Origin of the sequence: Ruminococcus sp. 1001136sp1_2201st1_G3_2201SCRN_220225 (assembly GCF_040924365.1) — a bacterium.
Taxonomy (GTDB): domain Bacteria; phylum Bacillota; class Clostridia; order Lachnospirales; family Lachnospiraceae; genus Blautia_A; species Blautia_A faecis.
Genome location: NZ_JBCOME010000009.1, coordinates 1 through 57,671 on the forward strand (window position 1 = coordinate 1; position 57,671 = coordinate 57,671).

At 46.3% G+C, this 57,671-nt stretch carries 58 protein-coding genes and 2 pseudogenes (1 of these 60 running past the window's edge); 51 read left to right on the forward strand and 9 right to left on the reverse strand.

Annotated elements, in window-relative coordinates; all coding sequences use genetic code 11:
* Both AB5642_RS04735 and AB5642_RS04740 read left to right on the forward strand, forming a co-directional pair.
* Positions 1-561 (forward strand): annotated as a pseudogene (locus tag AB5642_RS04735) (transglutaminase family protein); the annotation flags it as partial.
* A 40-nt stretch (positions 562-601) separates the two neighbouring features.
* Positions 602-958: a hypothetical protein gene (locus AB5642_RS04740; RefSeq protein ID WP_368371479.1), complete on the forward strand. Its 357-nt coding sequence runs from the start codon at positions 602-604 to the stop codon at positions 956-958.
* Positions 959-1,538: 580 nt separating this feature from the next.
* Here AB5642_RS04740 and AB5642_RS04745 read toward each other — a convergent pair.
* Genes AB5642_RS04745 through AB5642_RS04770 form a run of 6 tightly spaced genes read right to left on the reverse strand, consistent with a single transcriptional unit; the run spans position 1,539 to position 6,162 of the window.
* On the reverse strand, positions 1,539-2,903 hold the full coding sequence (locus AB5642_RS04745; RefSeq protein WP_173719224.1) for a sensor histidine kinase KdpD: 1,365 nt from the start codon (positions 2,901-2,903) through the stop codon (positions 1,539-1,541).
* Positions 2,894-3,556, reverse strand: a complete 663-nt coding sequence (locus AB5642_RS04750) for a response regulator transcription factor (protein WP_173719223.1) — start codon at positions 3,554-3,556, stop codon at positions 2,894-2,896. The genes AB5642_RS04745 and AB5642_RS04750 overlap by 10 nt, the downstream gene beginning before the upstream one ends.
* Positions 3,557-3,594: 38 nt before the next feature.
* Positions 3,595-3,972, reverse strand: coding sequence for a NisI/SpaI family lantibiotic immunity lipoprotein (locus AB5642_RS04755; protein WP_025580194.1), 378 nt, complete (start codon positions 3,970-3,972; stop codon positions 3,595-3,597).
* Positions 3,965-4,708 (reverse strand): lantibiotic immunity ABC transporter MutG family permease subunit, encoded by a 744-nt coding sequence (locus tag AB5642_RS04760; protein ID WP_025580193.1) that lies wholly within the window; start codon positions 4,706-4,708, stop codon positions 3,965-3,967. Before AB5642_RS04760 ends, AB5642_RS04755 begins: the two co-directional genes overlap by 8 nt.
* 2 nt (positions 4,709-4,710) lie before the next feature.
* Positions 4,711-5,457, reverse strand: a complete 747-nt coding sequence (locus AB5642_RS04765) for a lantibiotic immunity ABC transporter MutE/EpiE family permease subunit (protein ID WP_008705323.1) — start codon at positions 5,455-5,457, stop codon at positions 4,711-4,713.
* The gene (locus AB5642_RS04770; protein ID WP_025580190.1) at positions 5,458-6,162 is read right to left on the reverse strand and encodes a lantibiotic protection ABC transporter ATP-binding protein; all 705 of its coding nucleotides are present in this window, start codon (positions 6,160-6,162) and stop codon (positions 5,458-5,460) included.
* A gap of 331 nt (positions 6,163-6,493) precedes the next feature.
* Here AB5642_RS04770 and AB5642_RS04775 point away from each other — a divergent pair, with 331 nt between their 5' ends.
* Positions 6,494-6,730: a helix-turn-helix domain-containing protein gene (locus AB5642_RS04775; protein WP_118064609.1), complete on the forward strand. Its 237-nt coding sequence runs from the start codon at positions 6,494-6,496 to the stop codon at positions 6,728-6,730.
* A gap of 297 nt (positions 6,731-7,027) precedes the next feature.
* Here AB5642_RS04775 and AB5642_RS04780 read toward each other — a convergent pair whose 3' ends face one another.
* Together AB5642_RS04780 and AB5642_RS04785 are read right to left on the reverse strand one after the other, a co-directional pair.
* On the reverse strand, positions 7,028-7,234 hold the full coding sequence (locus AB5642_RS04780; RefSeq protein WP_368371481.1) for a transposon-transfer assisting family protein: 207 nt from the start codon (positions 7,232-7,234) through the stop codon (positions 7,028-7,030).
* Positions 7,235-7,240: 6 nt separating this feature from the next.
* Positions 7,241-7,381, reverse strand: coding sequence for a hypothetical protein (locus tag AB5642_RS04785; RefSeq protein WP_173719207.1), 141 nt, complete (start codon positions 7,379-7,381; stop codon positions 7,241-7,243).
* Between the two features lie 198 nt (positions 7,382-7,579).
* Between AB5642_RS04785 and AB5642_RS04790 the strand changes: the two are divergent.
* Positions 7,580-7,948 (forward strand): annotated as a pseudogene (locus tag AB5642_RS04790) (carboxymuconolactone decarboxylase family protein); the annotation flags it as partial.
* Positions 7,949-8,244: 296 nt separating this feature from the next.
* A complete protein-coding gene (locus tag AB5642_RS04795) occupies positions 8,245-8,853 on the forward strand; it encodes a hypothetical protein (RefSeq protein WP_055147690.1) in 609 nt (202 codons plus the stop codon).
* Between the two features lie 54 nt (positions 8,854-8,907).
* On the opposite strand, the gene AB5642_RS04800 is transcribed toward AB5642_RS04795, so the two are convergent.
* Positions 8,908-9,159 (reverse strand): helix-turn-helix domain-containing protein, encoded by a 252-nt coding sequence (locus tag AB5642_RS04800; protein WP_015513363.1) that lies wholly within the window; start codon positions 9,157-9,159, stop codon positions 8,908-8,910.
* A gap of 129 nt (positions 9,160-9,288) precedes the next feature.
* Here AB5642_RS04800 and AB5642_RS04805 point away from each other — a divergent pair, with 129 nt between their 5' ends.
* The 46 genes from AB5642_RS04805 to AB5642_RS05030 all read left to right on the forward strand — a co-directional run.
* Entirely contained in the window at positions 9,289-9,633 is a 345-nt protein-coding gene (locus tag AB5642_RS04805) for a hypothetical protein (protein ID WP_015533346.1), read from the forward strand.
* Positions 9,634-9,755: 122 nt separating this feature from the next.
* The gene (locus tag AB5642_RS04810) at positions 9,756-10,877 is read left to right on the forward strand and encodes a DUF4062 domain-containing protein (protein WP_055149049.1); all 1,122 of its coding nucleotides are present in this window, start codon (positions 9,756-9,758) and stop codon (positions 10,875-10,877) included.
* A 164-nt stretch (positions 10,878-11,041) separates the two neighbouring features.
* On the forward strand, positions 11,042-11,950 hold the full coding sequence (locus AB5642_RS04815) for a ParM/StbA family protein (RefSeq protein WP_161208660.1): 909 nt from the start codon (positions 11,042-11,044) through the stop codon (positions 11,948-11,950).
* Positions 11,938-12,231 carry a hypothetical protein gene (locus tag AB5642_RS04820; RefSeq protein ID WP_006428275.1) on the forward strand — a complete coding sequence of 98 codons (294 nt, stop codon included), beginning with the start codon at positions 11,938-11,940 and terminating at the stop codon, positions 12,229-12,231. Before AB5642_RS04815 ends, AB5642_RS04820 begins: the two co-directional genes overlap by 13 nt.
* A gap of 218 nt (positions 12,232-12,449) precedes the next feature.
* Complete coding sequence (locus tag AB5642_RS04825; RefSeq protein WP_015533347.1) at positions 12,450-13,022, forward strand: hypothetical protein; 573 nt, start codon at positions 12,450-12,452, stop codon at positions 13,020-13,022.
* A 33-nt stretch (positions 13,023-13,055) separates the two neighbouring features.
* Positions 13,056-14,399 (forward strand): DNA (cytosine-5-)-methyltransferase, encoded by a 1,344-nt coding sequence (gene dcm, locus AB5642_RS04830; RefSeq protein ID WP_055147699.1) that lies wholly within the window; start codon positions 13,056-13,058, stop codon positions 14,397-14,399.
* Entirely contained in the window at positions 14,396-15,355 is a 960-nt protein-coding gene (locus AB5642_RS04835) for an amidoligase family protein (protein WP_008400058.1), read from the forward strand. Before dcm ends, AB5642_RS04835 begins: the two co-directional genes overlap by 4 nt.
* Before the next feature lie 85 nt (positions 15,356-15,440).
* Positions 15,441-19,949, forward strand: a complete 4,509-nt coding sequence (locus AB5642_RS04840; RefSeq protein WP_368371480.1) for a SpaA isopeptide-forming pilin-related protein — start codon at positions 15,441-15,443, stop codon at positions 19,947-19,949.
* A 1-nt stretch (position 19,950) separates the two neighbouring features.
* The gene (locus AB5642_RS04845; protein WP_025577045.1) at positions 19,951-20,448 is read left to right on the forward strand and encodes a gamma-glutamylcyclotransferase family protein; all 498 of its coding nucleotides are present in this window, start codon (positions 19,951-19,953) and stop codon (positions 20,446-20,448) included.
* Entirely contained in the window at positions 20,445-21,260 is an 816-nt protein-coding gene (locus tag AB5642_RS04850; RefSeq protein ID WP_015533349.1) for a class B sortase, read from the forward strand. The genes AB5642_RS04845 and AB5642_RS04850 overlap by 4 nt, the downstream gene beginning before the upstream one ends.
* Before the next feature lie 234 nt (positions 21,261-21,494).
* Positions 21,495-22,655: a methionine adenosyltransferase gene (gene metK / locus AB5642_RS04855; RefSeq protein ID WP_015533350.1), complete on the forward strand. Its 1,161-nt coding sequence runs from the start codon at positions 21,495-21,497 to the stop codon at positions 22,653-22,655.
* Positions 22,655-23,626: a DUF3991 domain-containing protein gene (locus tag AB5642_RS04860; RefSeq protein ID WP_008400051.1), complete on the forward strand. Its 972-nt coding sequence runs from the start codon at positions 22,655-22,657 to the stop codon at positions 23,624-23,626. Before metK ends, AB5642_RS04860 begins: the two co-directional genes overlap by 1 nt.
* Before the next feature lie 4 nt (positions 23,627-23,630).
* The gene (locus AB5642_RS04865) at positions 23,631-24,404 is read left to right on the forward strand and encodes a hypothetical protein (protein WP_071849526.1); all 774 of its coding nucleotides are present in this window, start codon (positions 23,631-23,633) and stop codon (positions 24,402-24,404) included.
* Between the two features lie 57 nt (positions 24,405-24,461).
* The gene (locus AB5642_RS04870) at positions 24,462-25,283 is read left to right on the forward strand and encodes a DNA methyltransferase (protein WP_055147705.1); all 822 of its coding nucleotides are present in this window, start codon (positions 24,462-24,464) and stop codon (positions 25,281-25,283) included.
* A gap of 139 nt (positions 25,284-25,422) precedes the next feature.
* Entirely contained in the window at positions 25,423-25,755 is a 333-nt protein-coding gene (locus AB5642_RS04875) for a hypothetical protein (RefSeq protein ID WP_044920437.1), read from the forward strand.
* Positions 25,756-25,897: 142 nt separating this feature from the next.
* A complete protein-coding gene (locus AB5642_RS04880; protein ID WP_025577043.1) occupies positions 25,898-26,275 on the forward strand; it encodes a DUF3789 domain-containing protein in 378 nt (125 codons plus the stop codon).
* A 126-nt stretch (positions 26,276-26,401) separates the two neighbouring features.
* Positions 26,402-26,710 (forward strand): plasmid mobilization relaxosome protein MobC, encoded by a 309-nt coding sequence (gene mobC, locus AB5642_RS04885; RefSeq protein ID WP_019162193.1) that lies wholly within the window; start codon positions 26,402-26,404, stop codon positions 26,708-26,710.
* 3 nt (positions 26,711-26,713) lie between these two features.
* On the forward strand, positions 26,714-28,003 hold the full coding sequence (locus AB5642_RS04890) for a relaxase/mobilization nuclease domain-containing protein (protein WP_008400045.1): 1,290 nt from the start codon (positions 26,714-26,716) through the stop codon (positions 28,001-28,003).
* A gap of 5 nt (positions 28,004-28,008) precedes the next feature.
* Positions 28,009-28,845, forward strand: a complete 837-nt coding sequence (locus tag AB5642_RS04895; RefSeq protein WP_008400044.1) for a PcfB family protein — start codon at positions 28,009-28,011, stop codon at positions 28,843-28,845.
* Between the two features lie 3 nt (positions 28,846-28,848).
* Positions 28,849-29,787, forward strand: a complete 939-nt coding sequence (locus AB5642_RS04900; protein WP_008400043.1) for an ArdC-like ssDNA-binding domain-containing protein — start codon at positions 28,849-28,851, stop codon at positions 29,785-29,787.
* Between the two features lie 96 nt (positions 29,788-29,883).
* On the forward strand, positions 29,884-30,198 hold the full coding sequence (locus AB5642_RS04905) for a hypothetical protein (protein WP_015513376.1): 315 nt from the start codon (positions 29,884-29,886) through the stop codon (positions 30,196-30,198).
* A 30-nt stretch (positions 30,199-30,228) separates the two neighbouring features.
* Entirely contained in the window at positions 30,229-30,480 is a 252-nt protein-coding gene (locus tag AB5642_RS04910) for a DUF4314 domain-containing protein (protein WP_015513377.1), read from the forward strand.
* Positions 30,471-32,237, forward strand: coding sequence for a VirD4-like conjugal transfer protein, CD1115 family (locus tag AB5642_RS04915; protein WP_349093466.1), 1,767 nt, complete (start codon positions 30,471-30,473; stop codon positions 32,235-32,237). Before AB5642_RS04910 ends, AB5642_RS04915 begins: the two co-directional genes overlap by 10 nt.
* Positions 32,237-32,611, forward strand: a complete 375-nt coding sequence (locus tag AB5642_RS04920; RefSeq protein WP_008400039.1) for a hypothetical protein — start codon at positions 32,237-32,239, stop codon at positions 32,609-32,611. Before AB5642_RS04915 ends, AB5642_RS04920 begins: the two co-directional genes overlap by 1 nt.
* A gap of 74 nt (positions 32,612-32,685) precedes the next feature.
* Complete coding sequence (locus AB5642_RS04925; protein WP_008400038.1) at positions 32,686-33,525, forward strand: hypothetical protein; 840 nt, start codon at positions 32,686-32,688, stop codon at positions 33,523-33,525.
* 12 nt (positions 33,526-33,537) lie between these two features.
* Positions 33,538-33,975, forward strand: a complete 438-nt coding sequence (locus AB5642_RS04930; RefSeq protein ID WP_147518579.1) for a DUF4313 domain-containing protein — start codon at positions 33,538-33,540, stop codon at positions 33,973-33,975.
* Positions 33,976-33,983: 8 nt separating this feature from the next.
* Positions 33,984-34,418, forward strand: coding sequence for a PrgI family protein (locus AB5642_RS04935; protein ID WP_008400036.1), 435 nt, complete (start codon positions 33,984-33,986; stop codon positions 34,416-34,418).
* Positions 34,405-36,741 (forward strand): VirB4-like conjugal transfer ATPase, CD1110 family, encoded by a 2,337-nt coding sequence (locus tag AB5642_RS04940; RefSeq protein WP_008400035.1) that lies wholly within the window; start codon positions 34,405-34,407, stop codon positions 36,739-36,741. Before AB5642_RS04935 ends, AB5642_RS04940 begins: the two co-directional genes overlap by 14 nt.
* A 31-nt stretch (positions 36,742-36,772) precedes the next feature.
* Positions 36,773-38,704 carry a lysozyme family protein gene (locus AB5642_RS04945; RefSeq protein WP_147518578.1) on the forward strand — a complete coding sequence of 644 codons (1,932 nt, stop codon included), beginning with the start codon at positions 36,773-36,775 and terminating at the stop codon, positions 38,702-38,704.
* A gap of 115 nt (positions 38,705-38,819) precedes the next feature.
* On the forward strand, positions 38,820-39,785 hold the full coding sequence (locus AB5642_RS04950; protein WP_015535749.1) for an AraC family transcriptional regulator: 966 nt from the start codon (positions 38,820-38,822) through the stop codon (positions 39,783-39,785).
* 130 nt (positions 39,786-39,915) lie between these two features.
* Positions 39,916-40,512, forward strand: a complete 597-nt coding sequence (locus tag AB5642_RS04955) for an MptD family putative ECF transporter S component (protein WP_015535748.1) — start codon at positions 39,916-39,918, stop codon at positions 40,510-40,512.
* Entirely contained in the window at positions 40,512-41,264 is a 753-nt protein-coding gene (locus AB5642_RS04960) for an energy-coupling factor transporter transmembrane component T (protein ID WP_015528444.1), read from the forward strand. The genes AB5642_RS04955 and AB5642_RS04960 overlap by 1 nt, the downstream gene beginning before the upstream one ends.
* Complete coding sequence (locus AB5642_RS04965; protein WP_147518577.1) at positions 41,261-42,727, forward strand: ABC transporter ATP-binding protein; 1,467 nt, start codon at positions 41,261-41,263, stop codon at positions 42,725-42,727. Before AB5642_RS04960 ends, AB5642_RS04965 begins: the two co-directional genes overlap by 4 nt.
* 126 nt (positions 42,728-42,853) lie before the next feature.
* On the forward strand, positions 42,854-44,638 hold the full coding sequence (locus AB5642_RS04970; protein WP_015535745.1) for an ABC transporter ATP-binding protein: 1,785 nt from the start codon (positions 42,854-42,856) through the stop codon (positions 44,636-44,638).
* Positions 44,639-46,387: an ABC transporter ATP-binding protein gene (locus tag AB5642_RS04975; protein ID WP_015535744.1), complete on the forward strand. Its 1,749-nt coding sequence runs from the start codon at positions 44,639-44,641 to the stop codon at positions 46,385-46,387.
* Positions 46,388-46,405: 18 nt separating this feature from the next.
* Positions 46,406-46,822 (forward strand): metal-dependent transcriptional regulator, encoded by a 417-nt coding sequence (locus tag AB5642_RS04980; protein ID WP_006428313.1) that lies wholly within the window; start codon positions 46,406-46,408, stop codon positions 46,820-46,822.
* A gap of 30 nt (positions 46,823-46,852) precedes the next feature.
* Complete coding sequence (locus AB5642_RS04985) at positions 46,853-47,572, forward strand: winged helix-turn-helix domain-containing protein (RefSeq protein WP_015535743.1); 720 nt, start codon at positions 46,853-46,855, stop codon at positions 47,570-47,572.
* 272 nt (positions 47,573-47,844) lie between these two features.
* Positions 47,845-48,285 carry an ECF-type sigma factor gene (locus tag AB5642_RS04990; RefSeq protein ID WP_055057436.1) on the forward strand — a complete coding sequence of 147 codons (441 nt, stop codon included), beginning with the start codon at positions 47,845-47,847 and terminating at the stop codon, positions 48,283-48,285.
* A 56-nt stretch (positions 48,286-48,341) separates the two neighbouring features.
* Complete coding sequence (locus AB5642_RS04995; RefSeq protein ID WP_147518576.1) at positions 48,342-48,836, forward strand: DUF3846 domain-containing protein; 495 nt, start codon at positions 48,342-48,344, stop codon at positions 48,834-48,836.
* A gap of 524 nt (positions 48,837-49,360) precedes the next feature.
* Positions 49,361-50,086 (forward strand): DUF4240 domain-containing protein, encoded by a 726-nt coding sequence (locus AB5642_RS05000; protein WP_055153011.1) that lies wholly within the window; start codon positions 49,361-49,363, stop codon positions 50,084-50,086.
* Between the two features lie 21 nt (positions 50,087-50,107).
* Positions 50,108-52,084 (forward strand): ATP-dependent DNA helicase, encoded by a 1,977-nt coding sequence (locus AB5642_RS05005; RefSeq protein ID WP_147518575.1) that lies wholly within the window; start codon positions 50,108-50,110, stop codon positions 52,082-52,084.
* A gap of 169 nt (positions 52,085-52,253) precedes the next feature.
* The gene (locus tag AB5642_RS05010; protein ID WP_015533399.1) at positions 52,254-53,372 is read left to right on the forward strand and encodes a tyrosine-type recombinase/integrase; all 1,119 of its coding nucleotides are present in this window, start codon (positions 52,254-52,256) and stop codon (positions 53,370-53,372) included.
* Between the two features lie 12 nt (positions 53,373-53,384).
* Complete coding sequence (locus AB5642_RS05015; protein WP_147518574.1) at positions 53,385-55,136, forward strand: tyrosine-type recombinase/integrase; 1,752 nt, start codon at positions 53,385-53,387, stop codon at positions 55,134-55,136.
* On the forward strand, positions 55,129-56,646 hold the full coding sequence (locus AB5642_RS05020; RefSeq protein WP_147518573.1) for a tyrosine-type recombinase/integrase: 1,518 nt from the start codon (positions 55,129-55,131) through the stop codon (positions 56,644-56,646). Before AB5642_RS05015 ends, AB5642_RS05020 begins: the two co-directional genes overlap by 8 nt.
* Positions 56,612-56,995, forward strand: a complete 384-nt coding sequence (locus AB5642_RS05025; RefSeq protein WP_119244425.1) for a DUF6262 family protein — start codon at positions 56,612-56,614, stop codon at positions 56,993-56,995. The genes AB5642_RS05020 and AB5642_RS05025 overlap by 35 nt, the downstream gene beginning before the upstream one ends.
* A gap of 286 nt (positions 56,996-57,281) precedes the next feature.
* On the forward strand, positions 57,282-57,671 hold the 5' portion of the coding sequence (locus tag AB5642_RS05030; RefSeq protein ID WP_147518572.1) for a cupin domain-containing protein. Its footprint extends 33 nt past the window's final position; only the first 390 of its 423 coding nucleotides appear in the window; it begins with the start codon at positions 57,282-57,284; its stop codon lies beyond the right edge, outside the window.

The following is a 57,671-nucleotide window of genomic DNA, read 5'->3' on the forward strand; positions in this document are numbered from 1 at the left end:
GTTTTATTTGGATATAATATTGATGACGGAATTTCAGCTTCAAAAGTACTTGCAGATGGTTATGGACAATGTAATACAAAAGGAACTTTATTTATGGCACTTTTACGTGCCTGCAATATTCCATGCAGAGTACATGGTTTTACGATTGATAAAGGACTGCAGAAAGGAGCTATGACAGGGTTTGTTTACCGTAATGCTCCAAAAAATATTTTCCATAGCTGGGTAGAAATTAATTTTGAAAATCAGTGGTACGAACTGGAAGCTTTCATTTTGGATAAAACCTATATAAAGAAGTTACAGGAACGAAATCCGGAATGTAGAGGTGCATTTTGTGGTTATGGAGTAGCAGTCAAGGATTTCAGAAATCTCAGTATTGAATTTGATAGGAACAATACTTATATTCAGAGCGAGGGAATTAATTAGGATTTTGGTGTTTATGATTGTCCAGATGAACTGTTGAAGGAACATCATCAAGAAATTTCAGCCTTTAAAGCATTTGCTTATAGACATATTGGAAGACACCTCATGAATCGTAATGTCAGGAAGATTAGAGAACGATAATTTTAAGCTTTTAGAATTAAAATTAAATTTGGAGGGTAATATGGCAGACAAAATACAAAATGCTTATGAAACATCAAAAAATATATATGACGATGTTCTTACGCAAAGAAATATTTTCAGCAAACTGTATATTAAGTTATTTTGGAATGGCACTGATGATAATGATATAGCACGAAAAGTTTTATCATATGTTCCTGATGACTTTTCAGGAAATCTTCTTGATGTTCCGGTTGGAACTGCTGTATTTACGGAAAACAAATGGAGTTCCTTGAAAAATGCACATATTACTTGCCTTGATTACAGCATAGATATGCTTGACCAAGCCAGAAAAAGACTTGGTAGTCATGCACATATCAAATGTATTCAGCGGAAAAGATACTGGCAGCGCCTCCCGTAATCATCAGGGGTAACTTTCATCTTCTCACCCCCTTTCCGTGGGGAGTGAGCAGGATGATCCTGTCCGTTGTCAGGGGCCTATGCTGGCCCTGGTCTGCTGACCGCCTCCTTTTCCATCTGATTTTTTGCCGGAAATGACAATCCGCGAAAATCGACAAAAATCGCCCGGCAGGTCGTAAACCTACCGGGCGACGATTTGAAGCGTTTTGTTGTTTTCTTACATGGTATAGTTCATACTCATAGCCGGAATATTCCCGTGGCGGGGCAAGGCTTTTTTTAAGCGGTAGAAGTGGATTAGATTATAATGATAGTAAAACAGCATGGCGGCGTCCTCCCGTGGGCCGCCATGCCTTTAACTGCTGGGAATGACAGAAAGAAAGCAGCGGCCTTGATTTCTCAAAACCGCCACCAGTGAATATAAATTAAGCGTGAAAATGGGTCTGCCCAGCAGCGGTTTTTTTCTTTTCTGCCGCTGGGCAGATGTTTTTTCTTTAGATACATGATAAGAGGAATTTTTGAAGATTCCATAAAGATTTGAAAAATGGACGGACATAAAAGACGTCCATTACACTATCGGAAAATCAGCAAGGAAGTTTCATAGTAACCTTTGCGCCGCCGGTTTCTTTTGAATTTTCTAAAATAAGCTGACCATTATGTTGTTCCATAATCGAATTTGTAATATATAGACCCATACCAAAGTGTAACTTTGAATTGCGGCTTTGATCGCCCATATAGAACCGTTCCTGTGCGTGGCATAATGCCTCTTTAGAAAACCCCGTTCCCTCGTCTGTGACTGAAATTTCCACGAAACCGTTGTTACTCTGAACATCCACATAAAGTGTTCCGCCTTGCGGGGAGTAGTCCAGCCCATTACTGATAACATTCATAATAGCACGTTCTATCAGCACCCTATCAAATTTCAGCATTTGAGGGAGTGAAACAGTATTCATTTGCAGCCGGATTTCTTTTGTCCGGCATAGTGATTCCATATAACCGAACAAGTGCTGCATGAACGCTGGCAAGTCTATACTTTCAATATGGAGCTGATAACCAACCGCCGCCCGTGATATATCAATCAGGGTTTGAATATATGACTGCATCTGGCCGGAGCTTTCCACGACGTAACCAGCGTATAATCGTTGCTCATCATCAAGATTTGTTTCTGTGAGTAAATCAGCATTTCCTTGAATAACCGTCAGAGGCGTTTTCAAATCATGGGCAAGCGCGGCGATTTGCTCTTTCTGTGTCTGTTCGGTTTTCCATTGCCGTTCTAACGAAATTTTCAGATTATCTTTCATATCTGAAAAAGATGCAAGGACATCTTCAAACTCTTTGATTTTGGCGTGTCCTACTTCAAAATCAAGGTTTTGCTTTGAAACCTCCGCAGTTGCTTCAAAAAGCGGGGTCAGTTGTGTACGCAGGTTCTTAGCAAATCTGGCGGTCAGTATGATAATGACCAGCAGCGAATTTACAGCCATCAGGATAAACGCAAGCGTGTCAGGAGATGGAAAATATTCCGGTAGCCATGACACTGTAAATTGAGAACCAATATAATAGCTTAAAACGCAAAATTCGTTTTCCCGGACAACAAGTGCAAACTGCCTCCCCGTAGCATATTCAATATATTCTCCCTTTGCGTACAGCAGGGCAATTTCTTTTTCATCATCGTCCATATTGCTGTAAAGCTCATTAAAGTTCTTGTCCAGAATTAAGTAGCCGCATCCCTGTGGAATCACAACCTTTGTAATATCCGGGGCAATCGTCAGCGTTGGAATGATCTCTTTTACCTGCAATTCACTTAGATTTGCTCTTGTAGCTAATCCAGCATTTACAGCAAGTCCCTCCAAACCAGAAGGGACAATAATTGCCGCTACCAGCATGACAATGAGGGAGATAGCAAACTGGCGAAACAATATTTTCAATGTAGGTTTCTTTTTCACTCCCATTTATATCCTATCCCCCATACGGTGCTGATCGGACTTATTTTGAAATGCTCCAATTTCGCACGAATATTTTTTATATGCGTTGAGATCGTAGAGTTATCGCCTATTCCATCAAACCCGAAAACGGCTTCATAGATTTGTTCTTTTGTAAAAACCTGTCCCCGGTTTTTCGCAAGGTATTCACAGATTGAATACTCGCTTTTGGTAAGGGGAACCGGCTGTTCTGAAGCATACAGTACCTTTGCGGAAAGGTCAAATCTTATATCAGGCTCAAATGAAAGTATGCTGTGATGCTCCCTTTTTTCTCTGCGTAAATGTGCCGCGACACGGGCGCGAAGCTCCTGAATACGAAAAGGTTTCGTAATATAATCATCCGCACCGATGCCCAATCCAAACAATATATCTTCCTCTAATGTCTTTGCGGTCAGAAAGAGAATCGGGCAGTCTACCATATTCCTGATCTGTTTGCAAAACTCAAACCCGTCTGTGCCAGGCATCATCACATCCAAAAGAATGAGGTCATAGAAATGCAGCTTTTTGATGTCTACATCATCCGCATTTTGACAGACTGTTATCAAATATCCATCTTTCCCCAAACTGTTCTTAATCAATTCCAAGATAGAAACTTCATCGTCAACTACAAGTAAGTGGGTCAAAAAATCACCTCCCACCCCATTATACCACATTGTCGAGGTTACTCATCATTATTTTTAATGTCAGCTTTCCGATATTCATTGTTGATATTTACAGCTACGGCATTGCTTATATCCACATCCACAATACTGTAAACGTAGCCGAAACTGAAATCTTCCCCCGCCACATTTTTGAAGCGTTTCGATACCTGCCCGATTTCTTCTTGCAGTTCTGACATTTCAAGACATTCATCCGTTATGGTATATGTCAGGCCGTTATATGAAATTTCATCATAGTTTGCGGCGTTCAGCTCATAATACGGCAGAGATTCATTTAACGCCTTATTTTTATCGGCGGTATCGCGGAGCGCACCGCAGGCCGATAAGCATATAAGACTTACAAGCACAATTACCACGGCAAACAGGCACTTTTTATTCACTGTTTTTACCTCCCTCCCAACCATGAAACCAAACCAAACTGGCAATCAGCAGACAAACAGTGCAGCATACAGAAATAATCATACCGCTGAAAAAATCGGTTTTTACCTGTGCATACAGTTGGGGGCTATCCCATGCAAGCACAGTGTAATCCATAGCACGAACGCCCCAGGCCCAGGGAATATATTTCCATGTAGCGTCACCAAGCCCTGTTATCATAAGGGCAGCTATTAAACTCCCTGCAATTCCCAATCCCATAGATGCACCTTTTCCGAAGCTCATTCCCACAAACAAATGAATCAGGTAAATGGGAAGCATGGTAATCAACAATAGAATCCCTGCTTTCAGGTAAAGGCTTGCCGGAGCATCCCTATATAGTGCAGCGAATGTTCCTAACGCTAAAAATGTTGCGCCAAAAGCACAGATCATCAGAAAACCAAGTTTACCAATATACGTTGCCATGCGAGATGGGATTGTTCCCAACAAAAGCTGATAATGCCCGGCCTGATTTTCGATCTGAACAACCAGGCCCACAATAATGCCGATCAGAAACGGGAACGCAACGGCCAGCACTTCCAGATAGGCACTGATTTTGGTTGCCAGTTCCCATCTGGATATATGATAGTAACCCGCAAAAATCGCCGCACATATAATCGGAATCATGCTGTGCATATAGAGCAAAATGCTATGTTTACACTTCTGATATTCTGCTTTCCAGCAGCGAACCACAGATACCATAGTTACCCCACCTCCTTTTTCTCAAACCATCTTGCAGTTAAAAATGACAGCGCCGCAAACCAGGCCAGCGAAATGACCAATACAAGTATAATCATCCAAAATGCCATTGCCGTACTCTGATCTGCAACCGGCTCACCATTAGGCAAAATACCTAACACGGAAATCATAAGATGCGGCACCCAGCTATACGGGCAGATCATCCACAAAGAGGTTGTAGCCGTGAAAATCCCTAAAACGCTTCCAAGTCCGGCATTAAGAATAACCGTGACAAAGATACCAACTTTTTTTGATAACCATAAGCACAGCGGAACTTCCCATAGGCTTGCAATGACAATACAAGCTGTTCCGGCCGCAGCCTGCCAAATTCCGATTGTCAAGGGAATTTCGTTGATAACTAATATTGCAAAACCGCCCAACAGATTTAGCGCCAGGAAAATGAAATTCCCCACACAGGAGTAAATACCGGCCACTCCAATTTTTGCTTTCCAGACTTTGTTCTGCGAAACAGGCAATGAAGCAACGGCACGATATTTTAGTTTGCCATTATCCCGCTGTTCAATCAAGGCACAGGTGAGCGTAAGGAATCCAGGATAAAGCAGGATATACCACCAATTATAAGAATTGAGCTGGAACCAAAGAGGGGCAAAAAAGTTCATAAGCGCAGTTACAAACGGGGCCAGAACAATCAGCGTTTTTGTGAAAGTTCTCTTATGCTTTAGGTTCTCTGCCTGAATATATGCCATCTCCATTTAATATCCCTCCTTACCATTTCTGCGAATAACATCCATAAAGAGTTGTTCCAAATCTTCACCGGCGCGAAGCTCTCCCTCATATCCAAGGACGCCGCCAGCAATGATACCCACATGATCTGCAATCTGCTGGACTTCTGACAGAATATGGCTGGACAAAATAACTGTAATCCCTTTGCAGGGAAAAGAGCGAATTAACTCTCGAAGTTCCTCAATCCCTAAAGGGTCAAGGCCGTTAGTCGGTTCATCCAGAATCAAAAGCTGGGGACTGTTCAGCAATGCAATAGCAATACCAAGCCGCTGCTTCATACCAAGAGAAAACTGCCCGGCCCGTTTCTTGCCGGTATTCGTGAGCTGGACAATTTGCAATACCTCGTTAATTCGTGCATCGTCCAGGCCGAGCAATGTAGTTCTGACTTTGAGATTTTCGTATGCAGTCAGATTTTCGTAAAGCGGGGGCATCTCAATCAAAGCACCGATATGCTCCAGATCATTCCGCTTCCACGGGTGGCCGTCAAACTCGATGCTTCCCGATGTGGGGCGTAAAATGCCGGTGAGCATTTTTAAGATCGTGGATTTGCCAGCCCCATTCGGCCCCAGCAGACCATAAACCGAGTTGCGCCGGATGTTCAGTGACACATTGTTTACCGCCATTTGCCCCTTGAAATTTTTGCAGAGGTCAGTCGTTTTCAAAATCATATCCATATAATCAAGTCCTTTCTTTGATTTTACGGATAGCATACCGGGCAATTTTGAAGATTTCATAAAGATTCCCGAAAACAGAATATGAACAATACACCGTAACCGTGGAGCATATCGCAACAAAGCACCAACCTACGCATTTAGGGCCTTAAAAAGCCCTATATTTCAAGGTTTTTCCCGCATAGTCGGCGGGGTATGTGAGTGTTTTATCCTATCCCCGCCATAGTGCCGCTCTAAATGCGTAGAATTTACCAGCAGAAAATCGCCGGTTTCTCTGGCTCCATACTCCCAGATATGGTATCATGGAAAAAATCAATCTGACGGGGGTATCAGGATGGACGGACAAGAAAAGCTGCTGGACTATGAAACAATCAAAGCCGCCGTTGCCGGTGAGAAGTGGGCCACAGAAAAGGTGCTGGCCCACTATGCGGACTACATCGACGAGCTTTCCACGGTGGAGATCAGGCAGCCGGGCGGCAAAGTGAAAAAAGTCATTGACGAGGATATGCGGCAGCACATTTCCTTAAAGCTGCTGGAAGCGTTGCCGAGCTTCCCGCTGGAACAAGAATAACGATCAAGAGGGCTGCACCCTCTTACGCCGCTTTGCGGCTATCACCTGCACACCCCCGAAACAGATACACCCGCTGCGCGTCTGTACCTGTTTCGGGGGCTAATAATGACTGTAACCTACGCCTTTCGGGGCTGATAACCGCCAGTTTCAAGGCTTCTCCCGCACGTTTGCAGAGGTGGGCGAATACTTTATCCTATCCCCGTCAATACTAGGTTCTAAATGCGTAGGAACAGGCAAAAAGAAAAGACGCCGGACGCAAGCGGCCACATGGCCGCCGCGCCCGGCGTCTGCTGTTATTTATTCGTTCTCGTCTGTGAAATAGAATTTCTGGCTGTCATAGTCAGAATCCGTCATACGTTTCAGCTTGGAAAGGGTCTGCTGGGCCAGCGTCCACATATCCCCGTCCATACCCGGCATGGCTGCGGTGATCTTGCCTATCGTCCTGCGTCGGTCTGCGTTGTGGTACATACAGATCAAATTTTCTTCTTCCCCGGTAAAGTGCATCATTCCTCATACCTCCAATTCATTTTTCTTGGTTCTGGCCGCCGCCTTTTTCAGGCTGGTGGCCTGTTTGCTGTCGGCAAGCTGCTTGCGGATAGATGGCCGGGGCTTGCGAATACTCACATCACGGCGCTCATCTTTGTTAATCATGGCATATACCCCGTAGCGGACATATGAAAACAATGTTGAATCGAATGTTTTCTAAATTCCAAACTTGCAGGAACCGTATTTGGCGGAGGTGCAGATGCTGTTGGCGCAATACAGGGCAATCCGGCATTAAAAGAGGCTTATGGGATGGGAAAAAAGTTTAAGGGGATGTATATGCAGAAGTGCGGCTTGAGGGACGGATCACTGGTCCCGGTAACTGCATTGCTTGCGCAGGGATTAACGGATTCTTCTTTAAAATATCATCTTCAAAATGCAAAAAATCATGGTGTGACACAAAAAGAGATTGCGGCAGTGATCACACATGCCGCATTCTATGCAGGTTGGCCAAAAGCATGGGCTGTTTTCAATCTTGCAAAGGAAGTGTGGGAAACAGGCGAAGGAGATTTGCCATACGAAGAGGAAGGGATGCGTGCGCATGCAAAAGAGATGGTATTTCCAATCGGTGTATCAAATGATGGCTTTGCACAGTATTTTTCCGGCAGAAGTTTTCTTGCACCGATTTCTACTTCTCAGGTTGGAATTTTCAATGTGACATTCGAACCTGGATGCAGTAAACTGGATTATGTAGCATAAGAGTGTATAGCGTGTCTGTAGTCTGATTTTTGCCATAAATAAGTACAGGATACACAGAGAATAGAAAAGAATGTGTATTCAGTTAAATAAGAAATAGATAGCTGGTATGAGAGAACAAGGAGTCTTTCATACCAGTTTTTTTGTGGAAAAAGGGATAGGTTGCACAGGATCTGCCAGGAGATTTCAGTAGGTTTGGTGAATAGCTTTCTCCCAGAAGTGTGGTATAGTCTTGTGCTTGGAACAGGAAAACTACACAGAAGGGAGACACCGATATGACAGCACAGCCAGATATCATCTGGAATGAGCAATGCTTGGGGATACGGATAGGAGAACAGGTTTGCACCTATCTGAAAAAGCATGATGCGGAATACCAGAGACTGCAAAATAAAATACTGGAACTTACAGAGAGGTATCCAGTAATAGAAACATTTATGGAGTCGAATCAGGCAATCAGTCTAACGACAGAAGAGCATAAGGCAGTGCATCAATATTTCCGACTGGAAAGCGAAAAGGAAATGATAGAAGAACAGTACCATTTTTATATGGGACAGGCTCAAATGATCTCCTATGGAGCAATGCTTGGAAAAATTAAAAAAGCAATATTGGGAAATGATGACGGTGACACAAAGAAACTGCTGGAGTTGCTGCTGGATACCTGGATTGATGAGGTTGAAGATCAGCTGAAAGAAAATACAGTGTACCAGGGAATGCTTGAAAAAATATCGAAATATGAAGAACAGGTTCAGACAATGGGATTATCAAAAGAAAAGCGAAAAACAATAGACAAATACGTTACTGAAGTTAGTGAGAGATGGATATTATATGCGGAATCTTTATATCAGGCTGGCATGCAGAAAATTCTGGAACTATTAAATTTGTAAAAAAGGGACGGATAAAATGGGGAAGCACGAAAGGAACTTCCCCATTTGTCACTTCTATTCATCTTTGCCATCAATGAGAAATATGTATGAAACCTGAAAGATTTCAGCAATGGCTTTTAATTCAAGATCAGTGACATAACGCTTGTTTGTTTCGATTCTGGTGATTACATTTTTATCCATATCGTAACCAGCTAACTGGAGTTTATAGGCAAGATCACGCTGAGACATATTGTGGGTCTTGCGAAGTTCAATCAATCGCTGGCTAATCAGATTCTTCTCACCAGACTGTGTCCTTGGCTTTGGCATCTTAAATCTCTTCCTCTCTGGTAAAAGGATGGCTTGTCTCACTTTTTGCACCATCTGTATTGATTTTAACGATTGGACAAGGTAGAATCGGTTGTAAAAGTGAGACAAGAACAGAAGAGGGAGAAATATATGGAGCAGGTAAAAATAGAACAGTTTGCATTTTTATATTTATGCAGCGAGCATGATAAAAGGCTATTATTTAAGAAAGAAAAAATGCAGTTAGCTGATTTCGACAGGTTGACTTATCTGATTTATCATCTTGGTTTTAAGGAATATCACATAAAAGTTTGGATGGAATTTGCAGGAGACTTTAAAAAAGAATGGGATTGTTTGGAAGCACTTCAGGAAACAGGTGGATGTGCTGTGAGCATAGAAAATACAGAATCAGAGTCCAGATTGCATGAAATGTGGATTAGGGATTTTTGCAAAAATACACCAATGGAAATCAGAGAATGGCTTCGAGAATTAGCTTAAGAAATGTAAATAAAAATATACCCTAACTCATTTTTGTGGTATCATTATTAGTAGAGTTTGTGAAATTTGATTTTGCGGAAACCTGGAGTGATAAGAGATAAGTATAAAAGGAGCATATTGATATGAAGAATAGACGAAAGTTTTCTATTTTTATAAGTTCTACCTATGAAGATCTTAAAAAGGAAAGACAGGCATTGGTAGGTGTGGCACTAGAGAATAATTTTATTCCGGTAGGAATGGAGCAATTTCATGCTGCACCTACAAGTCAATGGAATGTTATAACAAAAATGATTGATGAGTGTGATTTTTATCTTCTTGTTATTGGTGCTAGGTATGGGTCAATTGATGAAGAAACTGGTATAAGTTACACAGAGAAAGAATACAATTATGCAAAAACTAAAGGATTACCAGTACTTGTATTGATTAAACAACCTTCGGCTATTTCTGAAAGTGAAAAGGATACCGGAAATGATAAGTATGATAAAATGAAGAAACTGGATGAGTTTAGAGAAAAAGTCAAAAATGATAAAAATACAGTTGATTTTTTCACAGATTTAAACAGTTTAAAGTATGTGGCATCACCGACATTTAGGAACGCCGTTAACTATGTTGATGATAACGCTGGATGGGTTCGATATCGAGATATAGTGGATATAATTAATGAAGAGGCAGAAGGACGAAATAAAGCAAATACTGAACTTGGAGAACATCAGCAGAAGATGCTAGATGACATGAAAGAGATGTTTTCTCAATTCTATAGTAGACTCACTGACCTAGAAAATAACCAGTTAACCTTGAAAGAAATTCCTACAGCAACAAGTGAAGATATCAAAAAATTGTTCCAGGTTGAAGATAATACGTTAATTATTGGAAATCCAGAAGAAAATAAATCAGTTGTAGGGCTAGATGATGTTGGGAACATTCCAGTGGACTCTGCCTTTTTATTAGTATATGCGGCTGATGGTGATGGGCAAATACTAAAGATACGGACACTTGGTTCACCTACTCAGATTTTTACATCAGGTAAGCAGTTTATGGCTGATAATTCAAAAAGAGAATCTGCGAGATGGGAAGAGGCTTTAGACAGACTTATAGAATGGGGCTGGGTTAAAGCTGTAGGGTATAAAGGTGAAATATTTGAATTGACCGGAACAGGTTATAGCAAAGCTGATTGGTTAAAGAACAATATGGCAATAGATACTTCAAAAGAACCGCTTGACGAGTTAAAAGAGTTTGAAGATTAATAAGAATTAAACTAATACAGTTATGCGTATTTATTTGCAAATATACATGGCTGTATTTTTTATTACGGGCAGGGCTCTTCGGGGTTCTGCCCTTTTTCTTTTTCCAGACCAAAAGACCACCTGCTGGAAAAGAACAAGAAAAACCTGAAAGGATGTGGTGACTTATTATTATAGGAATCGATCATGGATATTATGCCATCAAAACTCCCCATGTGTGTTTCCCGACTGGACTGACCGGGTACGATTATGAGCCGTATACCATGCAAAATGTCCTGCAGTACAATGGGAAATTTTATGTGTGTGGAACTGGGCGGCAGACGCTGGTGAGAAGCAAGACTTCCAATGACAATTATTATCTTTTGACAATGGCAGCCATTGCACAGGAGATCCGCTACCGCCGGGGAGAGAGGAAAACAGATGTGGTTCTGGCAGCCGGCCTCCCACTGGCAAGTTTTGGCAGGGAGAAAAAAGGTTTCCGGGAATATCTGTTTCGGAAAGAGCAGCCTCTGCGTTTCCGGTACGAGGATGAGAGCTATGAGATCCGGATTCAGGATGTAAAACTGTTCCCACAGGGATACTCAGCCCTGGCTCTCCACCCGGAATGTGTTCGGGACGAGCCTTCTGTTCTTCTCGCAGATATCGGTGGCTGGACCGTAGACCTGATGCGGCTGGACAACAGTGTTCCAAATGCCGCTACCTGCCGCAGCCTGGAACTTGGTGTGATCCGGTGTGTGGATGAGATCACCGAGCAGGTACGCAGAAATACCGGACTGTCTGTAACGGATATTCAGATCGAACGTGTTCTGAACGGCCAGAGCTGCAGCATGGACCCGGCCGCAAAAGAAATCATTGTCCGGCAGGGAAGGCTCTACACGGAGAAAATACTGTCTGCAATTATGGAAGCCGGGTTCGATCTGAAGGCAATTCCGTCCGTGATCATGGGCGGCGGAGCCAGCATTCTGAAACGGCACGTGACACCGCAGGACGGGCTGTGTCGGCAGATTTACCTGACAGACGTACACGCCAATGCTTCCGGCTATGAGCGGATTGTGGGGCAGATGTGCGCGAAGTAAAGAGACCCGTTTTCTCGTTCCGCCTGAACCTTGATAACCCAGATCACAAAAAGGCATGGGAGATCCTGCAAAGTGTTCCAGATGGACAGAAGAGCAGCTATCTGGTTCAGGTGATCTTAAAAGATCAGGAAAACAACCAGCTGGAGAAAAGCATCCGGCAGGCAATCCGGGAAGAACTGGCAGGTGTTTCCATTTCTGGCTCCGGGGAGAGTGTTTCAAAAAAGGAAGAAATCCCGTCCCAGATGCTGGATTTTCTCTCCGGGCTTGAGGATGCATTCTGAAAAAGTCAAGTCTTTCCTGGTGATAAAATAGCCAAATTTCAAGCAGTCAAATTAGTATAAATCACGGATTTTTGAAAGGGGTGATGCCTATTGAATGTTATTGGATCTGCATCCTTTGGGAGCTTTTGAGAGCCTCATATTCGTTGGGTATTGTGAATAGCTTTCTGTCACGTTTTAGGGTATGTTGTATGTAGAAAAAAGAAAGGAGAACGAACACAATGGAGATGAAAAACATATGCGGAAAAATCCCGGTAGAGCTGCATGAAAAGCTAAAACTGGAAGTCGAAGAGTTAGGAATCAGCATACCAAAATACCTTGAAATGGTAATCGAAGAACACATGACAAGAAAAGGAGAAAAGGCGAACATGGCAGATTTAAGAACAGTAGCAGTACAGGTAACCGAGGATTTATTTTCCAGACTGAAAGCAGTCCTCGCCAGGAATGGCATGAAACAGAAAGACTTCTTAATCGGGCTTATCGAAGATGCAATCGAAAAAGAAGAAGCCAAATGGAAAGCAGAGTCAGAGGAAGCCGAAGAAACAGAAATGGAAGATCCTGAGACTGCAAAATCAGAACCGGATGAAGAGTCAGTAGAACCTGAAGCAGAAGAGCCTGAGACAGAAGCACTGGAAGCTGAAACAGACGGAGAAATGACAGAACCGGACGAAGCTGAAGCAGATGAAGAGCCGACAGAGCCAGAAAACGAAGAGCCAGCGGAAGCAGAGCCAACAGAACTGGAAACCGAAGAAGCAGAAGAATCTGAGCCAGAGGAAGCGGAATCAGAAGAATAGACATCACAAAACAGAAACCAAGAGACGGAAACGGTGCAGAGAAATCTGCACTGTTTTTTTCGCAGCGAAGGGAGGCTGATAGCCGGAACAATTCGATTTTTTGACCTGTTCAGTGGAATCGGAGGATTCCGAGAAGGGCTGCACAGGGCAGGGGGCTTCACCTGTGTCGGACACTGTGAAGCAGATGCATATGCAGACCACAACTACCGGGTGCTGTTTGATACGGAAGGAGAGTGGTTCTGCAATGACGCAAGAAATATTGAAACAGAACGAATGCCGGACTTTGATCTTTTATGTGCGGGATTTCCTTGCCAGGCATTCTCAATCGCTGGACGAAGGGAAGGATTTGCCGATGCAAGAGGAACCCTTTTCTTTGAAGTTGCCAGACTGGTTGCAGACAAACGACCTGCGTATTTTCTCCTTGAAAACGTACCCGGTCTGCTTTCGCATGACAAAGGGCGGACGTTTCACACCATCCTCAGTACGCTATCTGAACTGGGGTATCATGTCGAATGGAAAGTGCTTAACAGCAAGGATTTCGGAGTCCCCCAGTCAAGGAAGCGGGTGTATATTGTCGGATATCTTGATGGAAGATGTGCCGGAAAAATATTACCTTTCCCAAAAGCAAATGGAACAGCTCTTATACAAGTCCATGCTGGCAAACAGGGAGAAAGAGTCTACGCAGAAGAAGGACTGAGCTGCACGCTGACCAGCGGGTCTGGTGGTATGGGCGGCAAGACCGGATTATACGAAGTCGGTATCCCAATCAAGGAAAACACCCGAAAAGGATACAAGATGGCCTACGAGGGGGACAGCATCGATCTCGGATATCCGGGAATCAACAGTCGCAGGGGGAGAGTCGGGCATGAGATCGCCCATACCCTGACGACCGGAAACCAGCAGGGAACACTGCATTTTGTAGATATCTCCCCTCCGCCGCTGGTGACAGACGTTGCAAGATGTCTGAATACCAGACAGGATTCCAGCATCCATAACCACAGAGGCGAAAGTTCCGGGGTGCTGGTGGAAGAACCGCCAAGGGCAGTGCTGACACCGGCCAAGGAAAAAGTCCGCCAGAATGGAAGAAGGATGAAAGAACCGGAAGAGCCAATGTTCACCATTACGGCAACTGACCGTCATGGAGTGATTTACCACGGCAGAATCCGCAGGCTGACGCCAAGGGAGTGTCTGCGGCTGCAGGGATATCGGGATGGTCAGATTTCCAAGATGGAAAAAGAAACATCGGATAATCAGCTTTACAAGCAGGCCGGTAATGGTGTCACTGTCAATGTCATTGAAGCAATAGGCAGAAATTTGAAAGCAGTAGATGAAGAGATCCAAAGCGGCTCACCTGTTCCAGAAGCGAAGGGTGGGTGAAGCAGATCGACCTAAAAGACCAGTATTTTGGTACAGAGATTGAGATGACAGGTATCAGCCGCTATGATGCGGCTGTTGCGATTGGAAGAATGTTCGGAACAGAGCCATATCATATCCGTTCTTACGATTCCTGGTGTGTAAAAGATTCAGATGGAAAAACGTGGAAATTTTCAAGAGACAGCAGTATCGACTGTGAAAGGCTGGCAAATGGTACTGTAATAGATGCCGATGGAGATTATTCGACAGAAATGGTATCCCCGAAATTGGAATATTCGGAAATGGGGAAACTCCAGGAAGTGGTGCGGTGTGTCAAAAACGCAGGTGCTTTTGTCAATTCATCCTGTGGCATGCATGTCCATGTGGACGCATCCAATCATACACCAAGGAGTCTGAAAAATGCACTGACGATCATGTACTGCAAAGAGGATATTCTGTTCAAAGCCTTAAATGTACAGACGAGAAGGGAAGATGAGTATTGCCAGAAAGTCCGTCCTATGGTATTGGAGAAGATCCGCCGGATGCCAAACAGCACCATCACGATGGAAAAATTCAAAAGGGCATGGTATGAGGGAAATGACGGAAGCTCCGAGCATTACAACTGGACAAGGTATTATGCCTTAAACCTACATGCTGTTTTTTCCAAGGGAACACTGGAATGGCGTTGTTTTGAAAGCACCCTCCATGCAGGAAAAGTCCGGTCGAATATCACACTGGCACTTGCCATATCCGCACAGGCGATCAACCAATCTTGTACCCATGCAAAAAAGACGGAGATCGGGGATAACCCGGCATTTACGTTCCGCACCTTTCTGCTCCGCCTCGGATTGATCGGGGACGAATACAAAAATGTACGGAAGCATCTACTTGCCAATCTGGACGGGGATAAGGCATGGCGGTATGACAAAAGTACCTATGCCTGTCTGCAGAATCCAAGACGGACAGATGATGCGAGATAACAGAATAATGAGAACAGACAGGCCGGGTGGAAACATCCGGCTGTTCTTATGCAAAATGAAGAAAAAGAAGAAAGAGGTAGAAAACATGAAGAGTAAATATCGATTCAGGCGAATCCTTTCAGGGGTGATGGCGGCAGTCACCATCTTATCCACGGTCATTTCACCGCTGACGGTGTATGCTTCGGAAGAGCCGAAAGCGGCGGAACCGCCAGCGTATGAATCCGTAAAGGATCAGCTGGATGAAAATGAAGTGGTAAAAGCCACCGATCTGGAGCTGGAAGTCGGACAGGACTTTGATGTTTCCACGGATTTTACAAATTTGGAAATCAAGGACGAAAGCAAAGTCAAAGTGACATTCCAGAAAGCAGAGAATGACGCCGGGGAGAACTTCAGCACCAGCCATGCAGACACTTACCATGCCGTTTATTATGTGGAGCCAGTCAACCAGAACCACCCGGTTTATCAGATTGGGAGAAACCTGATCGTAAAAGAGCCTGTGACAGCAGCTCAGAGTGAACCGCAGACAGAACAGGCAGTTACCGAAGAGGATACAGGTTCTGATGATGAGGAAGCTGCCTCGCAGGAAGAAACTGAGACAGTGCCTGTAGAAACAGAAATTGTTGAGCCGGAGACAGCTGAATCTGAAACAGAAGAACCGGAAGAAACAGAACCCGAATTTCAGGGTGGACTTTCTGAATCTGAGTTTGATGCCGCATTAGAGGAAGCCGAAACAGAAAATACAACCGATAAAGAATCCGGGCTGACACTCAGCGATGTTCTGGAGCAGGCAGGGGAACAGGATATTGACCTTATGGCAATGGAAGATGGGGAAACCGTTTCTTTCACCGCAGTCAATACCAGTACAAGAGCAACACAGGATGTAGATGTGACAAGAGGGACTGCATACTATTATGCAGACTACGGTCTGGGTTCTTATGTAACCTATAAATATACCATAAAATTTGGAAACGTGTCTGCAACTGCCTACTGTGTGCAGCCGTCAAAAGCAGGACCTGGGGATGGTGTTTATAAGATCACCAAACTGGGTGACAGCAAAGCACTGGCAAAAGTATGCTACTACGGCACAAAAGCATCCGGCGAAAATGGATTTTTCTCAGAGAAACATCCTGATTTTTCCGCTGGAAAACAGTTTATCATTGTCCATCTGGCTGCGTCTTATGCCAATAACAGTAGTGACGCTTTTTCCGGTACGAATGCAACCGGACAGGCTCTGGCAATGGAACTCTACAATTATTGCATGAGCCAGCCGGAGATACCGGAAGTGGACATGAGTTTCTCCAATGCAGATGTTACCGCATATATCAGCGGCAACAGCCAGAGAACAGAAGAGATCACCTTTAAGGCATCCGAACTGCAGACCATCACCATGAAACTGCCTTCCGGTGTCAAACTGCATAATGTGACAACGGGAAAAACAAGCAGTGCAGGTGCATCCGTGGAGATCTGCGGCGGTACCAAATTCTACTTATCTGCACCGCTGACACAGGCAGTGGATGTCAAAGGGGAATGGTCTGTTACCATGAAGGGAAGCATCATCAAAGACTATTCCGCTTACAAGATCACAACCGGAAGCGAGACACAGGACCTTGCCCTGGTATTTGGCGAGGGCGTGACCGATGAGAAGTATGTAGATTTTAAAGTGTCATGGGTAAAACAGGCAACTCTGGAGATCGTAAAGAAGGACCGCAAGAGCAACAAAGCCATCGCAGGTGCAGTTTATGGCGTTTACAGTGACAAGGATGGAAAGAACTTGATCACAAAGATGCCGGCCACAGATGCCAACGGAGCTTCCAGCGTTACGATCACCAAAACACAGGATACCGTATACCTGAAAGAGATCTCCGTACCAAACGGATATCTGCTGGATACCAAAGCCTACGATGTGAAACTGGTCATCGGAGATACTGTAAAACAAACCGTTACCGATGCAGAGCAGATGGCAAGCCTGACTGTTTATAAATTAGGAGAAGTCCTGACCGGAGCAAAGGTAACTGATGATGGTGTTTCCTTTGTTTATACCGAGCAGAAACAGAACCGTTATCTGGAATATGCCAAAGACACACTGGTGGCAACGGTGACAACCGATGAAACCGGAAGTGCCGTAGTAGAGAACCTTCCGCTCGGCAAATACCGTGTAGAAGAGAAAAAAACGCCGGAGGGCTACACCTGGAATGCCAAAGGCGAAGAAGTAACTTTTACCTATGCCGGACAGGATACCCCAGTCGTAGACGAAGAAGTGACTTTTACCAATGAACGCCAGAAAGTAAGCATCACCGTGGAAAAACAGGATGCAGAAACAGGAAGCACGGTAGCTGGAGCTACATTCGGTCTTTACAATAAGAACGAGATCAAATCCGGTGACAAGATTATTGTGAAAGCAGATACCTTATTACAGGAGATCACAAGCGATGAAAAAGGACAGGCACACTTCACCCTGGACCTGCCGCTTGGAACTTATTATGTGAAAGAAATTTCTGCACCGGATGGTTTTGTATCTTCTGACGAGATACTGGAATTTGATGCCACCTATCAGGGGCAGGACATTCCGACCATCAAGCTGAAATCTGTGAAGAAGAACCAGCCGACCACCATCGAGGTGACAAAATCCGACCTGACCACAGGCGTAGAGCTGAACGGGGCATCCCTTTCTGTTCTGGACAAGGATGGAAATGTGATCGACAGCTGGACTTCCGTAAAGGATGAGCCTCATGTGATCAAATACCTGACCGTTGGAAAAACTTATACCCTCCGTGAATCTCTTGCACCGCTTGGTTATTTAAAGACCACGGATGTGGAATTCACCGTTCAGGATACCGCAAAAGTACAGAAAGTGGAAATGAAAGACGATGTGCCGAAAGCCCTGCTGATCGTAAACAAGAAGGGTGAATTCCTTGATAAGATCACCCTGCTGGACAATGTCAAAGGCGTTGTAGAGCATCTGTTTGAGTACATCACAGGAAGCCTGTCAGACGTTACCTTTGAGATTTACGCTGCAGAGGATATCAAAGCAGCCGATGGTGTAAGCCCGGATTATTATGCTAAGGACGAGCTGGTGGCAACCGTGACTACTGATGCAAACGGTGTTGCAGAAGTATCTGACCTTCCGGTTGGAAAATACTATGTCAAAGAGGTGGGCACAGCATATGGTTATGTGCTGGATGAAGAACCACGATATGTAGATCTTTCCTACCGTGACCAGGATACCCCGGTTGTCGTATACGATGAGGACTGGCAGAACAACCGTCAGAAAGTAAAAGTGAACGTCCTGAAGAAAGAAAAGGATACCGACCGTGTATTAAAAGGCGGCATCTTTGGACTGTACACCAGAAACGACATCCTGTCCGCATCTGGAAAGGTGCTGATGGAAGCAGATACCCTGATCGAGTTAAAAACAACAGATGCAGATGGAAAGATTTCCTTTATTGCAGACCTGCCGATCGACGGAACATATTATGTGAAGGAGCTGTATGCACCGGATGGATTTGTCACCACCGGAGAAGAGCAGGAATTTGTTTTTGAGTACCAGGGGGATAAAGAAGTAGAAGCATCCTATGAATTTGTATTTGAAGATGAGCCGACAACCGTGGAGCTTTCCAAAACCGATCTGACCACGGGCGAGGAACTGCCGGGAGCCAGATTACAGCTGACGGATGAAAACGGGGCTGTTGTTGAGGAATGGACATCCACCAAGGAGCCGCACATCATCAAAGAACTGGTTGTAGGAAAATCTTACACCCTGACAGAAAACAAGCCGGCCGATGGATATGCCACTGCGGAAAGCATCACATTCACCGTAGAGAATACTGCGGAGATCCAGAAACAGGTAATGGAAGATGACGTGACCAAAGTGAAGATCAGCAAAACGGATATTACCGGAGATAATGAGATCGAAGGAGCCAAACTGACCATCACAGATGAAAATGGCAACATCGTAGAAACCTGGACTTCCGGTAAAGAGCCGCATTATATCGAAAAACTTCCGATTGGTAAATACACCCTGAAAGAAGAGCAGGCTCCAAACGGTTATGTCGTTGCAGAGGAGATCACCTTCGAGGTGGCAGATACCGCAGAGATCCAGAAGGTAGCCATGAAAGATGACACCGCAAAGGGACGTCTGATCATTGAGAAAACAGATAAGGATACCGGAGCAGCACTGAAAGATGCAGAATTTGAACTGAGGGATGCGGATGGCAAAGTGGTAGAAACCCTGACCACTGATGAAAACGGCCATGCAACCAGCGGACTGCTTGCAATCGGAACTTATAAGGACGGCAAATTTGATAAGGCAGCCACCTATTATCTGGTTGAGACCAAAGCACCGGAGGGCTATCAGCTGGATGAGACCAAACATGAGGTGACATTTACCTATGTAGATGACAAAACTCCAGTGATCGAAGTCATCCAGAAAGTGACGAACGAGAAGCTGCCGGAGGATACCCCGTTTGTAAGCAACCCGAAAACAGGCGATGACACCAACCTCTGGATTCCGGCCCTGTGCCTGATTCTTTCCGCAGGCGGTCTGATCGGCATGGGTGTGGCATCCAGAAGAAAGAAGAAAAAAGGGGGCAGATAGGCTGAAACAATTATATTTTGCGTATGGAAGCAACATGGATCTGGACCAGATGGCATATCGGTGCCCAAAGGCGGAGGTGGTAGAAATCGTCCGCCTGGAGGGGTATCGGCTGACCTTTGCAGCCGCAGGAAGCGGCCTTGCCACCATCTTCCCGGAAGAGGGAAGCCATGTGGACGGCGTCCTCTGGTCACTGACCGGGGACTGTGAAAAGAGCCTGGATCTTTATGAAGGCTATCCTGATTTTTACGACAAGCAGGAGATCACTGTCAAGAACAAAGATGGAAGAGAGATCAAAGCCATTGTCTATATCATGACAAAAGATTACATGCAGAACTTTAATCCGCCCGGACGGTCGTACCTGACTGGGATCTTAAAGGGCTGCAGACAGAACCAAATCCCGACAGAGCCGATCCTGAAAGCAGCAAGGAAACCGCCTGTGCCGGGAAAGACGCAGAAGAGTCAGCCAAAGAAGCAGAGAAAAGCCGGACAGGAACGATGAAGAAAAAACCAAAGACAGGAATCTTACAGAGGTTTTTCAAGATCATCTGCCTTGCAGTGACGCTGACAAGTGCCGGGTTTCTGATTTACCACATGGTATATCTTCCAATGGAGAACAAAAAGCTGGTGGCAGAGCTGAAAGGGAATTTCCCGGAGCCGGAAGCTCCGGGAGCCTCAGGCTCTGAAAAGAAAGACCAACCAGCTGGAAGAAAATGCCCGGTGGCTGCGGTAGACCTTGTTTCTCTTCGGGAACAATACCCGGATGTGCAGGGATGGCTGACAATACCGGATACCGGGATTGATTACCCGGTGCTTCAGTCCGAACAGGAGAATGGGGAGTTTTACCTGAAACGGAATTACAAAAAGGAATATGACATCAACGGAAGCCTGTTTTTACAGGCAGACTGTAAAGTGTCTGAAAGTCGGAACCTTATCATTTACGGTCACAACATGAACAGTGGGGCAATGTTCGGAAATCTGGACTTATATGCAGATGAAACGTACTATCAGGAGCATCCCTTTGCTTATCTTCAGACAGAGGATAGCATTCAGGAATACCGAATTGTCACGGTGCTGAAAGCAGACAGGAATTTGTTCCCATTCCAGCAGAAACTCGCAGATGCGGAGGCAGTGCAGGAATATTTAAAAGCAGCTAAGCAGAGGGAAGTGTTCGAAACCGGGGATGATTACCTGAAGTGTATATACGATAAGGTTTTGACGCTCGTCACGTGTTCATATGAATGGAGCGGTGCCAGGAACATCGTCCTGGCGGTGCCGGTTTCCGGGGCAGTGTGGAGTCAGAAGTGTTCGTAAGTACCAGAAAAGTGCAGAAAATGAGACAAATAATGACCGCACGGGCAGGGATGTGTTCAAAACAGGGGGATTATGTAAGGGTGTGCATTGGTAGTATTTAGGTTGAAAAAAGTGTCTGAAAGTACCAGAAAAGTGCAGAATGTGAGACAACTTATAACCCAGATCCGGCAGAAAGTGTTCCAGAAAGGAGCGTTTCCTGCCGTTATTATTTACTTGGAAAGGATGGTAACGATTATGAAACGATTTTATACAGCAGAATCCGTAACAGAAGGACATCCGGATAAGCTCTGCGACCTGATCGCAGACAGCATTCTGGACGCGTGTCTGAAAGAGGACGAAAATTCCAGAGTGGCCTGCGAGGTGCTGGCGACCAAAAGGAACATCATTGTAGCAGGAGAGATCACCAGCCGATTTGAGCCACAGGTGTTTGAAATCATCAAAAAGGTGCTGGAGAGTGCAGGCTATGAAGCAGAGGAAATCCACATGGATGCCCTCATCCACAAACAGAGTCCGGATATCGCCGGGGCAGTGGAGAGATCCAGAGAACGAAGGGCAGGGACTGTTTCTGTTCAGAGCGGACTTGCCAGCGGTGCCGGGGATCAGGGCATCATGATTGGCTACGCCTGCGATGAGACACCGCAGCTTATGCCGATGCCAGTGGTTCTGGCGAACCGCATTGTAAGGGAACTGTCTGCAAGCCGTAGAAGCGGATATATCACGGGAATCTTGCCAGATGGAAAGGCGCAGGTGACCGTGGAGTATGAAGATGACAGACCTGCCCGGCTGGATACCGTCATTGTGTCCTGCCAGCATGAAAAGGAAAAATCCCTTCGGAAGCTGGAGCATGAGATCCGGGAGAAAGTGTTACGCCCGGCACTCCGTATGCTGCCACCGGATGAGGATACCAAGATCCTGATTAACCCATCGGGCAGATTTGTGTGCGGAGGTCTGGATGCAGACACCGGACTGACCGGAAGGAAACTAATGGTGGATACCTACGGCAGCCTGGTACCGCATGGCGGCGGTGCATTCTCCGGGAAGGATTGTTCCAAAGTTGACCGTTCCGGGGCATACATGGCCCGTTACATCGCCAAAAACATGGTAGCTGCCGGACTTGCCAGCCGATGCCAGGTGTCCCTTGCCTATGCCATTGGGGTTGCCCAGCCAGTCATGGTGCAGGTGGATACCTTTGGAACGGGAAAGATCTGTGCGGATGACTGCCTCGCCGCAGCGATCCCTCTGGTGTTCGGGCTTACCCCAAGCCAGATCTGTGACACCCTGCACCTGAAGCGGCCAATCTACCGACAGAGTGCGGTGTTCGGGCATTTTGGAAGAAAGGAATTTCCGTGGGAGAAAACGGATAAGGCAGAGCAGCTCCGGGATACCGTGATGTAATGCCGTGGATTCCGGAAGAAGAAATCAAACGTGCAAGGGAGATCACCGCCATTGAATACCTGAAGAAATATCAGCCAAACCGTCTGAAAAAATCTTCAGCCAGAAATGAATGGGAGCTGACAGACCACGACAGCTTTAAGATTAACGAGCAGACCAGCCAGTGGCACTGGAAATCCAGAGATATCGGGGGCACCAGTGCTTTAAATTTCCTGATTCATGTAGACGGGTGTTCTTTTCTGGAGGCAGTGCAAATGCTGAAAGATGAGTATCCCACCTATATCCCTCCTCCAGTGGAAGCAAAGCCAAAGAAGCCATTTGTCCTGCCTACGGCCAGCCCAGACTGCCGCAGGGTGTTCCGCTATCTGAAAGAGCGGGGCATCAGTGGCGAGGTCTTACAGCGGTGTGTTCATTTGGGAATCTTATATGAGAGTCTGCCCTACCACAATGCCGTGTTCATAGGACGGGATGAAAACCAGGTGGCAAGATATGCTTTCCTGCGTGGGATTTACGATGCCAGCGGAAAGTCTTTTAAGATGGAACAGGCCGGAAGTGAAAAGGCATACGCTTTTTGTGTTCCGGCGAAATCGGGATGCAGACGGGTTGCTGTTTATGAAGCCTGTGTGGATGTGCTTGCCCACATGACATTGGAACAGAGACAAGGAAGCCGGGATAAGTACCGTCTGGAGCTTGGCGGGATCAGCGCACCAAAAGAAGGGCAGAGCCAGCGTAGCATGAAAAAGCCGCAGGCATTGGAACATTTTCTGTCCCAGCACCCGGAGATCACCGAGATCGAAGTGTGTACCGACAATGACTTTGCCGGACGGTGGGCGTGTGAACATATCCGAAAAGCCTACGAGGGAAGCTATCGGATCATCGAGAACTTGCCGGAAATCGAAGGGGCAGACTGGGCAGACATGGCAAAAATGGCTGCCCGTACACCGGAGAAACGGCAGAATAGGGAAGCGAGGTGATGCTTTGAAAGATAAAATAGAAGTGGGAATGCTGTCACCTCTGATGGCAGAGTTTATTCCGGACTATTCAGATATTGTGAATCTGGATGATGCGGAGCCATTGGAAGGACCTGACCTGGTGCAGTATCAGACATCCATCGCAGAAAAGGTTGACGAGATCAATCGGCTCGGTATGCCTGACAACCAGCCATGCAACCTGATCGATTATTTTGACCAAAACAAGGACATTAAGGAAAAAGTGGAACGCATTACAATGGCGGTAAAGGAACAGGAGGGCGTTTTATATGGCTGTGCAAACCTGACACTCCGGGAGAATCTGACACCAGAGGAATACCGTGTGGTGGGGCAGTATCTGAGAGGGCAGTACAGCGATGGCTGGGGAGAAAGTCTGGAACAGCGGGAGATCAAGGTAGACGGTGGTGAATTATACTTACATTTCTATGTTGGTGCCGGCTCGGATTTCCAGATACAGGTGAAAGCACCGGAAAACGGTGTGCAGGAAAAGCAGCCGGAACAAAAGCCGTCCCGTCCAGAACTTAAGCTCTTAGGGCATGACGGAAATATTTTCTCAACCCTTGGGGATGCCGCAAGACTGCTTAGACGTGCCGGGATGTCCGAACAGGCCAACGAAATGGCGGATCGTGTCCACAAGAGCAGCAATTACTATGAAGCGCTGGGAATCATCAGCGAATACGTGGAAACCGAGCTGTCGGACCACCGTGAACAGCCCAGAACGCCAAGAAAAGAAACACTGAAAAAAGAGGATACCTGCCGATGAGCAGTTCCATAAAGAAAAGCACTTCCAGAGAAATCTGGAAAATAAGCGACCGAAAGGATGATGCCTATGGGAAATACCCTGAAACTTGAAGATCTTTTAAAACCGGACTGTGTGCCGGATGAGTCTGCCGGAGGGGAGAACTGGCGTATCCTGCATGGAGATACCTTAAAACTGGTCAAAGGATTCCAGCCGGGGATCTTTGATGCAGTTATAACCGATCCGCCCTATGCGTCCGGGGGAACCAAGCAGAACGAACGCAACCGAACTACCAACCAGAAGTACAGCAGCATGAAAGCAGAAAATGCCCTGCCGGATTTTGATGGGGATAATAAAGACCAGCGTTCCTGGACCCACTGGATGGCAGAATGGCTGTACGATGTGCGGAAAGCCTGCAAGAGAGGGGCTCCGATCTGCCTCTTTATTGACTGGAGACAGTACCCGTCCATCACCGATGCCCTCCAGTGGGCAGGGTGGATCTGGAGAGGGACTGCCGTCTGGGACAAGGGGAACTCCCGTCCGCAGAAAGGCAGATTCCGCCAGCAGGCAGAATATATTGTATGGGGAAGCAACGGACCGATGCCGATCAACCGCCCGGTGTCCTGCCTTCCGGGTGTGTTCCGTTATGGGAATCCCCAGAACCGCATCCATGTGACAGAAAAGCCGCTCCAGCTGATGAAGGATGTCATCCAGATCTGTGAGCCGGGCGGCCTGATCTTAGACCCGTTTGCCGGAGCTGGTACTACCATCCTTGCGGCGGCAGAGTCGGGGTTTCAGGCAGTCGGCATTGAAGTGACCGATTCGTATTATAAGCTGGGAAGCGACCGTGTCCGCATTGCACTGGAAGCTGGGGAAGAAGCGGAAAACAAAGAACCACAGTAGCCGGATGTCTGGCAGACATCTGAAAAAGAGAAGAAAAGAATCCAGATGTCCACAAGACATCCACAGAGCGGAATGCTTTGTGGGTGTTTCTTTTTGGAAAAACGCCGGGCAGAGGAAACCTGTCCGGCCAGGAAAGGAGATGGTCGTATTGGAACAGGCACTTGCTTATGTCTGCTGTTCTGCAGAAGAAGGAAAGACCAAAGTACAGCGGTACTGCCGGAAGATCTACGAACTGGGATATGTGCCGATCTGCCCGCAGTACAGCTTTTCCCCATTCCTTGATGACGGGGATGCAGAGGATATGCAGGCCATGCGGAGAATGTCCCACCAGATATTAAGGCGGTGCAGGATGGTGGTTGTCTGCGGAAAAGAGACCACCGGGACGATGAACACGGAGATCAGCATGGCTGACAGACTCCATATCATCTGTACCACACTGGATGGGTTGAGCAAAATCAAGGAAAATGAATGATTCAGAAAAACGACTGGTTCAGAGGGGACGAAACCGGATGCGACTGGTTTTGCAAGCATAGCGTTTGGATATCCAAACGCACTTTGGGGAGAACCCCAATCCCCCATACCGAGCCGTAAACAGACGAAAGGAGAACGAAAAAATGTTGGGATTTATACTTGGCACAATGACCGGAGGAGTAATGGGCGTTTTTGCAATGTGTCTTTTCATAGCTGGAAAACGTGAGGATGAGGCACTGGAGCGGTGCCGGATGAAACCAAAGGAGATCATTGACCACGGCGTGTGCATCTGTTTTGTAAACAGCCAGGGAGAGGAACTGTTCCGTCTGGCAGACGGGGAAAGCCTTGTGCAGAATGCCCCAAATGGAGAGCGGAACGTATCCACCTGCCACTATCTGGATGCCGATTCTGCTATGATTGATGGGAAAAAATGGAACCTCCTGGAATTCGCAAAAGAGATGGAAAAGAGAGGGATCATGTTCGCCCCGATGGAGCTGTGCCAGGTATCGGAAAGGGGGTGAGGCCCATATGAAGAAAAAGATCATTGCTGCAGCGGTAGCCATCGGCGTCCTGGCAGGTTTCCTGATCTGGAAAAATCGTGAAATGTAATGACGCAACCAATAACCCGTTGGAAAGCAGGTGAAGAGATGAGAAAAAGGAACCATGTGATACCAGTCCGCCTCAATGCAAAAGAGCTGCGTTTTCTGGAAGAGCAGGTAGAAAAAAGCGGCCTGTCCCGTGAGGAATACATCCGTTCCATTGTCATGGGTGGCGAAGTCCGGGCAAGACCCTGTGAGCATCATACGGAGCTTTTGCGGAAAATATCCGGTCTGTGCAACAACGCCAATCAGCTTGCCCATGTAGCCAACGGCTGTGGGATGGCCGGGGAAGAGAGTATCCGGGAAATGCTCCGCATGACGAAAGAGACATGGAGGCTGGTCAAAGAGGAATGGTAGCCGATGGCATACACCAGTATCATCCCGGTCAGCCGTCTGGACAATTCCATCACGTACATCCGAAACAAGGATAAGACCACCAAGAAAGGGCAGAGTGCCGGCTCTCTGGAAGAAGCCATCGATTACGCCATGAATCGGGACAAGACGGAGCGTTCCGTTTTTGAGGATGCCATCGGCTGCGTCTGTGAGACTGCCTATCAAGATATGGTAGCTACGAAGAAACGATACCACAAGATGGACGGAGTACAGGGGTACCATCTGGTGCAGAGCTTTGTCAAAGGGGAAGTCACCCCGGAGCTTGCTCACCAGATCGGCATGGAAATGGCAGAAAGGCTCCTTCAGGGAAAATACGAAGCAGTCATCACCACCCATCTGAATACGGAGCATTACCACAACCACATCGTGTTTAATTCCGTGAGCATGGAAGATGGGAAAAAGTACCACAGCAACAGCAGGAGTTACTATGAGGATGTGCGGAAAGCTTCGGATGCCTTATGCCTGAAATACGGCTTATCTGTCATCGAACCGAAAAACGGCAAAGGGAAATCCTATGCACAGTGGATGGCAGAACAGGACGGAAAGCCGACCTGGAGAACCTCGATCCGTCTGGACATCCGGGATGCTGTGGCAGAGAGCTTCACATGGAAACAGTTTCTGGAACAGATGAAGCAGAGGGGATACCAGTGGAAGCTGAACCGGAAGTACATTGCATTAAAAGCACCGGGGATGGAACGGTATATCCGTCTGCGGAGCCTTGGGAAGCATTACTCGGAAGAGAGCATCCGGCAGTGGATCTTGCAGCCCAAGAGCAGGATACCTGCTGGAAAAGAAGGAGATTCCAGATTCCCGAAAAAGAAGTTAAAAGGGATACAGGCCCTGTACTATTCCTATCTGTACCAGATGGGTGCACTAAAGCAGAAGCCGAAAAGGATCTCCCCGGTGCTCCGGGCAGACATCCGAAAACTGGATGCCAGGATCGAGCAGATGGAATTTCTACAGAAGCATCAGATTACTAGCCGTGAAGAGCTACTCGCCTACCGCACATCGTTGGAAGAGAGGGTACAGGCACTCACGAAAGAGCGGAAGCGGCTCTACCGGAGCGAACCGGACAGTGTCAGGATCGGTCAGATCACCGAAGAACTGAAGCCGCTTCGAAAGGATATCCGCATTTGTATCCGGATCGAACAGCAGTCCCAGGAGATGGAAGAAAAGATGCGTCTGGCAGAGCAGATCCAGAGACAGGAAGAAGAACAGACGGAGAAAAACAGAAAACCGAGAACAGAAAGCAGGTGAACAACATGAATTATGGAGGCGATGCGGCGGACCAGATCGTCCGGTATTCCCTAGACGGCGTGGACCACGGGCTCAGGCTTTCGGGTACGCTGGCAAAGCATCTGGCGGTATTTGTTGCCGCCGTATTAAAAGACCAGAAGAAAACGAGGGGCAAGACCAGAATGGTGCGGATGTTAAAGGAGAACAAGCCATTGAAGTTCTTCACTGTGCCATCTGACCGCCTGCGTGAATTCTGCAGTGAGGGCAGGAAACGAGGACTGCTCTATGTGATCATCCGGGATAAAAAGAACCCGGAGATGAGCGAGGTCATGGTCTTTGCCGATGATGCAGCCAAAGTCAACCGTGTCATGGATAAGATGAACCTTGATTTTGTAAGGAGCGAAGTCGGGGAAGCTGTCCATGAGGTAACCGCCGGAATGGAAGCACCGGAAACCGAAGCAGTACAGGAAACTGTGCAGATGCCGGAGGGCGAGGTGCAGTTTGAAATCAGCGATCTGGACGAAGCATTCCAGGTCGGTGACATGGACTTTTCTGAAGAGGAAAAGAACCAGAATCATCCCGAAAAGGAGTTTTCCGAACCGGAAAATTTTATCCCGGTGCAGGAAGAGGGGGAAGAGAATCTGTCCGGCTCTTCCTTGCACAGCAGAAATATTTCTACCGGGCAGGAAAAAGGGACTGATGCAGGGCAGAGGGAACAGGAGCGTCCCAGTGTCCGCCGGGAGCTGGAGAACATCAAACGGGAGAAAGCAGAGGAATCCCAGAAGCGGAGCCGGGAAAAGAACCGTGGACCAAGGAAAACGCAGAAGAAAGCAAGAAAGAAACGAAAGGTGAAAGCGAGGTAGGAGATGGACCTGACAAAATTTTTAGGGCAGGACTCGCAGGAGCAGTCCGCCCAGCGGTTATCGAAAGAAGAATATGCCGCACAGAAAAAGCAGGAGAGGGAAGAAATCTGGGGTATGATCGATGGAAAGGCACAGGAGGTCTTCCAGAATGGGGACTCCTTAAAAGGATTCCTTGATTTTATGGGACAGTGCAAGCCGCAGAGGACAGACAACCTGTTCCTGCTTTATGCACAGAATCCGGAGATCCGGCAGGTCAAGACCTTTGAAAAATGGAAGGAAGAAGGCAAGGTAGTCAAGACCGGAAGCAAGGGATACAACTTCATTGTCGGACAGGAATATGAAAAGGACGGTGTCATCCAGCAGGGGTACTCCATCCAGAAAGCCTATGACATCAGCCAGATCCGTACCAAGCAGCCAGAAGAGGCAGAGCCAAAGCCGATGGACCAGCTGATGGAAGCACTGCTGACCGACAGCGAGGTACGGATTCAGATCGCAGACAATCTGCCGGATAAGGTACAGGCACAGTACATCCCGAATAAGCGGACGATCTATGTCCGAAATGGCATGAGCGAAAATGCAACGTTCCATTCCATCAGCCGGGAGCTGGCCTGTGCATCCCTTGACCATCACGATGGAAGCTACAGCCGGGCAGGGGTATCGGCACAGGCCTATTGTGCGGCGTATGTGACAGCACAGAAATACGGCGTGGATGTCTCCGGTTTTTCCTTTGACAAGGTATGCCAGATGCAGGCATTCGGACAGAAAGATCCGAAAGAACTCCGCTCCTTTATCCAGGATGTAAAGAGTGCAGCCTATTCCATTGGCAAGCAGGTAGACCGCAACCTTGGCAAAAGCGAGCAGGAATTTATGACCGATGAATTTGCCATCCCGGAGGAAAAAACGGAGAAACCTGCCAAGAGTAAAAAGTCTCCGGAACGCTGATAAAAAGGGGCTTTTCCGGCTCTTTTGCAGTAGCTTTCCGGGAGGAAGTGTGGTATGTTGTGGTTGAGAAAAAAGAGGAAAAAAGGAGGCTCGCCTATGACAAGAATGCGATATGTAAAGATGGACCGGATCATGAACCACATGCTGATCCATGCACTCCGGGAAGTGTTCCGGCAGGAAAAAGAACAGGGGCTTCCGGTGGATACCACACGGGATCTGGTTCTGAAGCTGGCAGAGCAGGAAGAGGGAAAGCTCTACCTGACAGAAGCCGAACACAGCAAATCCGTGGAAGCCTTAAACCAGCTCCGGGACACATACCTGAAAAACGGACGCTATTCCGATGGGATCGACAGCGTCCTGTTAAAGATCATGAAATCCAGATACCGCCCATACCGTGGAAGGGGAAGATGAAGAAAGGATGTGGTACAAATATACAGAAATATGACACAAGAAAGAATAGAAGCCATGCGGAGAAGATATCCGCCGGGAACCGAGGTCACGCTTAACAGCATGGAGGGGGAGAGCCACATGCCACCCGGCTTAAAAGGTAAGGTGGATATGGTAGACGATGCAGGGCAGATCCACGTAAACTGGGAGAATGGAAGCAGCCTTGCCCTCGTTCCGGGAGTGGACAGCTTCCACATTACGGACCTGCCAAGAGCAGAGAGGCCCAAACAGCAGCCATCCCGGTAACAAACAGCCGGAAGTCAGACTGGGTGATTTGGCTTGCCGGACTGCCTGTCATCTGGTGGGTAGCAATCCTGCTTGCGGATGCCATCCAGCCGGGCAGGAATCTTTTCGAGCTGATGGAGGTTCTCACAGAAAAGCTGAACCATCCCTTCCAGTTTCATTATACGGAATACACCATCAAGTCGATGCTGGTCTGCACGTTACTTTACGCAGCCGGGATCGGCATTTTTTATTCCAGTCAGAAGAACTACCGCAGAGGGGAAGAACATGGCTCTGCCAGATGGGGCGATGCCCGGCAGATCTGTAAGAAATATAGCAAGAAGCCGTACTCCCAGAACATCCTGCTGACACAGAACTTCCGCATTAGCCTTGACACCCACAAGCACCGCAGATGTCTCAACATTCTCGTAGTGGGAGGCTCCGGTGCAGGAAAATCCAGAGGCTTTGCCCTGCCAAACATCATGCAGTGCTGCTGTTCGATGGTCATTACAGACCCCAAAGCGGAGCTGCTCCGAAAGACAGGGGGCTTGCTGGAGAAAAAGGGATATGAGGTGCGTGTCTTTGACCTCATCAATCCCGACACATCTTTTTGCTACAATCCATTCGAGTATGTCCACGATGACAAAGACGTGCTCCGTCTTATTTCCAATCTGATACAAAACACCACACCCAAAGGTTCCCAGTCCTCCGATCCCTTCTGGGAGAAGAGCGAAACCGCACTGCTTCAGGCACTGATGCTGTATCTGCTCCACGAAGCTCCGCCGGAAGAACAGAACTTCGCCATGATTATGGAGATGTTAGGCTCGGCACAGGTAAAAGAAGAGGACGAGGACTACGAGTCCCCTCTGGACATTTTGTTTGACCGTCTGGAGATGCGGGACCCGGACAGCATTGCCGTCAAGCAGTATCACATTTACAAGCAGGCGGCAGGAAAGACCGCCAAGTCCATCCTGATCAGTGTAGGTGTCCGGCTGGCAGCCTTCAATCTGCCGCAGATTGCCAAGCTGACCAATACTGATGAACTGGATCTTTCCAACATGGGAGAAAGAAAAGTTGCCCTTTTCTGCTGTATCCCGGATGCAGACACCTCTTTGAATTATCTGGTAGGCATGATCTACAGCCAGCTTTTCCAGACGCTTTATTACATGGCAGACCGTGTGCATGGCGGTGCCCTCCCGGTTCCGGTCAACTGCATCATGGATGAGTTTCCAAACGTATCCCTGCCAAATGAGTTTGAGAAGATCCTGGCAACCTGCCGTTCCCGTTCCATTTACTGCAGCATCATCATCCAGAACATGAGCCAGCTAAAGGCTCTGTTCAAGGACTCCTGGGAAAGTCTGGTGGGCAACTGCGATGAGTTTTTGTACCTGGGCGGCAATGAAAAAGAGACACACAAATATGTATCAGAATTACTGGGGAAAGAAACCATAGACACCAACACCTACGGGCAAACCAAAGGAAAATCCGGCAGCTACTCCACCAACTTCCAGCAGAGCGGAAGGGAGCTGTTACAGCCGGATGAAGTCCGTATGCTGGATAACCAGAATGCACTTCTGTTTATCCGCGGGGAGCGGCCCATACTGGATGCCAAGTATGACCTGATGAAGCATCCCAACATCCGGTATACCGAGGACGGAGGTGCCGGCCCGTTCAATTATGCGAAAGCACCGCTGGCGCATGACGATTTTACATTTGACGAAACAAGATATGACGATTACGAACTGCTTCTGGATGAGGACATCATCGGGGAGCTTTTTTGATGGGAGGAATGCCAATGAATTTACTGAAAAATAAGAAACACACAGAAATCAGGAAAGAGACCGCACCGCTAAAGATGAAGAGAGGGCAGAAGAAACTGTTTGCTCTGTATGCAGTCATGGTACTGTCGATCTGCATTGGGGCGACCTGCGTTTATGCCGCAGGCGATCCGCTGACCGTAGTCAATAACCTATCCACGTTTATCTTTTCCCTGATCCGCGCCATTGGCCTGATTCTGCTGGGATTTGGTATCGTGCAGGTCGGTCTGTCCTTAAAGAGCCACGATCCAAGCCAGAGGGCAAACGGATTTTTGACACTGGCAGGCGGTATCATCATTACCTTTGCAAAAGAGATCCTGGACCTGATCATGGGATAGGAGAAGAGTCCAGAAGGGGAGCCATGCGAAATGCCGGCTCCCTGCTCACTTTTGAGGATGGGAGGTGAAACTGTTTGAGTGATAACTGGATCGTACAGAATCTAAATTCTGCCTTGCAGACCTGGAGCGACAAGCTGGCTGAAATCTGGACACTGCTGACGCAAAGCCCGGAGAATTTCAAGGGCGGGGCAATCTGGAGCGTGATGACGAACATCAACGGTGGACTGAAAGCCATCGGGTACGGCCTGCTGGTTCTGTTCTTTGCGGCAGGGCTGGTAAAAACCTGTGGGAGTTTCACGGATATGAAAAAGCCGGAACACGTAGTGAAAGCCTTTATCCGTTTTGCACTGGCACAGGGAGCCGTTATGTCCGGCATGGAGCTTCTGACAGCGATCTTTTCCATTGTGCAGGGCATCGTGACCAACATCATGTCCCACTCCGGGATGGCAGGGGGAACCGTAACGGAACTGCCCTCGGAGATCGTGGACAAGATCGAAGCGGTCGGGATGCTGGAATCTATCCCTTTGTGGATCGTAACTTTATTAGGAAGCCTGCTGATTACGGTATTGTCATTTGTCATGATTCTGACTGTATACGGGAGAATGTTTAAGCTGTATATGTACACAGCCATCGCACCGATTCCATTGGCAACCTTTGCCGGGGAGCCAACCCAGTCTGTAGGAAAGAACTTTATCCGTTCCTACGCCGGGGTATGTCTGGAAGGAGCCATCATCGCACTGGCCTGCATCATCTTTTCGGTGTTTGCATCAAGTCCGCCGGCCATCGGGGACACCAGCCTGTCCGCCGTGACCATTGTCTGGAATTACGTCGGGGAACTGGTATTTAACCTGCTGGTACTGGTCGGGGCAGTCAAGGCATCCGACCGTATCGTAAAAGAAATCATGGGATTATAGGAGGCGAAAAAAATGGAAGAACCAAAGACACTGAGCTACGACTGGCAGTATGGCCGGGAGGAATTATTTCTCAGGGTAGACAGTTACATGAGCGATGACAATCTCTATATCGGGCTTTACCATATGGAAGATGGATACCCGGAAAGCTTTGCAGACCTTACGGTAAACCTGCCTTTTGCTCCGCTGGGCGGTATCAATGAAGCCTATATCGACCACAATTTCAGCAAAGAAAAGCTTCGTTTTATAAAGCAGCATAAGCTGGGAACGATACAGCCGGATACCGCATCCTCCGGTTACTGCATCTTCCAGAGGGTTGCATTCGACCTGAAAAAACTGGCAGAGCTTGATCCGGAAGGAACAAAAAGATTTATGGAAAGAAATGGCATCCCGCAAAGGGATGTACCAAAACAGAAACAAAAGAAAAAACAGAGATTACAAAGAGAAAGGTAGGAAACAACATGGAAGTGAAAATGAATAAAGAAATCCGAGACTATCAGGAGTCAATGTTCTGGGGCTTAAGCTTCCGGCAGTGCTTATTTTCGGTACTGGCGATCCTGGCAGCCCTTGGAATCTATTTTGTCACCCGGAAATATGCCGGGGAACAGGTAACCGGATGGCTGTGCGTGCTTGGGGCGGCTCCCTTTGCAGCCTGCGGCTTTTTCCGTTACCACGGCATGACGGCAGAACAGTTCGCATGGGCAGTCATCAAATCCGAACTGCTGTACCCGAAACGGCTGGTATTCAAATCAGAGAACCTGTACTTTTCCTGCATGGAAGAGAGCCTGCGGCTGGGTGAAAAGATGATGGGAAACGGAGCGGAACTTCTGGAAAAGAAGCGGACGAAACAGAAGAAACCAAAGAAGCGAAGAGGAAGGGGTGATGCCTTTGATTAAAACCCTGAGTCAGACACTGAAACAGGACAAGGAAAAATTTAAAGTACCGAAGTCTGTCCAGCAGGCCATCCCGATTCGCAAGATCTGGCCAGATGGTATTTTTCAGGTGGAGAGCAAGTATTCCAGGACATTCCGGTTTACGGATATCAACTATTCCATTGCCAGTAAAGCGGATAAGACGGAAATGTTCCTGGACTACTCTGAACTTTTAAATGCACTGGATTCTGGCTGTACGGCGAAGATCACCCTGAACAATCGTAAGATCAACAAGGAAGAGTTTGAGCAGTCCCTGCTGATCCCGATGAAAGGGGACGGTCTGGACGAGTACCGGAAAGAGTACAATGACATGCTCCTTTCCAAGATCTCCGGTACCAACAACAGTATCTACCAGGAACGCTATCTGACCATCAGCGTCCACAAGAAAAACATCGATGAAGCCAGAACCTATTTCGCACGTGTGGGAACGGACATCATCACCCATCTGGCCAAGCTGTCCTCTATTGGGGAAGAGCTGGATGCAGAGCAGAGGCTACAGATCTTCCGGGACTTTTTCAAGGCAGACGTTCCACAGAGTTTTCCATTTGACATGAAAGCCTTTGCGAAAAAAGGACACAGCTTCAAAGACTGGATCTGCCCGGACACAATGGAATTCCATAACGACCATTTCAAGCTGGGCGAGCAGTACGGCAGAGTCCTTTTTATGGAAGATTACGCCAGCTATGTAAAGGATGAGATGATCTCCGAACTGTGCAGCCTTGGCAGGAACCTGATGCTGTCCATTGATATCATCCCCGTACCGACAGACGAAGCGGTGCGTGAGATCCAGAACCGACTGCTGGGCGTGGAGACAAACGTCACCAACTGGCAGAGACGCCAGAATGCCAACAATAACTTTTCAGCCGTAGTTCCCTATGACATGGAGCTGCAGAGAAAAGAGACCAAGGAAATGCTGGACGATCTGACCACCAGGGATCAGAGGATGATGTTCGGCATCCTGACAATGGTACATATGGCAGACAGCAAGAAACAACTGGACTCCGATACGGAAACCCTGTATTCCATTGCGAGAAAACACCTCTGCCAGATGGCAACTTTGAAGTGGCAACAGGTCGATGGACTGAATACCGTCCTGCCGTATGGCCTGCGGAAAATCGATGCAGTGCGTACCCTTACTACAGAATCCACCGCCGTCCTGATCCCGTTCCATACGCAGGAAATCATGCAGCCGGGAGGCATCTATTATGGGCAGAATGCCGTCAGCAAAAATATGCTGGTGGCAGACCGAAGGAAGCTGTTAAACGGCAACTCTTTCCGACTGGGTGTCAGCGGCTCCGGCAAGAGCTTCTCGGCAAAAGAGGAGATCGTAGACCTTGCCCTTTCCACGGAAGATGACATCCTCATCCTCGATCCGGAGTCGGAGTTTGCTTCTCTGGTGGAAGCCTTAAACGGAGAGGTCATCCGGATCTCGGCAACCTCGGATACCCATCTGAATGCACTGGATATGGATTCTGCCTATGGCAATGACCGAAATCCTCTGATTGAGAAGTCAGAATTTATCCTTTCCCTGTTTGAGCAGCTCGTAGGAGCCGGAAACCTTTCGGCAAAGGAGAAATCCATCCTTGACCGCTGCACCGCAGATGTGTACCGGGATTATATGAGGGGCGGTTACAAAGGGCAGGTGCCGACCTTAAAGGACCTGTACCGACAACTCATGCTCCAGCCGGAGGAAGAAGCCAGAGGGCTGGCTCTGTCTTCGGAACTGTTTATCAATGGCAGTCTGAACACCTTTGCCCAGGAAACCAATGTCAACACGAAGAGCCGTATCATCGACTATGACATCCGGGAGCTGGGCGAACAGCTGATGCCCCTTGGCATGCTGGTCACATTGGATTCGATTTTTAACCGTGTGATCCAGAACTGGAAGAAGGGAAAAACGACATGGATCTTTGCGGATGAGTTTTATCTGCTGTTCCGCTATGAATACAGTGCGGACTTTTTCTACCGCCTGTACAAGCGTATCCGTAAGTATTCCGGATTTGTAACCGGACTTACCCAGAACGTTGAGGAACTTCTGAAATCCGATACCGCCCGCCTGATGCTGGCGAACAGTGAGTTCCTGATCCTTTTGAATCAGGCTACCACCGACCGGGATGAGCTGGCGGCACTTCTGAATATTTCAGACAATCAGTTATCCTACATCACCAATGTGGGTGCCGGCCATGGTCTGATCCGCTGTTCCGGGAATCTGGTGCCGTTTGAAAATTCGTTTCCAAGAAATACAAAACTGTACCGCCTGATGACAACCAAGCCGGGCGAAGCGTAAGAGCGGGACAAGCCGGGACTGGAGGTGAGAGATGAAGGATATCAAAACCAAAGAAGTTACAACAAAACCAAAGACCAAAAATCCTGCCTCCAGAATCCCCAAGGAGCTGATGCGGACGGCCATACTGGAGAGCAAGGAAAAATCCCAGACCATCGCAAATGCCAGGGACAATGACATGGGAGAACAGTCCCCATCCGAATATGCCAGTGGGAAAGTCACATCCGCAGAGGAATGGGCTGCAAGAAAGACAGGCAGAACTGTAACCAGAGCCGGAAAGACAGCCGCACAGACTTCCTACGAGAAGATCAAACAGAGAGCCGCTGGCAAAAAAGAAGCGGAGAAAGAAACCGCCAGAGGAACAGGGGACACACAGACCGCCAATCCTGCCAGCCGGGAAGCTCAGGAAGCACAGATCCGGGAAGTACAGATCCAGGAAGCCCAGCGGCAAAAGGTGGTTTCAGATGCCGTCAAAACGAAAGAGCAGAAGATCCGGGCTGCCAGGGAGACACCAAGAATCCAGAACAGACAGGAAATAGCAGAAATGAAGCAGCTCTCCATCCGAGAACAGAGCCGGAAGAAGGAAGCAAAAGATACAGTAAGGCAGACCGCCATCCGACAGAAACAGCCGGAAACCATTCGGATTAAAGAAAAACCAAGGAAACAGCCGGAGCCGAAAACCATACAGAAGCGTATCATCAAGACGGCTCCCCAGTCTGCGAAGATCAGCGTCCAGCCAGAGCAGAAGCTCCGTGCGGCCAGCTCCAACGCCCTGACAGCCCGGATGCAGAAGCAGATGGAACGAAGGGCAGCGAAACAGGCGGCGAAGAAAGCAGCCTTGCAGACTTCTGATGGAATCCGTCGGATACAGAAAACGGCAAGGGCAGGGGAGAATACATTCAAGGCAGCTAGGGCCACCGTGGAAGTGGCAGCGAAAACCGTGCAGTCCATGATGGCTGCACTGGGAGCCGCCGGAGCAGTTATCGTTCTTTTATTGGTTATCATGGTTGGAATCATTGGCGGTGCGGCATTTTCAGGAAGCTCAGAGAGCAACGAAGCATTGAGTCAGGAAGTCCTTTCCTATACAACAGCTATCCAGAAATATGCCAACCAGTACGGAATCCCCGAATACGTTTCCGTGATACAGGCGATCATGATGCAGGAATCCGGCGGCCGGGGAACCGATCCCATGCAGAGCAGTGAGTGCCCATACAACACCCGGTATTCCAACAGCCCGAATGCCATCCAGGATGCCGACTATTCCATACATGTAGGAATCCAGTATTATGCGGACTGCCTGAAGGAAGCCGGATGCACCAGCCCCCAGGACATGGATAAGCTGAAGCTGTCCCTGCAAGGGTATAACTACGGCAACGGATACATAACGTGGGCGCTCCGAAACTACGGGGGCTACAGTGCAGAAAATGCTCTGCAGTTTTCCAATGATCAGGCTGCTTCGCATGGCTGGAGTGCCTATGGCGATCCAGAATACGTCCCTCACGTCCTGAGGTATTATTCCAGCGGCGGATTGTTTGCCGGCCTGTTTGGAGGCAACGGCCAGATCGTATCCGTGGCACTTACCCAGCTTGGAAATGAAGGAGGCCAGAAGTTCTGGTCATGGTATGGATTTGACAGCCATGTGGCGTGGTGTGCCTGCTTTGCCAGCTGGTGTGGGGATCAGGCAGGACTGATCGAGAGCGGCAAGATGCCGAAGTTCTCCCTATGCGATGATGGGATCGCGTGGTTTCAGGGCAAGGGAAAATGGAAGAGCAGAGGATATTCGCCAGCACCCGGAACCCTGATCTTCTTTGACTGGAACGGGGACGGAACCTCAGACCATGTGGGAATCGTGGAGAAAATTGAGGGAAGTACCGTATATACGGTAGAGGGAAACTCCAGTGATGCCGTGAACAAGAGAAGCTATGATATCAATAACGGAACGATCATGGGATACGGCATACTTTGAAAATTAATATGTTGACTCTTAGAGAGTAGTCAATAGTTTAGATTACCTTGACTAAAAAACAAATATAAAGTATTATGTGATTAGCTTCGACTAACTAGAAAAAGGAGGGCGCACGATGACAAACCAATATATGACGAAGCTGTATCACGATCTGCTCTCCAACTCTCCGCAGACAGTGACAATAGATATTCCGGCTGATATGGGAACAGGTCAGATTTCGCAAGTTGTTACAAAGCAAGGAGCAGTTGTTTCGGACTGGAAAATGAATTATTTTTCAGATATGAACGTGCAGGGAGTGAGTAGCGAAGAATACATTCAAATGTTGTTCTGCTTCAATGATGGTGTTTCCTGGAATATTGCAGATAGCCGACAAAGTATCAGCATACAAAAAGGTGAGTCCTGTATTTATCGTGGACACGGGAAAATGGAATATCTGTGCTATTCCAAACAAAACGATTTCCTTTTCAAAAATGTAAAAGTACCACTGTCGTATTTCCGTAAAATTATGAATGACTATTTTGATGTTGGTGAGATTGAGGTTTATCAGAAAAAACTATTGGAAGGTATATCAAAAGTAGGTATTACTCCCTATATGGAGCACATTTTTGCGGAACTGAAAGACTTCACGCAATATCGCGGCGGATTGGGATACCTGTTTTTGGAAAGCAAAGTTTTTGAGTTGTTATCTGTATATTTGAGTGAGATTTTGGAACTGAGTATTCTTGCGTCAACTTATATAGCAATTTCCAGAAGTGACCGAGAATCCATCATAGAAGCGAAGAGAATCATTGACAGTCAGCTTGCTTTGGCACCAAGTTGTGAGGAATTGGCTCGAAAAGTCAATATTAGTACTTCAAAATTGTCAAAGGGTTTTTCCTCGCTGTTTGGAACATCGGTTCATGCGTATATTATAGATCAGCGATTGGAAAAGGCGGCAAGTCTACTATTAGAAAGTAATTTGAACGTAAGTCAGGTGGCAGCATTTGTAGGCTATTCAAAACCGAGTAACTTTGCTTCGGCATTCAAAAAGAAATATGGGGTAATTCCTAAAAACTATAAAACGGAAAATACGATTGGTTAAAATTAAAAAATACCGATTTTGGGTAGAATAAAACCGTTTTTGGGTTGGAAATGTAGGCGTAAATTGTTATTATATGTGGTGTAGTTAGAAAATGCTAACTACACCATTTTTTAGATAGGAGGATACTGGTATGAGTTCCCAGAAAAAAAGTTCCCGGCTTGAGGGAAAAGATTTAATTACTATCGGCATCTACACCGTCATCTATGTCGTCATTGTTATGCTGGTGGCGATGCTTGGCTTCATCCCCATTTTTATTCCGCTGATGGCGGTGCTGTGTCCTTTGATTGGCGGCATCCCCTATATGCTGTATGTTACAAAGGCTAAAAAATTCGGGATGACTGCAATCATGGGTTTCCTGATTGGCCTAATCATGGTGTTCTTCGGCAACGGCTATCTTACTATGGTAACTGGTCTTGTTGGCGGCCTGTTGGCTGACGTGATCCTGAAAAAGGCAGACTACAAAAGTGCAAAGAGTACAGTTCTTTCCTGCGGTGTGTTCAGCATCTGGGTGTTTGGCAACTTTGCTCCCATTTTCCTGAACCGTGAAAGCTATATGGTAATGCTGACTGAAGGATACGGCGCTGAATATGCAGCTACCCTTAATACATATATGCCTATGTGGATTGCGCCTATTCTGCTGGTTGCCTGCTTTGTGTTTGGCCTTGTCGGAGGTATGATTGGGAAAGCCATTTGCAAAAAGCACTTCCAGCGTGCCGGTATTGCATAATGGCGCGGGAAATTCTGCTCAGCAAAAAAACAGAACAAGGGTTGCGGCTCGATCCGCGTACAAAACTGTTGCTCATCTTCATCATAAGCATTTTTGTCATGGGTGGAACAGGCGGAGAAGCTATGGGACTGATCCGCCTTGTTCTTTGTGTAGTTCCGGCTATATTGCTGCTCACCTCGAAACAATGTGCAAAAGCTGTGGGCTATATTGCTGTGTTTTCTGTTTTTTATGCTGTCCAAATTTATGTTTTGCCGCACCTTACGGGGATATTGAATTTCCTTGTTCTGTTTACAACAGGATTCTTCTGCCGAATCCTTCCCAGTGTTGCGATTGCTGCCTATGCAGTGAAAACAACAACGGTCAGTGAATTGATTTCCGGCATGGAAAGAATCCATATGCCTAAAGAAGTGACGATCCCCTTAACGGTCATGTTCCGCTTCTTTCCAACTGTCTTTCAGGAGTCAGAAGCAATCAGTGACGCTATGAAAATGCGTGGGATTAAACTTGGAGGGAAAAAATCTTCAAAAATATTGGAGTATAAGCTGATCCCGATGATTACCTGCTCCGTGAAAATCGGTGAGGAACTTTCCGCTGCGGCAATTACCCGTGGCCTCGGCGCTCCTGTCAAACGCACAAACATTTGCCAGCTTAAATTCAATTTTGCCGATGTGGTGCTGATCTTGTTTTGTTGCTTTGTAGTGTTTTGGGCGATTGCTTCCCCGATAATTTCCGCAGGAGGGATTTTGCCATGATAGATTTTCAAAATGTTTCTTTTTCTTATGGTGAAGAATCCAGCGGCGGAGGGATTAGAAATGTCAATCTCACCATAAACACAGGGGAATTTGTTTTACTCACGGGAGAATCCGGCTGTGGGAAAACAACGATTACCCGTTTGGTAAACGGGCTGGTGCCTCATTATTACGAGGGCAATTTAGAGGGCAATGTCCTTCTGGACGGAAAAAGCGTATCAGATACGCCGCTTTATGACTTGGCTGCTATGGTGGGATCTGTATTCCAGAATCCCAAAAGTCAGTTTTTCAACGTGGATACGGATAGTGAATTAGCCTTTGCCTGTGAAAATTTAGGCTATCCTCAGGAGGATATCCTGAAAAGGATTGACCGGACAGTTTCCGATTATCATATTGAAGATTTGATGGGGCGAAGCGTGTTTGCTCTGTCCGGAGGCGAAAAGCAAAAAATAGCCTGTGCTTCATCAAGTGTATTGCTGCCGGGAATTATGGTCCTGGACGAACCATCTTCTAATTTGGATATGGCTGCTATTGATGACCTGCGGCAGGTCCTAAGCCTCTGGAAAAAGCAGGGCAAAACAATTCTGATCGCAGAACACCGCCTTTACTACCTTCACGATCTTGCAGATCGTGTGCTGTATGTAAAAGATGGGGAGATTGAACGGGAATACACGCCTGCTGAATTTGACAGCTTATCGGATGGCACTCGAAAAGAAATGGGGCTGCGGCCGTTTTCTCTCTCGAAGTTGAAGCCTGCGAATCAGTATCAGGCGCATACAGCTAAACAGATGGAATTTCAAAATTTCTGCTTTGCGTATAAAAAGCGGGAACCGGAAAGCCTCCATATTCCGAGTGCAGAACTGCCTGTTGGAGAAACGATTGCCATTATCGGTCTGAATGGCGCTGGAAAATCTACTCTGGCCCGCTGTATTTGCGGACTGGAAAAGAAGTGTGGCTTTTTGCAGGTTGACGGGAAAACCCTTGATTGGAAAGCCCGGCTCAAACATTGCTACATGGTAATGCAGGATACCAGCCATCAGCTATTTACCGAAAGCGTGGCGGATGAAGTGCTTCTGAGCATGGACAACAAGGATGAAACTGTTGTGGATAAAATCCTTAAACAGTTTGATCTGCTGGAATATAAAGACAGGCACCCGCTTTCTCTTTCCGGCGGGCAAAAACAGCGGGTAGCGATCGCGTCTGCCATTGTGAGTAACCGGGAGATCATTGTGTTTGACGAACCAACAAGCGGGCTTGATCTCAAACATATGCGGGAAGTTGCGCGGAGTTTGAAGTCACTCGCGGATCAGGGCAAAACGCTTCTTGTTATTACGCATGATCCGGAGTTGGTGATGGCGGGATGTTCGTATGTAGTCCATATGGAAAAAGGGCAAGTAAAAGAAAGCTATCCATTGGACGAATCCGGCAGTAAAAAGGTTTTGGATTTTTTCCGAATCCGCCAGTGAATTTTAGAAATTATGAATGTCAGGGCCGCCTTGACTGGACAGAAAGATAATGATAAGAGGCCGCTTTACTTTGGCGGCCGCTTATTTTTGAAGCACAGACAGTACGGCTCAATATAAGGAGGGCTTATGTTCAAAAAAATCTTTGAGTACGCAGGACCATATAAGAAAAATATGTATGTGGCCACGGTTGTCGTACTGGTCAGCGTTCTTATGGGCATCCTGCCTTTTGTGCTGGCCTATCAGGTCATTTCGCCATTGGTTATGGGCGATTCTGTTGAAACAGAATTTGTTTTATTGCGTGTTATAGGGGTTTTGATCTGTCTTGTTTTGCAGGCGTTTTTTTATGGATGGGGATTATCAATTTCTCATAAAGCAGCATATAACACATTGTTCCGGCTGCGGGTATCTCTGCAAAAGAAGTTTGAGAAACTTCCCCTTGGCATTGTGGAGGAAAAAGGGACAGGCACAATCAAAAAGCTGTTTGTCGATGATGTGGACAGCTTGGAATTGCTCCTTGCTCATTCAGTCCCAGAGGGTATCGCAAATTTACTGATTCCGCTGGTGATTTATGTTGCTATGTTTTGTGCGGACTGGAAACTGGCTCTTATGTCTTTGGCCTCTATCCCGATCAGCCTGCTCTCCATGGTCATTATGTACTCTGTTGGAATGAAGCGCATGGGTCCCTACTATCAGTCTGCACAGAAAATGAACAACACGATCATTGAGTACATCAATGGTATGGAGGTTGTCAAGGTATTCAATAAGGACGCAGATTCCTATGAGCGGTTCCGCAAAGATGTATCAGATTATCGGGACTATACTCTGGCGTGGTACAAGGCGGCGTGGCCGTGGATGGCAATTTACAGCAGTCTGCTTCCATGCACCATTATTCTGACTTTACCTGTTGGCGCATGGTTCGTTCTCTCTGGCTGGTCTACTTTGCCTAATTTGATCTTGGTACTGTGTCTTTCTTTAAGTATTGGTATGCCACTGCTGAAATCTCTCGGTTTCCTGCCTACCATGCCCCAGCTCAACTATAAAATTTCTGCATTGGAGCAGGTGTTGGATGCGCCAGAGCTCCAGCAGACAGAAGATGCGTTCCACGGGAAAGATGACACCATTACTTATGACCATGTTTCTTTCGCTTATCAGACCACACAGCCCGGCCCGGATGGAAAGCCTGTTGTAATTGAGGATGAAGTTCTCCATGACATTTCCTTTACGGCAAAAGCTGGACAGAAAACAGCCCTTGTTGGTGAATCTGGCTCCGGCAAGAGTACATTAGCGAAACTGCTGATTCACTATTATGACCCACAGAAAGGCAGTATTTCCATCGGTGGGCAGAAATTATGCGATATGAGCCTTGAAGCACTCAACAGCCGTATTTCCTATGTGGCGCAGGATCAATACCTGTTCAACACCTCTCTGCTTGAAAACATTCGGCTTGGTCGGCTGAACGCAACGGATGAAGAAGTGGTGGAGGCCGCAAAGAAAGCTCAGTGTATGGAGTTCCTTGAGAAACTTCCGCAGGGTATTCATTCAATGGCTGGTGATGCAGGAAAAATGCTCTCCGGCGGTCAGCACCAGCGTATTTCTCTGGCAAGGGCAATCTTAAAAGATGCTCCAATTGTGGTGCTTGACGAGGCAACTGCCTATGCCGATCCCGAAAATGAGGAAAAGATGGAAGCTGCCATTGCAGAGCTTGTAAAAGGTAAGACCCTTGTGGTTATCGCGCACAAATTACCAGCCATTATGAACGCAGATCAGATTTGTGTTATGGATCACGGAAAGCTGGTTGCAACGGGCAAACATCAGGAGCTGATCCAGTCCTGCCCAGAATATCAAAAGTTGTGGAAAGCGGCACAGGACAGCGCCGAGTGGAAAGTACATACTGCAAAGGAGGGGAAATAAATGTTTGCTTTGTTTTCAAGAATATTGAAACTTTCCGACCATTATAAGAGCCGTATTCAGGGCGCATTTGTTTGTGCGTTTCTGGAATCCATTCTGTCCAAAATGCCGATTTTTCTGGCCTTTGTGGTTTTGAGTGGATTTGCAAATAAGACGATTACCGGGCAGACTTGTCTTTATGTGGGACTTGGCCTTGCCGCTATTGTGCTGGTTCAGATGCTCGTCCACTATCTTAGTGACAGCCTGCAAAGTGCAGCGGGATATTTGATGTTCGCTGACAAGCGTATCGAATTGGGCGGCCATCTGCGGAAACTTCCGATGGGATATTTCACTTCCGGCAATATTGGCAAGATCAGTTCTGTCCTCAGTACCGACATGGTGTTCATTGAAGAAGTCGCTATGAGTACGCTGGGAAACATGATGAGCTATCTGCTGTCCTCGCTGGTTTTGCTGGCGTTCATGTTTTATCTGAATTGGCAGATTGGCTTGATTGCTGCGATAGTTACTATTTTGGCATGGCTGGTATCTAAGGGAATGAACAAAGTTTCCCTACGAGAAGCAGCAGGCCGTCAGGAGCAGAGTGAACGGCTGACCGATGCGGTGCTGTCTTTTGTGGAGGGCATTGGTGTTATTAAGAGCTATAACCTGCTTGGAGAAAAATCCGAAGAACTGTCCGGCAATTTCAAACGTTCCAGAAATACATCGCTTGATTTTGAACGGAAAATGACCCCGTGGACAATGGGGCTGAATATCCTTTACGGTATTGGTATTGCGGCAATTTTCGGTCTGTCTATTGTGTTGGAACAGAGCGGTGCGCTTTCTTTGGCTTATGTGTTGGGTGTTCTGCTATTTGTATTTGATCTTTTTGGCCCGTTGAAGGCTCTCTATGGAGAAGCATCCAGACTAACCGTTATGAACGCTGCCCTTGATCGTATTGAAGCGGTATTGGATGAACCGGAACTTTCCGACAACGGCAAGCAGCATATTCCGGCTCAGGCACAGCCGGGACAGCCGGAAGTCCTGTTCAACGATGTTACATTTGCTTATCAGGATAAAGAGGTTTTGCACCATATCAGTTTTGCCATGAAGAAAAATTCTATGACAGCGCTGGTTGGGCCATCCGGTAGTGGTAAGTCCACCATTGCAAACTTACTGGCGCGGCTTTGGGATGTAAAATCCGGCAATGTGACGATAAGGGGTGTGGATATTCGCAATGTACCTCTGTCGGAATTGATGAATCAGATCAGCATGGTATTCCAGCGCGTGTATCTGTTTCAGGACACCATTTACAACAATATCATCATGGGAAAGCCAGATGCCACGGAAGAAGAAATCTATGAGGCTGCCAGAAAAGCCCGCTGCTATGATTTCATTATGGCTCTGCCTGATGGGTTCCAGACAGTGGTTGGCGAAGGCGGTGCGACACTCTCTGGTGGCGAAAAGCAGCGTATTTCGATTGCCCGCTGTATCCTGAAAGACGCGCCTATCGTTATTTTGGACGAAGCTACCGCGAGTGTGGATACGGACAATGAAAGCTATATTCAGGAGGCTATTTCCGAATTGGTGAAGGGAAAGACCCTGCTTGTAATTGCTCACCGCCTAAATACCATCCAGAACGCCGATCAGATTTTAGTTATAGACAACGGCCAGATTGCACAGCAAGGAACCCATGAGGAACTTTTGAAACAGCCTGGTATCTATCAGGATTTTGTCAATATCCGAAAGAGTGCGGCTGGCTGGAGTCTTGCTTAATGGCGAAAGGAGCTGCCTATGAAACTTCATACTGCCGGAGAGGATTATTTGGAGGCCGTGCTTATACTCCAAAAGAAGCTCGGTATGGTGCGCTCTGTGGATGTTGCCCGGTACATGGAAGTTTCAAAACCCAGCGTATGTTACGCAGTAGGAACTTTACGAGAGGGTGGCTTTTTGACAACAGACGAAAACCATTATATACACCTGACCGACCTTGGCTGGGATGTGGCTGAAAAAATTTACGAACGCCATTGTTTTTTTACTCATCAACTTATATCCGTTGGAGTTAATCCACAAATTGCAGAAGTTGATGCTTGTCGCATGGAACATGCAGTCAGTGATGAAAGTTTTCAAAAACTGAAAGAGCATGCGATGAGAGAGATTGCTTCACAAAAAATTGACAATACATTTGATGATTTTCCTGTGAAGAAGTAGAAAATGTTGCTTTGCTAAAATAGATTAAATATGAAAGACACAAAATACAAGATATTAGCATATTTTGACAATCAATCATATCGAAAACTATTCAATGAGATAAACTCAGATTATGCAGAAAATCTACAAATTTTACTGCATAATTTGAGTTTATTTTCTTATGATGTGCTTATAATAGGAGTGATCCTTTATAAAGAGAACATAAGTAATATTATATCTGCTATTAGAAAAATAACGCAGATACCAATTATTATTTTGACGGATGCTTCCTCTTTATTGTGTATGTCATGGAAAAAAGAATTAATATACGCTGGTGCAGATTGTGTAATGGATATAAATAGCACTATAGAAGAAGTAGATCTGCAGATTTTTTCATTGGCACGACGAAATAATAAACAAAAAATAACTCAAAAGCAATCCGAAACGATGATTAATAAGGGAAAACTTGTAATGGATCATAAGAAACATAAAGTATTTTGGAATAATGTAGCGTTACATTTAACACGACAAGAATATAATTTTTTATACTTATTAGCGGTGACACCGATGAGAGTATACACATTTGAACAGATTTACCAGCTTGTATGGAAAGATTATTCTGTTGGTGATATTAAAAATATCATCTGGTGTCTGGTAAAGCGATTGAGAAAAAAGTTGAATGTCGTTGAAGACGGTGCCGGGAATTGCATTGTCAGTGTCAGGGATATAGGTTACAAATTTGAATTGAATAATGAAAACGAACAGCAGTAAGGCGAATAATCCGTAAAAAGATTGTTCGTCTTATTTTATTTGTGCTGGAAAGAAGGTGATAAAAATTGACCGTCAATTGACAGGTTTCTGACCGTTAACTGACAGGTGCATCCGATACACTGTGCCTTTGTAAAGATATGATTACAAAGGAGATCCGTGTTTGCAGGGAAACAGCAGAGATGCCGGACATTCCTGTGGACAGGAAGAACGAGCCAGATCACCGCCACACTCCGATTTGATTTCACAAAAATTCAGATCGGAGGAAAAGATAAGTGGCTTATAACAAAGCAAAAGAAGAATATAGATGGAACCAGTGGAAAGCAGAGGAAGAGAAGATCCTGCGTGAGCAGGGTGTGGATGAAGAGACGATCCAGAAGCTCCGGGAGTATGACTGGAACGATTTTAACGCAGAGCGGAGATTCCGGGAACATCAGACCTCACTTCTGGACTGTATGGAACTGCTTCTGGAAGAAAAAGAATCAGGAGAGTCTCAGCCAGAGAGTGTGGAAGCCCTGCTCGATACCGTGGAGAATGAGGAATTGCTCCAGATCCTGTTATCGACTGACAAGAAAACTCTTCAGATGGTTGTTCTGAAGATGATGGGATATGCACCAAAGGAGATCAGCCATCACATGGAACTGCCGGAGCAGACGGTTTATACAAGACTGCGGAGGTTACGGGAGAAAATCAAAAAGTCCATGAAATTTGAATAAAACAAAAGGCTCTCATCGGCTGATTATCAGAACGAACAGACAGGAGGATTGATACGATGGATGAGAAAGAAGTGTCCGAAATGCAGGAAGAAATGATGACGGTACTGGTAGTCGAGCCGATGAAAGCTCCCTATGTCAAGAACATCCCCAATGAGCTGGAGGATCTGCAGCAGGCGGTAGGCGGTGACATTGAAATGACCTATCCGTTTGATGATAAAGTTGGAATCCTTTTAAACGGCAATGGAAAATTTGAGGGATTGCCACTGAATCGTGCGTTATATGATGATCATAGACATGTCTATGATGCGATAGCCGGGACTTTCCTTGTGGTAGGGCTGACAGAAGATGATTTTACTTCACTGACACCGGAACAGATTGAAAAGTTTAAAGAAAAATACCAGTCACCGGAAATTTTTACTCTGTTTAACGGAGAACTCCATGTGATGAAGATGCCGCCGGAAGAAGAAAAAGAACAGAAAGAAAGCCGGAAGAACGATGCAAAACAAAAGAATCCGGCAAAGAAGAAAAACAGATCCGGGGATGCAAGATAAAATATTTTTTTGTGAAGTGAATAAAAAAATACACTGCCATCGGCTAGTAAGCAGAGGGACATCCCTCGGCTGTTCTTTGGCAAGTGAATATCGGCACTACAGGTACGTTCCCAACCGTAGAAGCGTGACAGTATGAGCGCCATGATTAAGTATAGGGTAAAGATTCTTAGGCTTGGAGCGAGGAAGCATAGCTGTGAATAAGGCGGTGGCAGCCTTTCGCCAAGATCACGGATGGGGGATAATGATACACGTTACCAGCCAGAGAGCGGAAGATGGACTCCGGGTTGTAATCAGAAAGACCCCCAGGACATCTGTGAGCGGCGGCAGGCCAGCCGCCCGCCTGTAGTGTCCCCTTTCCCAGAAGAAATACAGGGATGGTTCCGGGGGTGCGAGGTCAAATGCGGAACAGCAAGATAAAAAAGAAATCAATGAAGAAGTGTGTCGTTGATATCAGATACCATGCGGCTGTGGGAGACTACAGCCGTATTCTTGTGGTATTAACGTCACATCAAGGGGAGAGAAAGATGGAAGAAACAAAAAGAAGTGGGATGAGCAAGGATCAGTTCTGGAATCTGATTGAAAAAGCAAAGGAAGTGTGCGGCACCGATCTGGATGCTTCGGCGGTGTGGATCAAGCAACAGCTTTTCTATATGACACCGGAGGATGTTCTGCAATTCCATAATCTGGTTTACAGTTACCGGGATGCAGCTTATAAGTATGGCTTATGGACAGCGGCAGGTATTCTGATGGAAACAGGGTGCAGTGATGACAGCTTTTCCGATTTTCGGATGTGGCTGATCGCCCAGGGAAAAGATGTATATCTGAATGCCTTAAAAGATCCGGATTCCCTTTCCGGTGTAACTCCTTATGGATACTGTAGTTTTGAATCATTGGGATATATCTCATCGCAGGTCTACAGTGCCATGAAAGGAAAAAATATTTACCAGGATAGTACAGCCAGAATGCAGATGGAAAGCTATGAGCAGGTGATCAGGGATATTGTGTACCATCCCATGATCGAGTATCCGTTGGAATTGCCAGAAGCCATGGTGGTTTATCCGAAACTCTGTGAAAGGCATTTGTCCGAGCAGGTAAGGAATGCTCCACAGAAGGTAAGGACATGGAATGTTTCCCGGACGGATATCCGAAGGATGATGGCACGGGGAAATGCTGCCATAAAGAAAATGCAGGAGCAGGGAGCAAAAGCACCGGAAGCAGTCAGATCCGTCCGTAAGGGTACGGTAAGATAAGCTTCCCGGCAAGGAGAAGTAATGTGTTATAAAAATGAATATCAAAAAAGGGCGCATGGCGAAGTGGAAAGAATCTTTCGGGAACTTCTACCGGAAGCCGGGCTTCACGTAAGAGAAGAACAGATCCGTCTCTGCCATGAAATGCTGGATGCCCTTATGAAAAATGAGATCACGCTCTGTGATGCAGGAGTGGGCATTGGAAAAACCTATGCCTATCTGACTGCCTGCATCCTGATGCGGAAATATAGTGTACTGCATTCCGGTTATTCGGGATGTGACAGGCGGCCTGTGGTGGTATCCACTTCCAGCATTGCCTTACAGAAAGCTATCATAGAGGAATATGTTCCTTTTTTATCGGATGTACTGTTAAAAGCAGATCTGCTTCAGGGAGAATTAAAGGCAGTTGTCCGCAAGGGAAAGGAACATTTTGTGTGCGATTACAGGCTGGCCCAAAGACTGGAGGCAGTCCGGGATAAGAATAAAAATCAGGCACAGATGGAGGCATTGAAGTCCCTCCGGCATAACTTTGATTTAGATTCCGTACATAACCTGAGCGGTTTTGACCGCAGGCTGGTGTGCGTACCGAAATTCTGCCCCAGGGAGTGTCCGGGGAAAGCAGGATGCCGTTATCAGAAATATTTGGATGTTTCCAAAAAAGAGGAAGTTTTTATACAGATATGCAATCACAATTATCTTCTGGCAGACGCCATGCACCGGATGAATGAATACCGGCCTCTGCTGGCAGATTACAGAGCATTGGTAGTAGATGAAGCACATAAGCTCCCAGAAGCTGCCAGCCAGATGGATGGGAGAAGTATTGGAAGAGAGGATGTGCAGGAAATCTCGTATTTCTTAAACAGGGAGCATAAAAGTTCGGAAGGTAAGAGACTACAGGATTGGTTTAATACACTTTCAATGGAAATCCGTAAGGATCAGGCCGGGATGGGAGATGACATAGCTGGAAAAGAAAATTTCTATTTTCCGGCAAAGTGCCGATCTTCTCTGGAGCAGGTAAGGGGGAATCTCAGTCTTATGCTTAAAAGACTTGCTGGAAATGTCCCTTACTGGATCTTCCGGCGGCTGGAAGAGATGGAAGAGCTGTTCGGCTGGTTTCTGAAGAAGGATACCAGATACGTTTTATTTCTTCAGCCAGACGGCAGGGGAGATCCTGTGTTTATGGCTGTTAGCAGAGAGATTCCAAGGTTTCTCCATGATTCCTTATGGGACAGGGGATTTCCCTCGATTCTCACCAGTGGAACTTTAAAAGCCGGAAATGGGTTTGTAAGGACCAGACAGATGACCGGGCTGGAAAAGAAAAGCAGAGTCCGGGAGTGTGTAGCAGAATCCCCATTTTGTTACAGAGAGAACTGTCTGCTTTATATTCCTGAGAATTTAAAAGCGACGCTCAAGGGAAGCCGGGAAGAGGCCGAGCAACTTGCAGGCCAGATCCGTGATCTGGTGTGTTCTACTTTTGGGCATACACTGGTACTGTTTACATCTTATACCCTGATGGGAAATGTGCAGCAGCTCCTGCGGGATCAGATCCCGTTCCCGATGGTGCAGGTATGGAGAAACTCACAGGAAGAAATCGCACGGTTTAAGAAGATGGAAAATGCCGTTCTGTTTGCAGCCGGCTCCTGTTGGGAAGGTGTGGATTTTCCGGGGGATATGGTATCGTCCCTGATCATTGTAAAATTGCCGTTTGCTGTACCGGACCCCATCCATGAAGCACAAAGGGAACAATACCGATCACTGGAATCCTACATTCAAAATGTTGTTGTTCCAGATATGCAGAAGAAACTGCGCCAGGGATTCGGACGGGCGATCCGGACGGAGCAGGACACCTGTGTAGTGTCCATTTTAGACCACCGAGCGGCAAAGAAAGGAAAGTACCGGGGAGATGTTCTGGACGCCCTGCCAAAGTGCCAGATGGCAGAAAAAATCGATGAAGTAGAGGACTTTATCCGAAGCCGGAAAGTGGAGCGTTACTACAGCTGATAACATCCGTGGTGTTGTTGGTTCTGCCCAGATCTGGACAGAAAATAAGACAAAAAGTTTAGTGGTATTTCAGGAGCGGTTTTGACCGAATTGGTGGTATTTGTGATAGCTTTATCGGCATGAGTTGGGTATACTGTGTATAGCGTTAGAGGAAAGGAAGTGAGCAGGAATGAGACGATATGAACTGGAAAAAGAAAGAGAGGGTTCCACCGTTTATTTCTTTATCAGAGATGTGGAAACACTGGATATCGTCCTGCTTCCAACCAAATATCTGATGCACAAGATACGGAGTAAATGTTCACCGAATACGGTGCGGCGCTCCGCACTTGCAATCCTGTACTATCTGGAATACATCCATGAAAAGAAAAAGGAATTGACAGACGTATATCAAATGCCTTATGTTGAACAGACAAATCACTTTGTGGAATTTTTATACTGGCTGAAAGCCGGGAAGCATACCAGAGATAAAAATCACAGATCTCCAAACAATGGAACCTGCAACGCATACTTAAGAGATGTGTTCAGGTTCTATCTTTTTATAGAAGAAGAGTACCAGCAGTTCGGGGAGCTGAAAGTCCTGTCCTATAATTATTTTGTAGCCGTGGATGCAGTAGGCGTAAAGAAAAGCATACGATCAAAGAGTTTCAAAGGCTATTTAAAAGAGGAAGAGCATAAGGCGAGAGCAGCAAAGAAAGATGAAATTGTGGAAATCTTGAAAGCGTGTACCAATATAAGAGATCGGCTTCTCATGCTGCTTCTGGCAGAGACAGGCTACCGAATCGGTGAGATCTTAGGAATTGATTACAGTAAGGACATTGATTATCAGAACCACATAATCCGGGTATATTTCCGTGAGGACAATGAAAATGGAGCGAGAGCAAAGAATGCAGAATACCGAAGTGCGAAGATCAGCAAAGATACCTTCGGCTTTTTAAATCTGTATATCGCAGAGTACCGAAAACTACTTCAGCACCAGACAAGCCTGTTTGTGAATATTTCCGGGGATAATATCGGAAAACCAATGAACGTGGAAGCAGTATACTCCATGCTAAAAAGAATGGATAAGAAAACAGGGATTAAGATCACGCCTCATATGCTCCGGCATTACTTTGGAAATGAGCGGAGAAAAGCAGGATGGTCGCTGGAACTGATACAGCTGGCCTATGGACACCGCCACATCCAGACAACCATCAATTATCTAGACATTGTGGATGATGAACTGCTGGATGCCAGCCAGGAATTCTACGAGAAACACTCCTCCCTGTATGGGATTGAGGAATTGCTATAGGAGGTGGTTTTTATGCCTGCGTTTTTTCAGTCTTTTATAGAGGCAGAACAAGAACGGAGCAGGCGGATTGAGCAGCTACGAAAAGAAATCCGGGAGTTTGCAAAAGAGGAAGCAGGAAGTTCCATTACAGAACAGATTCTGCTGTTTCTGGCAGATGAGATGGTAGAACATCTTTCGGAAATAGATTATGAACTGCGAATGAAATTTGAATTATACATAACACCGCTGATAAAGCGAAATTACATTTACCGATATACCGGAACGTTCGACCGGATACGGCAGGCGTACATCCGGGAACGGATGAAAACTCCGGCTGGACAGAGGGAATGTGAATGGAAATATAAAAATGAAATACTTTTTGTTCCATACCACTCAGATCCTGTAATCGTAAAGAGTGTGGAAACGGTACGGTGTCGGAGCAACATGGTCTGGAATTTTAAAGCGGCAGCCAGTGAGAAACTGAAACGTCAGATTTTTACCGTGCTGGAATATATTCTGGAGAATTATGAAATTTCCAGACTGAGGGAATATAAACTGACCGGGCTACAGCTTTTTTACGAATTTTGCATCCGGGATCAGATTACAGATATCCAGCTTCTGGAGCTGGAACAGGAAACAGCATTTCAGGACTACCTGAAGCAGAAAGTCGAGAAAGAGCAACGGCGAAAACGACTGAAGAGCATTGTGGAAACTGCCCGTAAAGTGATTTTTATAGAAACTGATGAAACAAGATGGGATGCTACCATCTGGTATTTAGAGCGGTTTCGTATTGCCAAAGAAAGAATAAACCAGAGTGACAGTATAGAAAAAATATCATTTCAGGAAGTTCTACAGCCCAAGAATCGATTGCTGCTTCAGGAATATATGAAGTACGAAATTGGAATCGGAGAACTGGCGCTCAGTACGGTGTACGAAAGATTCCGAACCATTCGAAATTTTTTGCAGGAGATCAGCGAACTGGAAGTTACCAAGTGTGATGCCAGCCTGATTGATGTATATTTAAAGAATTTGCAGAATGGTGCTATGGGAGCAAAGACATTTAATACCAATGTTTCGGGAATACAGTTTTTTATGAAATTTCTGGAAGTAAAGGGGTATATAAAAAAGGTTCCGTTTTATGCATCGTATTACTTGGAAAAACAGATCCCAGTCCACCATGACAGAAGTGTGGAAGAGGATGTGTATATGGAAATTATCCAAAACCTCTCACAGTTTCCTGAACACCTGAGAATGATGTTTTTACATCTCTGGTGTGTGGGACTCCGGATCAGTGAGGTCTGCACCTTAAAAGGGGATGCGTATTATATCCAGAATGGTGACTGCTGGATGAAGGTTTACCAGGTGAAAATGAAAAATTATAAAAGGGTTCCCATTCCGGTAACATTGTATCGTCTGATGCAGGTTTATCTGAAAAAGCACCCTACCGAAAAAGAAGCATACATTTTTCGGAATCGGAAAGGTGGAGCATTTTCCAAAAGCACCTTCATGGGGCAGATGAAAAAATACTGCTCCCAGATAGGCATACAGAATGGAGAATATATTTTTAAGTCTCATGATTACCGACATACCGTAGCAACCAATTTTTATGAGCATGGCGTATCAATCCAAAGCATCCGGGACTATCTGGGACATACGTTTGAGGAAATGACCATGCAGTATATAGATTATATGCCAAGAAAAATTGCTAAAGAAAATGACGCATACTTTGAGGAAGAGGAAAACAGCCTGCTTGCCTGTATGCAGAAAGGAGAGAAGCATGGATAATAAACTGAAATTCCAACAACTGGAATGTTATAAGCTGGCTACCGATGAGCAAAAGGAAAAGCTGAATAAGGAACAATATTTTGATCTGGATAAACTGCCGGGAAACCAGCTTCAGACAGAATTTGTCGAATACATTTACTACCGTGGAACGCAGGTATCCATCCTGACCATAAAAAGGGAAAGGCATTATTTTAACAGCTTATGTGAATTTTTTCAGAAGTCATCCCATCAGGAAAACAGCCTGCTTGACAGAGAAAAAGACTTCTGGATAAAGCAGTTGAAAATGTGGATGATACAAAACGGTAGGGCTTTGACAAAGCATAAAGTGACGAACATTCAGACTGAATCGGTGGAAAAAGCTGCCCTGATCCGGTATTTTGAAAGCCTTCTGGAATTTACACTGGACCGATCAGAAACCAATGAGCTGGCAAAGGATATCTGGCATCTGGAAAGGCTTCCGCTTATCCTGCGGACAAATCCGATTGTCAACCATAAGACACTAAATTTCAGAGGAATCCGGCAACCAGATATTCGGGAAGAAGTAAAAAAAGCAATTTACCATCATCTGAAAACCGAAGCCCTTGGCAGTATAAAACGTGAACTGTCCGCAATGAATAAATTTTCAAAGTATTTGGATGAAAAGCATTCCAAGATCAGCACCTGCGAAGAGCTTGACCGGGAGATCATAGAGCAGTTTTTGATAAACATCAAAGTAGAAGCAAGCGGAGGAAAGGGTATCCGGGATGACCTGCTAAAGATCCGAAATGTGTTGGAAACAATTGGAAAGATTTATAATTTTCCACACCTGACAAAACTTTTCCTGAAATCTGATTTTCCACCAGAACGAAAAGCGGAATTCAAATCTTATTCAGACAGTGAGCTGAAAAGGCTGAATGCCCATCTGGTGAAAATGGAAGTGCAGATAGCAAGGGCGATGATTATACACCAGATGTTAGGAACCAGAATTTCCGATACGCTGACCTTACGGAAAGACTGCCTTTATAAGAATGGGAGTCAGGATATGATTGTCATATATCAGCCCAAAACCAGAAGATATGAAAAGCCGATTAGCCAGGAACTGGCACAGCTGATTGGAAAGGCAGTCAGTTATGCAAATGAGCATTATCCTGAAAGCATTTATATTTTTGCAGCCGAGAACAAACCGGAGAAACCAATCAGCTACCGAACCTTGCAGGATAAAGTGCTTCGGATGATCTATGAAAAAGATATCCGGGATGACAATGGGAACTTATTCGGATTTGGAACACATATGTTCCGGCACTGCTATGGGGTAAAGCTGACAGAACTCCATGTGGATGACTGGACCATAGCAAAGCTCCTCGGACATAAAGGAGTGAGAAGTGTCCAGTATTACCGGAAAATGAGTAATCAGAGGCTTGCAGATGAAACACGGGAAGTAAGAAATCTTATGTCACAGATTATCCTGGCGAATCTGGACGGATGGGGAGAAGAATATGAACAAATACGACAAGATGTTGGAATTGAATAAAAGAAAAAGCGAAGAGAAAGTGGAACGTGCAATCCTGGCAATCCGGACAATGGTATTGGAAAAAGAAAAAGTATCCGTGCCAGCACTGATGCAAAAGACAGGGCTGTCCAGAGGATTCTTTTATAAGAATCCGATTGTACGAAGTGAGATTGATGCAGCAATGGAACAGCAGGCTGGCATGGTAGATCCGAGGAGAAACATCATCAGCCAGGCAATGGAAACAGAAATGTATCTGCTACAGCAACAGATACAGAAGCTGAAGAGCGAGAATGAGAATCTGAAAAAAGAGAATCAAAAGTTGAAAAAGGCACTGTCCAAAAGGGAATTAAATCTTATCAAACAGCTTTAAGCTATACCACAATGCAAAGCGGATCTGCCAGGATGCGGCAGGTCTGTTTTGCATTGTGATATAAAATTTGATTATGCTTAAAAGGCATTAAGCAACCTACAATAATGGGTATTGGACATAGGAAGCAATATGGGTGTATGATAAAAAACGATAAGAAATAAAGTGAATCTGAAATGCAAACTGTCACAGGAAAAATGTGAACTTTATGTAAAAAGTTGCAAAACCTATTGACCTAAAGCTTGCTTCAGGTTGTACCATAAAATAAAAACGCAAGGAGGAGATTTTCATGGATATCGAACAGATGAAAAAAGACTTAGGCGGTGGCAACGTATTTCCAATCGGTGAGGAAAATGTAGCATTTGCAAAGTATTTTACAGGTGAATGTTATCTGAATATGCTTACAACAGAGCGAGTACCTGTTGGTCTGGTTACTTTCGCTCCAAAAACAATCAATGCATACCACATCCATCATAAAGGTGGACAGATCCTTATGGTTACTGGTGGAAGAGGATGGTACCAGGAAGAAGGAAAGCCGGCTCGTGAGCTGAAAGCCGGAGATGTAGTAAATATTCCACCAGAAGTAAAACATTGGCATGGAGCAGCGAAAGACAGCTGGTTCCAGCATCTGGCTGTTGAAGTTCCGGCAGAGGGTGCTTCCAATGAATGGCTTGAGTTT

What these genes read in the sequence shown, in the direction of transcription:
- AB5642_RS04740 (WP_368371479.1), top strand. Translation starts at nt 602, where the DNA reads ATGGCAGACAAAATACAAAATGCTTATGAAACATCAAAAAATATATAT.
- AB5642_RS04745 (WP_173719224.1), bottom strand. Translation starts at nt 2,903, where the DNA reads ATGGGAGTGAAAAAGAAACCTACATTGAAAATATTGTTTCGCCAGTTT.
- AB5642_RS04760 (WP_025580193.1), bottom strand. Translation starts at nt 4,708, where the DNA reads ATGGTATCTGTGGTTCGCTGCTGGAAAGCAGAATATCAGAAGTGTAAA.
- AB5642_RS04765 (WP_008705323.1), bottom strand. Translation starts at nt 5,457, where the DNA reads ATGGAGATGGCATATATTCAGGCAGAGAACCTAAAGCATAAGAGAACT.
- AB5642_RS04770 (WP_025580190.1), bottom strand. Translation starts at nt 6,162, where the DNA reads ATGGATATGATTTTGAAAACGACTGACCTCTGCAAAAATTTCAAGGGG.
- AB5642_RS04775 (WP_118064609.1), top strand. Translation starts at nt 6,494, where the DNA reads ATGGACGGACAAGAAAAGCTGCTGGACTATGAAACAATCAAAGCCGCC.
- AB5642_RS04780 (WP_368371481.1), bottom strand. Translation starts at nt 7,234, where the DNA reads ATGCACTTTACCGGGGAAGAAGAAAATTTGATCTGTATGTACCACAAC.
- AB5642_RS04785 (WP_173719207.1), bottom strand. Translation starts at nt 7,381, where the DNA reads ATGATTAACAAAGATGAGCGCCGTGATGTGAGTATTCGCAAGCCCCGG.
- AB5642_RS04795 (WP_055147690.1), top strand. Translation starts at nt 8,245, where the DNA reads ATGACAGCACAGCCAGATATCATCTGGAATGAGCAATGCTTGGGGATA.
- AB5642_RS04800 (WP_015513363.1), bottom strand. Translation starts at nt 9,159, where the DNA reads ATGCCAAAGCCAAGGACACAGTCTGGTGAGAAGAATCTGATTAGCCAG.
- AB5642_RS04805 (WP_015533346.1), top strand. Translation starts at nt 9,289, where the DNA reads ATGGAGCAGGTAAAAATAGAACAGTTTGCATTTTTATATTTATGCAGC.
- AB5642_RS04810 (WP_055149049.1), top strand. Translation starts at nt 9,756, where the DNA reads ATGAAGAATAGACGAAAGTTTTCTATTTTTATAAGTTCTACCTATGAA.
- AB5642_RS04825 (WP_015533347.1), top strand. Translation starts at nt 12,450, where the DNA reads ATGGAGATGAAAAACATATGCGGAAAAATCCCGGTAGAGCTGCATGAA.
- AB5642_RS04840 (WP_368371480.1), top strand. Translation starts at nt 15,441, where the DNA reads ATGAAGAGTAAATATCGATTCAGGCGAATCCTTTCAGGGGTGATGGCG.
- AB5642_RS04850 (WP_015533349.1), top strand. Translation starts at nt 20,445, where the DNA reads ATGAAGAAAAAACCAAAGACAGGAATCTTACAGAGGTTTTTCAAGATC.
- metK (WP_015533350.1), top strand. Translation starts at nt 21,495, where the DNA reads ATGAAACGATTTTATACAGCAGAATCCGTAACAGAAGGACATCCGGAT.
- AB5642_RS04860 (WP_008400051.1), top strand. Translation starts at nt 22,655, where the DNA reads ATGCCGTGGATTCCGGAAGAAGAAATCAAACGTGCAAGGGAGATCACC.
- AB5642_RS04870 (WP_055147705.1), top strand. Translation starts at nt 24,462, where the DNA reads ATGATGCCTATGGGAAATACCCTGAAACTTGAAGATCTTTTAAAACCG.
- AB5642_RS04875 (WP_044920437.1), top strand. Translation starts at nt 25,423, where the DNA reads ATGGTCGTATTGGAACAGGCACTTGCTTATGTCTGCTGTTCTGCAGAA.
- AB5642_RS04880 (WP_025577043.1), top strand. Translation starts at nt 25,898, where the DNA reads ATGTTGGGATTTATACTTGGCACAATGACCGGAGGAGTAATGGGCGTT.
- mobC (WP_019162193.1), top strand. Translation starts at nt 26,402, where the DNA reads ATGAGAAAAAGGAACCATGTGATACCAGTCCGCCTCAATGCAAAAGAG.
- AB5642_RS04890 (WP_008400045.1), top strand. Translation starts at nt 26,714, where the DNA reads ATGGCATACACCAGTATCATCCCGGTCAGCCGTCTGGACAATTCCATC.
- AB5642_RS04895 (WP_008400044.1), top strand. Translation starts at nt 28,009, where the DNA reads ATGAATTATGGAGGCGATGCGGCGGACCAGATCGTCCGGTATTCCCTA.
- AB5642_RS04900 (WP_008400043.1), top strand. Translation starts at nt 28,849, where the DNA reads ATGGACCTGACAAAATTTTTAGGGCAGGACTCGCAGGAGCAGTCCGCC.
- AB5642_RS04905 (WP_015513376.1), top strand. Translation starts at nt 29,884, where the DNA reads ATGACAAGAATGCGATATGTAAAGATGGACCGGATCATGAACCACATG.
- AB5642_RS04910 (WP_015513377.1), top strand. Translation starts at nt 30,229, where the DNA reads ATGACACAAGAAAGAATAGAAGCCATGCGGAGAAGATATCCGCCGGGA.
- AB5642_RS04920 (WP_008400039.1), top strand. Translation starts at nt 32,237, where the DNA reads ATGGGAGGAATGCCAATGAATTTACTGAAAAATAAGAAACACACAGAA.
- AB5642_RS04930 (WP_147518579.1), top strand. Translation starts at nt 33,538, where the DNA reads ATGGAAGAACCAAAGACACTGAGCTACGACTGGCAGTATGGCCGGGAG.
- AB5642_RS04935 (WP_008400036.1), top strand. Translation starts at nt 33,984, where the DNA reads ATGGAAGTGAAAATGAATAAAGAAATCCGAGACTATCAGGAGTCAATG.
- AB5642_RS04940 (WP_008400035.1), top strand. Translation starts at nt 34,405, where the DNA reads ATGCCTTTGATTAAAACCCTGAGTCAGACACTGAAACAGGACAAGGAA.
- AB5642_RS04945 (WP_147518578.1), top strand. Translation starts at nt 36,773, where the DNA reads ATGAAGGATATCAAAACCAAAGAAGTTACAACAAAACCAAAGACCAAA.
- AB5642_RS04950 (WP_015535749.1), top strand. Translation starts at nt 38,820, where the DNA reads ATGACAAACCAATATATGACGAAGCTGTATCACGATCTGCTCTCCAAC.
- AB5642_RS04955 (WP_015535748.1), top strand. Translation starts at nt 39,916, where the DNA reads ATGAGTTCCCAGAAAAAAAGTTCCCGGCTTGAGGGAAAAGATTTAATT.
- AB5642_RS04960 (WP_015528444.1), top strand. Translation starts at nt 40,512, where the DNA reads ATGGCGCGGGAAATTCTGCTCAGCAAAAAAACAGAACAAGGGTTGCGG.
- AB5642_RS04965 (WP_147518577.1), top strand. Translation starts at nt 41,261, where the DNA reads ATGATAGATTTTCAAAATGTTTCTTTTTCTTATGGTGAAGAATCCAGC.
- AB5642_RS04970 (WP_015535745.1), top strand. Translation starts at nt 42,854, where the DNA reads ATGTTCAAAAAAATCTTTGAGTACGCAGGACCATATAAGAAAAATATG.
- AB5642_RS04975 (WP_015535744.1), top strand. Translation starts at nt 44,639, where the DNA reads ATGTTTGCTTTGTTTTCAAGAATATTGAAACTTTCCGACCATTATAAG.
- AB5642_RS04980 (WP_006428313.1), top strand. Translation starts at nt 46,406, where the DNA reads ATGAAACTTCATACTGCCGGAGAGGATTATTTGGAGGCCGTGCTTATA.
- AB5642_RS04985 (WP_015535743.1), top strand. Translation starts at nt 46,853, where the DNA reads ATGAAAGACACAAAATACAAGATATTAGCATATTTTGACAATCAATCA.
- AB5642_RS04995 (WP_147518576.1), top strand. Translation starts at nt 48,342, where the DNA reads ATGGATGAGAAAGAAGTGTCCGAAATGCAGGAAGAAATGATGACGGTA.
- AB5642_RS05000 (WP_055153011.1), top strand. Translation starts at nt 49,361, where the DNA reads ATGGAAGAAACAAAAAGAAGTGGGATGAGCAAGGATCAGTTCTGGAAT.
- AB5642_RS05005 (WP_147518575.1), top strand. Translation starts at nt 50,108, where the DNA reads ATGTGTTATAAAAATGAATATCAAAAAAGGGCGCATGGCGAAGTGGAA.
- AB5642_RS05010 (WP_015533399.1), top strand. Translation starts at nt 52,254, where the DNA reads ATGAGACGATATGAACTGGAAAAAGAAAGAGAGGGTTCCACCGTTTAT.
- AB5642_RS05015 (WP_147518574.1), top strand. Translation starts at nt 53,385, where the DNA reads ATGCCTGCGTTTTTTCAGTCTTTTATAGAGGCAGAACAAGAACGGAGC.
- AB5642_RS05020 (WP_147518573.1), top strand. Translation starts at nt 55,129, where the DNA reads ATGGATAATAAACTGAAATTCCAACAACTGGAATGTTATAAGCTGGCT.
- AB5642_RS05025 (WP_119244425.1), top strand. Translation starts at nt 56,612, where the DNA reads ATGAACAAATACGACAAGATGTTGGAATTGAATAAAAGAAAAAGCGAA.